The 57,671-nt window shown below is 43.3% G+C and carries 48 protein-coding genes (1 of these 48 running past the window's edge); 4 read left to right on the top strand and 44 right to left on the bottom strand.

Annotated features, from left to right (window positions below):
- Positions 1 to 552: 552 nt before the first annotated feature.
- The 14 genes from WKT01_RS10495 to WKT01_RS10560 form a co-directional block, all read right to left on the bottom strand.
- Complete coding sequence (locus tag WKT01_RS10495) at positions 553 to 729, bottom strand: hypothetical protein (protein WP_270395628.1); 177 nt, start codon at positions 727 to 729, stop codon at positions 553 to 555.
- Positions 719 to 1,903, bottom strand: a complete 1,185-nt coding sequence (locus WKT01_RS10500) for an MATE family efflux transporter (protein WP_340312306.1) — start codon at positions 1,901 to 1,903, stop codon at positions 719 to 721. Before WKT01_RS10500 ends, WKT01_RS10495 begins: the two co-directional genes overlap by 11 nt.
- Positions 1,896 to 2,954, bottom strand: a complete 1,059-nt coding sequence (locus WKT01_RS10505) for an SIS domain-containing protein (RefSeq protein ID WP_340312307.1) — start codon at positions 2,952 to 2,954, stop codon at positions 1,896 to 1,898. Before WKT01_RS10505 ends, WKT01_RS10500 begins: the two co-directional genes overlap by 8 nt.
- Positions 2,954 to 3,778, bottom strand: coding sequence for a PTS system mannose/fructose/sorbose family transporter subunit IID (locus WKT01_RS10510; protein WP_340312308.1), 825 nt, complete (start codon positions 3,776 to 3,778; stop codon positions 2,954 to 2,956). Before WKT01_RS10510 ends, WKT01_RS10505 begins: the two co-directional genes overlap by 1 nt.
- A complete protein-coding gene (locus WKT01_RS10515) occupies positions 3,771 to 4,553 on the bottom strand; it encodes a PTS mannose/fructose/sorbose/N-acetylgalactosamine transporter subunit IIC (protein WP_340312309.1) in 783 nt (260 codons plus the stop codon). The genes WKT01_RS10510 and WKT01_RS10515 overlap by 8 nt, the downstream gene beginning before the upstream one ends.
- A gap of 13 nt (positions 4,554 to 4,566) precedes the next feature.
- Entirely contained in the window at positions 4,567 to 5,046 is a 480-nt protein-coding gene (locus WKT01_RS10520) for a PTS system mannose/fructose/N-acetylgalactosamine-transporter subunit IIB (RefSeq protein WP_340312310.1), read from the bottom strand.
- The gene (locus WKT01_RS10525) at positions 5,040 to 5,474 is read right to left on the bottom strand and encodes a PTS sugar transporter subunit IIA (RefSeq protein ID WP_340312311.1); all 435 of its coding nucleotides are present in this window, start codon (positions 5,472 to 5,474) and stop codon (positions 5,040 to 5,042) included. Before WKT01_RS10525 ends, WKT01_RS10520 begins: the two co-directional genes overlap by 7 nt.
- Before the next feature lie 27 nt (positions 5,475 to 5,501).
- On the bottom strand, positions 5,502 to 6,263 hold the full coding sequence (deoC, locus tag WKT01_RS10530) for a deoxyribose-phosphate aldolase (protein ID WP_340312312.1): 762 nt from the start codon (positions 6,261 to 6,263) through the stop codon (positions 5,502 to 5,504).
- 71 nt (positions 6,264 to 6,334) lie between these two features.
- Positions 6,335 to 7,579, bottom strand: coding sequence for an oxidoreductase (locus WKT01_RS10535; RefSeq protein ID WP_117975078.1), 1,245 nt, complete (start codon positions 7,577 to 7,579; stop codon positions 6,335 to 6,337).
- 22 nt (positions 7,580 to 7,601) lie between these two features.
- The gene (locus WKT01_RS10540; RefSeq protein WP_340312313.1) at positions 7,602 to 9,101 is read right to left on the bottom strand and encodes a sugar ABC transporter ATP-binding protein; all 1,500 of its coding nucleotides are present in this window, start codon (positions 9,099 to 9,101) and stop codon (positions 7,602 to 7,604) included.
- 24 nt (positions 9,102 to 9,125) lie between these two features.
- On the bottom strand, positions 9,126 to 10,100 hold the full coding sequence (locus WKT01_RS10545; RefSeq protein WP_117975076.1) for an ABC transporter permease: 975 nt from the start codon (positions 10,098 to 10,100) through the stop codon (positions 9,126 to 9,128).
- 31 nt (positions 10,101 to 10,131) lie between these two features.
- Positions 10,132 to 11,199, bottom strand: a complete 1,068-nt coding sequence (locus WKT01_RS10550) for a zinc-dependent alcohol dehydrogenase (protein WP_117975075.1) — start codon at positions 11,197 to 11,199, stop codon at positions 10,132 to 10,134.
- A 16-nt stretch (positions 11,200 to 11,215) separates the two neighbouring features.
- Positions 11,216 to 12,196: a sugar phosphate isomerase/epimerase family protein gene (locus WKT01_RS10555; RefSeq protein ID WP_117975074.1), complete on the bottom strand. Its 981-nt coding sequence runs from the start codon at positions 12,194 to 12,196 to the stop codon at positions 11,216 to 11,218.
- A 65-nt stretch (positions 12,197 to 12,261) separates the two neighbouring features.
- Positions 12,262 to 13,284 carry a substrate-binding domain-containing protein gene (locus tag WKT01_RS10560; protein WP_117975073.1) on the bottom strand — a complete coding sequence of 341 codons (1,023 nt, stop codon included), beginning with the start codon at positions 13,282 to 13,284 and terminating at the stop codon, positions 12,262 to 12,264.
- A 386-nt stretch (positions 13,285 to 13,670) separates the two neighbouring features.
- Between WKT01_RS10560 and WKT01_RS10565 the strand changes: the two genes are divergently transcribed.
- Genes WKT01_RS10565 through WKT01_RS10575 form a run of 3 tightly spaced genes read left to right on the top strand, consistent with a single transcriptional unit; the run spans position 13,671 to position 17,494 of the window.
- Positions 13,671 to 14,465: a DeoR/GlpR family DNA-binding transcription regulator gene (locus tag WKT01_RS10565; RefSeq protein ID WP_270395636.1), complete on the top strand. Its 795-nt coding sequence runs from the start codon at positions 13,671 to 13,673 to the stop codon at positions 14,463 to 14,465.
- A 23-nt stretch (positions 14,466 to 14,488) separates the two neighbouring features.
- Positions 14,489 to 15,946, top strand: a complete 1,458-nt coding sequence (locus WKT01_RS10570) for an ATP-binding cassette domain-containing protein (RefSeq protein WP_117975071.1) — start codon at positions 14,489 to 14,491, stop codon at positions 15,944 to 15,946.
- An 18-nt stretch (positions 15,947 to 15,964) separates the two neighbouring features.
- The gene (locus WKT01_RS10575; RefSeq protein WP_117975070.1) at positions 15,965 to 17,494 is read left to right on the top strand and encodes a xylulokinase; all 1,530 of its coding nucleotides are present in this window, start codon (positions 15,965 to 15,967) and stop codon (positions 17,492 to 17,494) included.
- 92 nt (positions 17,495 to 17,586) lie between these two features.
- Here WKT01_RS10575 and WKT01_RS10580 read toward each other — a convergent pair whose 3' ends face one another.
- The 26 genes from WKT01_RS10580 to WKT01_RS10705 form a co-directional block, all read right to left on the bottom strand.
- The gene (locus WKT01_RS10580; RefSeq protein ID WP_117975069.1) at positions 17,587 to 18,603 is read right to left on the bottom strand and encodes a sensor histidine kinase; all 1,017 of its coding nucleotides are present in this window, start codon (positions 18,601 to 18,603) and stop codon (positions 17,587 to 17,589) included.
- 2 nt (positions 18,604 to 18,605) lie between these two features.
- Positions 18,606 to 19,271 (bottom strand): response regulator transcription factor, encoded by a 666-nt coding sequence (locus tag WKT01_RS10585; protein WP_270395638.1) that lies wholly within the window; start codon positions 19,269 to 19,271, stop codon positions 18,606 to 18,608.
- An 82-nt stretch (positions 19,272 to 19,353) separates the two neighbouring features.
- Complete coding sequence (locus WKT01_RS10590; protein WP_117975067.1) at positions 19,354 to 21,915, bottom strand: ABC transporter permease; 2,562 nt, start codon at positions 21,913 to 21,915, stop codon at positions 19,354 to 19,356.
- Positions 21,905 to 22,591 (bottom strand): ABC transporter ATP-binding protein, encoded by a 687-nt coding sequence (locus WKT01_RS10595; protein ID WP_009243486.1) that lies wholly within the window; start codon positions 22,589 to 22,591, stop codon positions 21,905 to 21,907. Before WKT01_RS10595 ends, WKT01_RS10590 begins: the two co-directional genes overlap by 11 nt.
- A gap of 273 nt (positions 22,592 to 22,864) precedes the next feature.
- Complete coding sequence (locus WKT01_RS10600) at positions 22,865 to 23,182, bottom strand: type II toxin-antitoxin system RelE/ParE family toxin (protein WP_117975066.1); 318 nt, start codon at positions 23,180 to 23,182, stop codon at positions 22,865 to 22,867.
- Complete coding sequence (locus WKT01_RS10605; protein ID WP_117975065.1) at positions 23,166 to 23,453, bottom strand: type II toxin-antitoxin system Phd/YefM family antitoxin; 288 nt, start codon at positions 23,451 to 23,453, stop codon at positions 23,166 to 23,168. Before WKT01_RS10605 ends, WKT01_RS10600 begins: the two co-directional genes overlap by 17 nt.
- A gap of 484 nt (positions 23,454 to 23,937) precedes the next feature.
- Positions 23,938 to 26,562: a pyruvate, phosphate dikinase gene (gene ppdK / locus WKT01_RS10610; RefSeq protein ID WP_117975064.1), complete on the bottom strand. Its 2,625-nt coding sequence runs from the start codon at positions 26,560 to 26,562 to the stop codon at positions 23,938 to 23,940.
- Between the two features lie 315 nt (positions 26,563 to 26,877).
- Complete coding sequence (locus WKT01_RS10615) at positions 26,878 to 28,275, bottom strand: aminopeptidase (protein ID WP_117975089.1); 1,398 nt, start codon at positions 28,273 to 28,275, stop codon at positions 26,878 to 26,880.
- A 224-nt stretch (positions 28,276 to 28,499) separates the two neighbouring features.
- Positions 28,500 to 29,891, bottom strand: a complete 1,392-nt coding sequence (locus WKT01_RS10620; protein WP_117975088.1) for a glycine--tRNA ligase — start codon at positions 29,889 to 29,891, stop codon at positions 28,500 to 28,502.
- A gap of 82 nt (positions 29,892 to 29,973) precedes the next feature.
- Positions 29,974 to 30,714: a DNA repair protein RecO gene (gene recO, locus WKT01_RS10625; RefSeq protein ID WP_270395639.1), complete on the bottom strand. Its 741-nt coding sequence runs from the start codon at positions 30,712 to 30,714 to the stop codon at positions 29,974 to 29,976.
- A complete protein-coding gene (locus WKT01_RS10630; RefSeq protein WP_117975062.1) occupies positions 30,656 to 30,835 on the bottom strand; it encodes a hypothetical protein in 180 nt (59 codons plus the stop codon). Before WKT01_RS10630 ends, recO begins: the two co-directional genes overlap by 59 nt.
- A 111-nt stretch (positions 30,836 to 30,946) precedes the next feature.
- The gene (gene era / locus WKT01_RS10635) at positions 30,947 to 31,846 is read right to left on the bottom strand and encodes a GTPase Era (RefSeq protein WP_340312320.1); all 900 of its coding nucleotides are present in this window, start codon (positions 31,844 to 31,846) and stop codon (positions 30,947 to 30,949) included.
- 77 nt (positions 31,847 to 31,923) lie between these two features.
- Positions 31,924 to 34,851 carry an insulinase family protein gene (locus WKT01_RS10640; RefSeq protein WP_340312321.1) on the bottom strand — a complete coding sequence of 976 codons (2,928 nt, stop codon included), beginning with the start codon at positions 34,849 to 34,851 and terminating at the stop codon, positions 31,924 to 31,926.
- Positions 34,852 to 34,958: 107 nt separating this feature from the next.
- Entirely contained in the window at positions 34,959 to 35,375 is a 417-nt protein-coding gene (locus WKT01_RS10645) for a DUF1667 domain-containing protein (RefSeq protein ID WP_117975060.1), read from the bottom strand.
- A gap of 3 nt (positions 35,376 to 35,378) precedes the next feature.
- Complete coding sequence (locus WKT01_RS10650) at positions 35,379 to 36,662, bottom strand: NAD(P)/FAD-dependent oxidoreductase (RefSeq protein ID WP_117975059.1); 1,284 nt, start codon at positions 36,660 to 36,662, stop codon at positions 35,379 to 35,381.
- Positions 36,649 to 38,088 carry an NAD(P)/FAD-dependent oxidoreductase gene (locus WKT01_RS10655; protein ID WP_117975058.1) on the bottom strand — a complete coding sequence of 480 codons (1,440 nt, stop codon included), beginning with the start codon at positions 38,086 to 38,088 and terminating at the stop codon, positions 36,649 to 36,651. Before WKT01_RS10655 ends, WKT01_RS10650 begins: the two co-directional genes overlap by 14 nt.
- Positions 38,081 to 39,589, bottom strand: a complete 1,509-nt coding sequence (glpK, locus tag WKT01_RS10660) for a glycerol kinase GlpK (RefSeq protein WP_117975057.1) — start codon at positions 39,587 to 39,589, stop codon at positions 38,081 to 38,083. Before glpK ends, WKT01_RS10655 begins: the two co-directional genes overlap by 8 nt.
- A 168-nt stretch (positions 39,590 to 39,757) precedes the next feature.
- On the bottom strand, positions 39,758 to 40,192 hold the full coding sequence (locus WKT01_RS10665) for an RbsD/FucU family protein (protein WP_117975056.1): 435 nt from the start codon (positions 40,190 to 40,192) through the stop codon (positions 39,758 to 39,760).
- Positions 40,193 to 40,334: 142 nt separating this feature from the next.
- Positions 40,335 to 41,408, bottom strand: a complete 1,074-nt coding sequence (locus tag WKT01_RS10670) for an ABC transporter substrate-binding protein (RefSeq protein WP_117975055.1) — start codon at positions 41,406 to 41,408, stop codon at positions 40,335 to 40,337.
- A 75-nt stretch (positions 41,409 to 41,483) separates the two neighbouring features.
- A complete protein-coding gene (locus WKT01_RS10675) occupies positions 41,484 to 42,452 on the bottom strand; it encodes an ABC transporter permease (RefSeq protein WP_059066228.1) in 969 nt (322 codons plus the stop codon).
- A 15-nt stretch (positions 42,453 to 42,467) separates the two neighbouring features.
- Positions 42,468 to 43,961, bottom strand: a complete 1,494-nt coding sequence (locus WKT01_RS10680; protein WP_059066264.1) for a sugar ABC transporter ATP-binding protein — start codon at positions 43,959 to 43,961, stop codon at positions 42,468 to 42,470.
- 157 nt (positions 43,962 to 44,118) lie between these two features.
- Entirely contained in the window at positions 44,119 to 45,105 is a 987-nt protein-coding gene (locus WKT01_RS10685) for a substrate-binding domain-containing protein (protein ID WP_059066227.1), read from the bottom strand.
- Positions 45,092 to 46,909 (bottom strand): cache domain-containing sensor histidine kinase, encoded by a 1,818-nt coding sequence (locus WKT01_RS10690; protein ID WP_117975054.1) that lies wholly within the window; start codon positions 46,907 to 46,909, stop codon positions 45,092 to 45,094. The genes WKT01_RS10685 and WKT01_RS10690 overlap by 14 nt, the downstream gene beginning before the upstream one ends.
- A complete protein-coding gene (locus tag WKT01_RS10695) occupies positions 46,906 to 48,495 on the bottom strand; it encodes a response regulator (RefSeq protein ID WP_162858199.1) in 1,590 nt (529 codons plus the stop codon). The genes WKT01_RS10690 and WKT01_RS10695 overlap by 4 nt, the downstream gene beginning before the upstream one ends.
- Before the next feature lie 189 nt (positions 48,496 to 48,684).
- Positions 48,685 to 50,151 (bottom strand): rhamnulokinase, encoded by a 1,467-nt coding sequence (locus tag WKT01_RS10700; RefSeq protein ID WP_117975053.1) that lies wholly within the window; start codon positions 50,149 to 50,151, stop codon positions 48,685 to 48,687.
- A gap of 11 nt (positions 50,152 to 50,162) precedes the next feature.
- Positions 50,163 to 51,959, bottom strand: a complete 1,797-nt coding sequence (locus WKT01_RS10705) for an L-fucose isomerase (protein ID WP_059066224.1) — start codon at positions 51,957 to 51,959, stop codon at positions 50,163 to 50,165.
- Positions 51,960 to 52,134: 175 nt separating this feature from the next.
- Here WKT01_RS10705 and WKT01_RS10710 point away from each other — a divergent pair, with 175 nt between their 5' ends.
- Entirely contained in the window at positions 52,135 to 52,989 is an 855-nt protein-coding gene (locus WKT01_RS10710) for an AraC family transcriptional regulator (protein WP_059066223.1), read from the top strand.
- Between the two features lie 19 nt (positions 52,990 to 53,008).
- Here the strand turns inward: WKT01_RS10710 and WKT01_RS10715 are convergent, their stop codons facing one another.
- The 4 genes in view from WKT01_RS10715 to WKT01_RS10730 are tightly spaced (at most 23 nt apart) and all read right to left on the bottom strand, a layout consistent with a single transcriptional unit that may run on beyond the window.
- The gene (locus WKT01_RS10715; RefSeq protein WP_059066222.1) at positions 53,009 to 54,028 is read right to left on the bottom strand and encodes an alcohol dehydrogenase catalytic domain-containing protein; all 1,020 of its coding nucleotides are present in this window, start codon (positions 54,026 to 54,028) and stop codon (positions 53,009 to 53,011) included.
- Positions 54,029 to 54,039: 11 nt separating this feature from the next.
- On the bottom strand, positions 54,040 to 54,972 hold the full coding sequence (locus WKT01_RS10720) for an ABC transporter permease (protein WP_117975052.1): 933 nt from the start codon (positions 54,970 to 54,972) through the stop codon (positions 54,040 to 54,042).
- 1 nt (position 54,973) lies between these two features.
- The gene (locus tag WKT01_RS10725) at positions 54,974 to 57,427 is read right to left on the bottom strand and encodes an ATP-binding cassette domain-containing protein (RefSeq protein WP_117975051.1); all 2,454 of its coding nucleotides are present in this window, start codon (positions 57,425 to 57,427) and stop codon (positions 54,974 to 54,976) included.
- 23 nt (positions 57,428 to 57,450) lie between these two features.
- A protein-coding gene (locus WKT01_RS10730; protein ID WP_059066219.1) for a cyclase family protein crosses the window boundary here: on the bottom strand, positions 57,451 to 57,671 show its 3' portion. Its footprint extends 484 nt past the window's final position; 221 of the gene's 705 nt are visible here — the last part of the coding sequence; its start codon lies off the right edge, out of view; the stop codon is at positions 57,451 to 57,453.

Below are 57,671 nucleotides of genomic sequence, written 5' to 3' on the forward strand. Positions count from 1 at the left end.
TAAGGTTGGACTTGGTTCTTTCAAGTCTTACCGTTTATACGCTCCGCATGTTCTTACGAGGTTTCCCACGAGTTTAGAACTGTCGGAGCTTCTTTGTTCGTCCGGACTAGGATTAACTACTAGCTAATCCTTATCCTTTTACTGTTCTTGGTTCGTTTTCCAAACCGTTCTTTGAATTTTCTCTTAAGAATTTTCAAGGATCGTTGTCTATTGTTCAGTTATCAAGGTTCTCTGTCTCGCTCTTGAGCGACAACTTCTTTATTTTACCAAACTCATTATCGCTTGTCAAGAACTTTTTTTATCGCCGTCCAGGTTTTTCTTTTTCTTACCTTTCACAGCTATATGCCGCTTCTCACTCTTTTTTTAGACTTCTCTTGCGACAGCTTGTATAGACTATCATATCCCAACTCACCTGTCAACCCTATTTTTTACTTTTATCCTCTTTTCACTATTTTTATGCATTTCCCACAAAAAACTGCTGTTGTTCTACCTGACTTCACAAAGAATTTTATTGTGGGAAATCGTACGATCACATTTGTCACTTTCTGATTTTTATACATGATGCAGCCATTTCGTACCTCTCAAACGATATTCACTTGTAAAAATTTTCAGCAATTGATCTAATTTCAAAACAATATACACCCAGCATACAGGCCACTTCAATACCAGCCCTGTCAATATTCCGCAAGGGATCGTAAAGCCCCACAAAAATAAAATATCATTGAGCATTGCAAACTTTACGTCTCCGGCGCCTCGCAAAATCCCCATAGAATTCATGGTTTGTATTGAGCGGCATAATCTGACTTACATACATTTTCGTCGTATCCGTCACATTGTAGAAATCGGCTATAAAGCATCTGCATATGAGCATGATGAGCATTCCCAGAAGACCGACGAGGATGGAAATATTATGAAAAAATCTTTTTTGTATCTTTAATTCCTTCACATCTCCTGCACCGACTACATTTCCGATCATCACACATGCAGATGAATACATGCCTGATACAACGACCCCCGATAGTTCACTGATATTGGCGTAAATCGCATTTGCAGACACAACTTCCATTCCGATCCTGCCTAGGATCATAGACACTGCAGCTTCCCCCAATGCCCAGAGCAGCTCATTCAATACCACAGGAATACTTGTTGCACAAAACACTTTCCATGATACATCTCCCCCACAATAGACAGATGTTCCTGTTTTCTTTCCGATCACTCTCCTGGCATGCGTACAAAAATATTCCCAGAGATTTAACGTTCTTTCCTTCTTTTTCAAATATAACATCAAAAGCAGAAATTCTGTCATTCTCGCCGTAAGCGTCGCGATCGCAGCACCTTTCATCCCCAACCGGGGCATTTCAAATTTTCCAAAAATCAATATATAGTTTAAAACTACGTTTATGATAAGAGAGACGCTTGATAATACCGTAGCGATTTTTACGATATGAACCGATCTAAGCATGCACAACGTAACAGTCGTTGCCGTAAAAAATATGTACGACCAGCCGATGATCCTCAAATATTCCACTCCAAGCTTCACAACACTTTGATCGTTTGTAAACAAATGCATCATCATTTCCGGCGCTATGATCGCAGCGCCGCCGATAAGCGCCGCGAAGCCAGCTGCAACGCCATATGTATAGGTCAATATTTTATAAATCGGGCGCAGCTCCTTTCTCCCCCAATACTGGGAAACTAATACATTCGCCCCTCCGCCGATTCCATATACGACTAATGTAACAACAAAAAACAGCTGATTAGCAAGAGAAGATGCCGCAAGCGGCACCTCCCCCAATTGCCCCAACATGATTGTATCTGCCAGATTCACACAGAAATTTATTAAATTTTGTAAAGTTATTGGCAGCGCCATGCCAATTAAAATCTTGCATCTTTTTTCAGTCATGTGTTTTAAAATAACTCTCCATTACGCTATTATCATGTGGCGAAAGCAAATCACGACCGCCGTCATAAGCCAGACGATACGCGATCGTCTGCACCGCTGCAGATATTTCAATTGCTGTAAAATGTTCTGTCATAAGTTCTACTTTCAGATCCGTGTCATCTACAACATGATTTCCAATGACAAAACCATTCTTATTGATTTCTTTCATCCATTTTGCAAGTGCCAAACCCTTTTTTTCTTCTCTGCCATCGTTTAGAAAAATCACACAATGGTTACTGTTATAACCATAATTCGGACCATGCATCCCCTCTTCAAGTTCATATCCCACAGAAGCAATCTGTGGACATTCCCATACTTTCATGGCTCCTTCTAATGCCAGACCATACAGTGAACCTGCCCCTGTGAACACAAGCAATTGCGATTGAAACATCTTTCGCCTTGCCACATCCATCCACACTAGTGCCGCCTTTCGTATTTCTTCATGACTATTGGGCAATCGTCCTGCTTCTTTTATATATTCCTGATATTCTTCATTTGAAAGGTTCTTATAAGCTCTTCCAATTTCAAGTCCCATCAGCATATGGATCAGCACAGACGCACAATAACCGATTGTGCGCATCGGGCAGCCTTCTTCTCCGCTGCCCATATTTACAAAAATCATGCTTTCTTTTGCCAATGGCGTATCTTCTGATTCAGAAACTGCCACAGTCAGATAACCTTCTTCTCGAAATCGTTTCTGTGCTTCTCTTACAAAGTGTGAAGTACCTGTCTGAGAAGTAAATACATAAAGTCCTTTTTTATTACGAACAGATCTGTCATACATAAACTCATTTGAAGTCACGACCGTTACACGAAGTCCGCTTACCTTCTCAACAAACGGAGCGGAAGTAACCGCTGCCGTATTGGATGTACCTGAACCAATAAAAATGATTTCATCTACACGATCTTCCAATATCGCATTCTTTAATTCCTTCAGATACAACTCTCTATTTTCTAAAATATTTTGTAATACCGACGGAATTCTCTCTATACAACTAAGAATTGACTCCATTAGAAAATACCTATTACCTTTCCGAGGACACCGACAACCATCATTCCAAGCATGATCCAAATCGGTTTCACATTCTTCTTCACTAGCTTATAACACACAAATGTCAGAAACAACGGAAGCAGATTTGGGAAAATCTGATCCAGCATATCCTGAATAACCAATTCAGACCCCTGTATTTTGGCGACTGCGGGTATCTGGAAAGATACCATGGAACACGTCATCGCGCCTACCGTCATCAATCCTACAATTCCCGCGCCCTTTGTCAGCTTGCCAAGTACACCGTTCTCGCTGGCCGTTTTCAAAAAAGAGGTTCCCATGTTATACCCTGCAAACACTCCGTAATAACGAAGCAAATGCGCCAGTACATTGTATAACAGAAGATGGAGGATTACCCCCAGAATACTCCCCTGCGCTGCAAGAGCAACGCCGATACCAAGTGAGATAATACGCAGCGATCCTTGGAAAATAGAATCTCCGATTCCAGCAAACGGTCCCATCAAAGACAATTTTACGGCATTAATGGAGCCCTTATCGAACTTTTCATCTTCAGCTGCTTCTTTCTCCATAGAAGTGGACAATCCTGTAATAAAACCTCCCATTGTAGGAGTCGTATTAAACAACTCATAATGACGTTTATATCCTTCCAGTCTGTCTTCTTTTTTCTTGTTATACCGATCAATGACCGGTATCATGGTATACAGATACCCCAACGCCTGCATTCTCTCATAATTATATGTAGAACTTAAAGTCATTGTACGCCAAAAGACTTTTTTCAGCATCTTTTTATCCTGTGGATCGTTCACCTTAAATGTCTGATTAGTCATTGAACAACTCCTCCTCCCCATTGTCAGCCGCCTGTACCGCCGCTGTTTCTGTTTTCTCATTTAAAATCAAAATAACTGCCAGAATAATTCCTACACACGCGACTCCGATAATAGGAATATTGAAGAAGCTTACCAGTACAACTCCCAGGAAGAAGTATACTGCCATCTGTTTTGACCACATCATTCTTAATAAGAGCGCAAAGCCGACTGCCGGCATCAGACCTGTTGCATAATCTAGACCGTTCTGAACAACCGCTGGGATCGCATCTAACATTCCCTGTGCGAAACCTGTCCCAAATGCAAGCGCGACAAACAGTATGATCATCTTTGGAAGTTCCGGAAGGAAGGATACCAGAAAATGCACTCTTTCGATTCCTTTTGTATCTCCCTTTTCTACCAATTTCTCCACATATGGATTTACCAAACCGTTAATCAGATATTTTACCAGTGTAAATGTAGAACCAAGCGCGGCGATCGGTACTGCAAACGTAAGCGCTGTTTCCACATCTTGCCCCAAAGTGATAGAAAATGCGACTCCAATAACAGAACCTAAGGATGCGTCTGCCGGAAGAGTCCCTCCGATCTGCATAACTCCCAGAAATACTAACTGCAGCGTCGCTCCCGCAATAATACCTGCCTGCAAGTCTCCAAGCAATAATCCTACAATTGGACACAATACAAGCGGTGTGTTGATCATCGGGTAAGCAAACCAGGCTTCTGCCCATGTAATTACCCAGACAACAAGTGTGATAAGTAATGCGATTCCAATATTCATGTATATCCCTCCTCTAATAACTCTTCAATACCTCATCCAATGTTTTTGCCGAATCTGACGGAACCATACGAAATTCCACCTCATCCACCAGTTCCCCTAACTCTTTTAAAGATCGGATATCCTCATCATTAACATGTACTGCCGCCGCGATCAGCCTGCTTCCTTCTTTCTTCTTGACGCCGCCAATGTTTACTTTTTTAATGCCTTCTGTTTTTTTACACAAGCGCACAGCATCCTGGATTGTTTTGACAATTACAAAAATACTGATCTGCTGAGAACGCGGATCATTTAAAAGAGCTGCTCCGTCCTCAATGGAACGTATAGCCAATTTCATGCCGCTTGGTTTTGCCATCTTCAGCGCCATCTTTGCCATTTCATTTTCTACAACTTCATCATTCGCGATCAAAATTGACGTTGCATTTACATTGCCGACCCATGTCACGGCAACTTGTCCATGCAGCAGTCTCTCATCCACTCGCATCAGCTTTACCATAACTCATTCCCCTCCTCTTCTGTTTCAGTTAATATCTGGATCACAGTATGATCAAAGTACTGGATTCCTTCATTTGTTTCTTTTATTGCCATCTCAATTTCTTTTTTACAGCTTACGCCTCCTGAAACCATTGCCAGTTCAAGGGCAAGCCCTAAATTCATCCCACTGACCACACAAATCTTCGTATCCTCGCAAAGCTGCAGCATACAATTACATACACTACCACCTTTCACATCACACAATACGATCAGTTCTTCTTCCGGATCGGATCTTCGTATCTTCAGAATTTCCTCTAGAATTGCCTGTGGCTGTTCCCATGTATCCAGACCGAAAGCATCCACACGGATGCTTTCGCCTAAAATCATTTTCAACGCACTTTTCATTCCTTCAGCAAGACTTCCATGAGATGCCAGTATTAATTTGCTCATCTCTCTATTCCTTCCCTCAATCGGTTTTTATAACTCTGCTTCATCAATAACAATTGTATCTAAATCAATTGCTCCGCCAAGTGCGTCTACCTCTGCAAGGATCTTCTCTGCCGATGCACAACCGATACCAAAACGTGCAGCTCCCAGTTTATACATTTTAAGCAATGTATCCAAATCTCTTACGCCGCCCGCGACTTTCAACTGGGCTCTGTCTCCGATCGTATCTGCGATCACTTTTACATGATGCAGTGTCGTTGGTTTCCCGATGGAAAAACCAGAGCCTGTTTTTACATAATCAGCTCCCGCTTTGATAGAAAGTTCGCATGCTCTTACAATTTCTTCATCTGTTAAGAGCATCGCTTCAATAATGACTTTCAACGGAACTCCCGGCGTCGCGTCACGGACCGCTTTGATATCATTATATACAAGATCATCCAATCCTTCTTTTAACCAACCTACGTTAATCTGCATATCATTTGTTGCCGGCTCCAGTTCCATAAACTGATGCGCTAAGAACACCTTTGTCTCCGTTGACTCCTGACCTGTCGGAAACCCAAGAGATGTGCCAAATTTCGTTACCTCCGCGTCTTCCAATAGTTCTACAAGCTGTGGATAATAACAAGGCCAGCAGAAACATGTGCCGCATCCATACTTTTTGCATACCTCAACCATATGCTTCACATCACTCAATGTTGTATCCAGTTTCAGCACACTGGGATCCATCATATAAGCAATATCATCCTTTGTTAATACGTTTTTTCTCGGTCTTTCCGTTAAGATTCCTTTCATTATGTATCACCTTTCTTAAAATAATTTATATATAACTTTTACAGTTATCACACCTTATGTGCAGCCATTTATCAAGTATGCAGTTCTGTCAGCTTGCCATATTTCTTTCTGCACTCCACAAAACGCTCTGTATACGGTTTGTTATAAGCGACACATCCAACCGGCTGCTGGCGGATCATTAACTCTTCGCAATTCATGCACTGTGTACAGTATTTGATCTCATCCTCTCTGCCTTCCATCAATTTCAAAGGGGTAAGAGGATCGGCAAAGGACTGCCTGCCAAGTCCGACCATATCCATCATACCTTCTTCGATACAATGCGCTCCCATTGCAAACAGAGAAGATTTTTCCGGGTCAACAGAAAGCAGTTTGTTCTTCTTTCCTCTAAACGGTGAGAAGTGAGAACCGATCACAACCGTCTCCGGTTTCAGCGCTTTCTTCATCATATCTGCAAAGTAAATATGAAGATAGGAAAGCTCCGGCGCATCTTTGAGCGCTTCCATATAGTTCATCGCGCTATGCACATTTCCAAGAGACTCGATAAAATACGTAGCTCCTCGTTCTTCCAATCCCTTGATCAAATCAATAGGTTCTGTCATATCCATCAATGGGGATTCTGGTCCCGCTGAACCGAATCCACCCGGATGTCCCTCCCACATAGACATCTTGGAACCTACCAGGAAATTCTTATCGTAATTCACTGCTTTCATAATTTTTTCCTGCAGATCAAATGCCCACTGTCTTCTTCTCTCCCAGGACCCTCCATACTTCCAGTCCCGGTCGTTAAACGGGCGGATAATCTGTGAGCCAAGGTAGCCATGACAAAGCTTCATATCAATCCCGTCTGCGCCAACTGCGTATGCGATCTTGGTAGCCTCTACGAACTGCTCCATGATATGGTCTACTTCTTCCTCTGAAAGAATATCTCCGCCAATTCCGTACATCGGTTTGACACAAACTTTTCTGGAGAAATCCGATTCACTGATTTCTCCGGAATGTGTCAGCTGAAATACAATGAGTGTATCCGGATTTACTTCTTTCAATTTTTTGATAAAATTTGCCAGCGGCTTTTCATTCCGCGGCATGATCTCTAACTGTGTTTTTCTTGCTCTGGATTCGTTTGTGACAGTGATCGCCTCAAGATCGACCAATCCAAATCCGCCTTTATAAAGATTTTCATATCTCTGATATGTAAGATCTGTAGGATTCCCTTCTGCATCTGAATCTACACATTCCATTGGCTGTGCAAAAAATCTGTTCTTACATTCTCTTGTCCCGATTTTGATCGGACTTAATAATGTCTCTTTATATCCCATTGTGTTCTCCTTTTCTGTTCACTTAAGCTACGGTTTCTCCGCTTGCCAGTTTCATAATATTCTCTTCTGAGAAATCTGCTGTCATAAGTTCTCCGGTTATCGTTCCTTCATGCATGACCAGCACGCGATCCGATACCCCCATCAATTCCGGCATCTCTGACGAGATCATGATAATGCTGACGCCTTCCTGCACAAGTTTATCCATCAGCAGGTAAATTTCGTATTTCGCACCGACATCGATCCCTCTTGTCGGCTCATCTAAAAACAATATCTTACATTCTGACGCCAGCCATTTTGCCAAAACGACCTTTTGCTGATTTCCGCCGGAAAGATACTTGCATAATTTATCCATATCCGGAGAGACTACTTTTAGTTCCTCAAAATATTTTCCCGCCAATGTCCGTTCTTTTTTCCCTTGCATGAATCCGGAAGCAGATACTTTATCCAATGCCGCAGCCAATATATTATCCCGGATCCCCTGGTTCAAAAACAGCCCTTGTGTTTTCCGGTCCTCTGTGGCAAAGCCAAGGCCATATTTTACAGCTTTGTTTGGATGACTGATATGAACGTCTTCACCGTTGATCTTAACGGTTCCCGCACTATATTTATCGGCTCCGAAAATCGCACGCAGTACTTCTGTACGTCCTGCTCCCACCAGACCGCCGAATCCTAAGATTTCTCCCTTTCTTAACTTAAAGGATATGTCCTTAAACCGTTCTCCAGTCAGTCCTTCTACTTCCAGTACGGTCTCGCTGCTTTGACTGCGATGACGAGGCGGAAATGTATCTTTTAAGTCCCGTCCGATCATCTTACTGATCAGCCAGTCTTTATCAATATCCGCAATATTGGCATCTGTAATATACTTCCCATCTCGAAGTACCGTCACTCTATCGCAAAGTGCAAACAGTTCTTCCAGACGATGAGAAATATAAATTACAGTAATACCGTCTTCTTTCAACTTACGTACGATTTCAAACAATGTTTCAATTTCACTGTTTGTCAAACTATCTGAAGGTTCATCCATAATGATGATCTTAGAGTTATAAGATAATGCTTTCGCAATGTCTATCATCTGCTGCTGTGCGACACTTAAGTGCTTGGCAGGTATTTTGTAGCTTGGAATACTGCCTCTGCTCACATAGTCCAGATATTCCTTTGCGAACTCATTTTCTTGTTTTGTATTGATGACCTGTAATGTATTTTTTTCTTGTCCCAGCATGACATTTTTGATGGCATTCAATTCCGGAACCAGACTCAGTTCCTGATAAATGATCGCCACACCCTTGTCGATCGCGTCCCTCGGGTTTTTAATGGAAACTTCTTCTCCATTAATTTTAACGGTTCCCGCATCGGCTTTATATACCCCGGAAAGAACCTTCATTAACGTTGATTTTCCAGCTCCATTTTCACCGATCAATGCGTGAATCTCACCCTTTTTCACGCGGAGATTTACATGATCAAGTGCTGTGACTTTTGAAAACGTTTTTGTAACTCCTAACATTTCCAATGCATATTCACTCATTCTTTCACCTTCCCCACATGAATCTTATTTTTCTTTTCTCTGGAAAACAACAGCAACAAGAATAATCAGTCCTTTGATCAAACTCTGAAGGTTCGGATCCGCCCCAATCAAATTGAGGATATTATTTACTATCGCCATGATGATCACGCCTGCAAGTGTTCCTGCCAGCGTTCCGACTCCGCCGCTCATCGCAGTTCCACCGATAACAGCTGCCGCAAGCGCATCCATATCATATCCGGCGCTCCCGTTCGGCTCGCCCACGCGTACACGCGCCATAAGCATGACCCCGGCAAGTGCGGCAGTAAATCCGCAAAGGACATATGCCATGATCTTATTGAGATTCACTTTAATACCGGTCAGTCTTGCCGCCTCTGCATTGCTTCCGATCGCATAAATATGTCTGCCATATACTGTTTTGTGCAGTACGATCAAAAAGATGATCATCACAGCCGCATACAGTACAACTGCGCATGGTATGCCAAGTATATAGTCGGATCCGAAACTCTCCCAAAATTCCGTTACTTTTCCTCCCGGTGCACCTTTGGTGTATACCATAACAACACCTTTAATGATCATGTTCATTGCCAAAGTGACAATAAATGCCTCCAATTTTCTGGTAACGATGATAATACCATTTACCAGGCCGATCAGACATCCAAGAATCAACACCAGCGCTACCTGACCTGCCATAATTCCAGTCTGTCCTGCTTCTACTCCCTTCTCCATCATATCCGCTAGGAGACAGGCTGTCAGTGCCATGATACTGGTTACAGAAAGATCGATCCCTCCTACCAGTAGAACGACAGTCATTCCAATGCTGACTACACCTACGATAGATGCCTGTCTCAAAATATTCATAATATTAGAATAGGTCGGAAATATATCCGGAGAAGCGATGGTGGAAATAATAAATGTCAGTATAAGCACACCGTAAGGTACACTCACTGGATTGTTTTTTATTCTTTGTAAAATATTTCTTTTCTCTGTTTCCTTACTCATCGCTTTTTCTCCAATTCATCACTACTTGCTATTATTTATATAATATGGTGCGCTCTGTTGCCTCTGGGCTTACTAATACTTTGATCAGTTTTGAATTTTTCTTGATTTCGTGAAGTGTTTCCTCTAACTCTTCCAATGGGACGATCATGGAAATGAGTGGTGTAGGATCTACACGGTCATACTGCATCAATGTCAGTGCATCTGCCCAGTCATAGCCAATTCCAGCGCAGCTTCCGCTGATCTTCTTCTCACTTGTTACAAATTCAATTGGCGGCAATGACGCATAATCATCATCAGCGCACATACCGAATGCCTCCAGCTTACCTCCCTTACGCAGCATCTTAAATGCCTGCTCATAAGTACTGTGATGTCCGACAGCCTCCAAAACATAATCTGCGCCGATTCCATTTGTAAGCTTCATGACTTCTTCGACAGGATCACACTCTGCTGCATTGATCACATAATCCGCAACAACCTCTTTCGCCATTGCCAGTCTCTCCGGATTGGTATCCACCATGATGATCGGCGCGGCTCCACGAGCTCTTGCCAACTGTGCATGCATAACGCCCAGGCCTGCCCCGATGATAACGACACTGCGTCCGATCTCACAATTCATTTTGTGGGATGCATTTAAGCAGGCCGTCAACGGCTCTACAAATGCCGCTTTGATATCAGAAACCTCATCCGGAACTTTATAAATATTTTTCCATGGAACCTTTACATATTCTGCAAAGCCACCGTCTGTATGTATACCAATCTGTTTAAAATCAGAGCAAAGTAAGGATTCACCGATTCGGCACTGATAACATGTCCCGCAGGGAATTACAATGTCATAAGTAACTCTGTCACCAACCGAAAGGCCTTTTGCATTCGCTCCTACCTCTGCGATCGTTCCGCATACCTCATGCCCTGTGATCAGCGGAATGCACTCTACCTCATCCGCATATTTCCCTGTATAAGATCCCCAGTCCGATCCGCAGATACCACAATATTTTACTTTTACGAGTACCTCGTCATCATTGATCTGCGGGATCGGTACTTCTCTCAACTCGAAGCGTCCCACTTCAGCTAATACCTGTGCTCTCATTGTTCCTTCCATAGTTGTCTACCTCCATCTATTTTGTAAATAATTTGTCATGACGTTCTTCATATGGCGCATCGATTATCAACGGTCTTAAGAAATCAATTGTTTTCTTTGTGCCGTCGTCCACACTCATGATCACGTCCTCGTGTTCAAAGTTAAATACTCCGTCGTATCCATTGAGATACAGTTCGCTGATCAGGGCTTTCCAATTCACATCTCCCCATCCGGGAATTCTGAATCTGAAAGATCTGTCTTTTCTTGCCCAACCATCCTGCATATACATATTCAACCCTCCGCTTGCAAGATGATGTTTTAAGATCTCACAATCCTTAGCATGCACCGTTACGATGCGATCTGCCAATTCATACACGAACTGATTTACATCTATTCCTGAGAACAATACATTTGCAGGATCCAGATTGATTCCAAAACTCTCATGATTATCTGTTACTTCCAAGAGACGTTTTGTAGATTTAATATCATAAACAATATTGTTCGGGTGAGGTTCAAAGGCAACTTTCACACCGTATTCTTTATATTTGTCAAATACATATCCCCATTTCTCTGCAAATTGTTCTTCCTCATATTTCCATCCGTTTGGTTCCGGCCAGTCATTGATGTGTCCGTAATTTTCCATGCCAGAAAATGCGACAACACAGTTTACTCCAAGTTCGGCTGCCAGTTGAGCAGAACGAATCATACTCTCCTGACCGAATTTAATCTTTTCTTCTTTGCTGCCCGGGCATATAGAGTCCATTCCTGCACTGTATGGTCCCATGATCAATGGGGAATCCGCATGGTTGCTAAGTGCAGAAATGAACAGCCCGTGGTCTTCTATTTTTTTCTTAAATTCTTTCGCATTATTTCCTTTTAATAACTCTGCCGCATCTACCTGTCCATTGTCTGTATATGCCGGAAGTTCCACTGCATCATAGCCATTCCTTGCGGCAATCTCACAAACTTTGTCCACCGGTAAATTTGAATAATTCACTACACAAAAACCTAATTTCACTTTTTATTCCTCCATGCCTTTTATTTCTTTACATTTCTCTCAAATACTTTTTGTTACAGTTCCTTTTAATATGTCCAGTCGAAATCGTCTCCGTCCTCGATCACATATTCGTCAATATTTTCTGCGGTAACTGTAATAGGCTCTTTGATAACGATCTTTTCTTCCGGATCTTTTCCCTCTATTGTGTCGATCGCCAGATGAAGCGCCTCTACAGATGCCGCGCATGGGAACTGTGTAAACCCGTAAAATATTCCATCTTTTACATTCTTTGCCACTCCATTGATACCGTCTGCATTTACAACAATGATTCCTTCATCATCTCTTCCTGCCTCTACAATTGCATCCCACGCTGCCAGTGTAACTGCTCCGTCCTGAGAGATCACTGCATCGATTTCACCTTCTCCGTATTTGCTCAAAAAATCTTCCATTACGGATTTACCTTTTGAAGATTCAAAATCCGTATACTGTCTGTCAATGATCTTGATGTCCGGATACTGAGAAAATACTTTTTCCTGTCCTGCTTTTTGTCCGTTATCCGTACCGGAACCTGCGATTGAATCCAGTGCAATTACATTTCCTTTCGGCTCTCCGTTTTTCTCTGTGATTGCGTCAACAACCATCTGTGCGCACGCCGCTCCATTATTTTCATCTGTCCAGCCTACAAAGTGCGTGTAGTCTTCTGTAGTCGCTGTTCTATCAAACAGAATCACCGGAATTCCAGAAGCGTATGCCGCTTCAATTCCAGGATTCACTGCATCCTCTACTGCCGGCGTGATCAGAATCGCATCCAGATCTTTTTGCAGCATTGCTTCAATATTACTGTTCTGTGTATTGGCATCATCATGCGCATCTGTTTCTACGATTTCGACACCCAGCTTCTCTGCCTCTTCCATTAACATATCGCGCATTTTCACCCGCCAGCTATTGGAAACTGATGCATTCGCAAAACCGATCACATATTTGCCGTCCTCTTTCGCCACTTTCGTTCCCCCTTCTTTAGCCGGTTCTTTTCCACTGCTGCATCCTGTTAATACGAGTGTTCCAATCATCGCACCTGCAAGTAACATTGAGATAATTTTCTTTTTCATAATTCTTTACTTCCTCTCTTTTATTTTTTACCTTTCATCACGAGCTCGTCTAACTGTTTTTACTATATCACATTTCGTTTGTCATTTTATTTTTTCGTTTAATTTTGTTTTAGTTTTTATTTTTTTCGTTTTTACCTGATTTTAATTGCATTTTTTGTATAAATTCCACATGTTTTTTTATTAACAAACTCTTTTTCACCCTAAATTTTTGTGTATTTTTCATGCTTTGCAAATCATTTTTTCGTTTTATTTCGTTTTGTATCTTTTTCTTCAATATTTTTTCTTTTTATTTGCTATCCATATTTCTTTATGCTATTATGTTAATAAGTAAATTACTTTTACTGGATACAGGATTCCATATCAATTATTTTATCGAGGTAAGCATTTTGTTTAAGGCTGAACGCCACAGGCGAATCAAAGAAATTTTAAAAGACTGCCGTCAAATCGAGGTTTCATCGCTCAGCAATCTCCTTGATGTCACAGAAGTAACGATACGAAAGGATTTTGAAGAGTTAGAGCGGGAAGGATTTCTCACTCGCTTCCATGGAGGGGCTACACTGAATTCTGAAGAAACGAATTCTTCTGTCAATACACCCTTCGTTAATCCGCTGACGGAATACGACAAAAACAAGGAAGAAATCGGACGTACTGCAGCGCAATTGATCAATGAACGTGAATGGGTTTTTCTCGGTCCCGGAACGACCAATTTTTATATTGCATGCGCCCTTCGGGATCGTGTCAATGTCAATATACTGACAAATAACTTTCTGGTGTCACAGGCATTGTATAATACTCCCGGAATCCGTCTAGATTTTTTCGGCGGTCACGTTGAACATCCCGGCTTCTATACGATTCCTGATAATCTTGAAAAAGATTTGGAAAATATGTATTTTGATAAGGCATTTTTCTCTATCGACGGAGTAGATATTCATGCTGGATATACATTATCTGATCGCCCGGTATATGATCTGATCTCCACGGTTCGCGCACGTTCTCGTGAAATGATCATGGTATTTGACTATACCAAATACGATCAACGTTCTTTCATGAAGGTAGGCAATTTGGATTTTGCAGCTGCGGTTGTTACAAACCCGGCTATTCCGGATGATTATAAACAGTTTTTTTTAGAACATAAAATTTCCGTATATACGAGTTTTGATTTGAAACCGATTAATTTTTAATTCGAATTTTAAAGTGGTTATTTATGAAATCTTTTTGTATACAGACAAAGTCATTATCTAAAACTGCGGACCGCCCATTACTTACAGATATTGATTTCACTGCCTTTTCCGGTGAGATCCATGCCATTATCGGTAACAATGGTGAAGGAAAAACCGTATTTGCTAAACTTTTATCCGGCGTGCGCAAAAAGACAAGTGGTTCTATTTTTCTGGATGGAACAGAACTCCACTTTGGGGATCCTTCTTCTGCCCAGAAAGCGGGAATTTATATCTTGCAGCAAGAACCTGTCCTTTTTCCGGAGCTTTCTGTCCGGGATAATATTACGCTCGGGGTGGAAAAACATATACAAAATCGTTCTTTTTGGGCTCCCTCTGCAAAAAAACTGGATTGCGTATGTCGTTCCTATCTAAAGAACTTTGGTCTGGAAGCCATAGACTTACATGCGCCTGTATCTGCTCTGTCTGCTATGGAAAAACTGATGATACAACTGTGCCGTATTTTAATCTGCAATCCGAAAGTTCTGATTCTGGATGAACCTTCTGCCTTGCTGACAACGATGGAAATTGAAATGTTATTTCAATTTCTAAAGGACTATAAAAAAGAACGGATCATTCTTTTGATCACACATAATTACTCTGTTCTTTTAAACCATTGTGACAGAGTTTCTTTTATGAGCGATGGACAAATTGAAGCCACCTTCACAATAGAGGAGCTCAAAACACCGTCCGGTCAAGCTTACCTGGAACGTTTAAAGATGAGCTTTTCGTATCCGTCCATGCGTCTGGCACCGGGAAACGAAACGGTAAACATCCGGTCTCTTTCTACAAATCTGCTTTCCGGCATTAATTTTTCTATGCACCAAAAAGAAATCGTCAGCATTGCCGGATTAAAAAGAGAGCAAAAAGATTCTCTCATAGCAGCACTTTTGTATAAAAAAGGAATGACCGGTGGAAGTATTTCGTTTCCGAAAACCAAACAGTCTCCGATCATCAGTGTGATCAGTGACAGTCCCGCATACGAAATGCTCTTTGAAACGCAGTCCGTACCTTTTAATATTACGGCCTCTGATTTCAGGCGGACCCGCAGAAGATTTTTTACTTCTGTAAAGAAAATGCGTTCCTACGGAAAGCGCTATTTTCAGAAATTGCATATAAAAGATGCGGATATACACACGCCGCCTATGTATTTGAGCACGGGTACTAAACAGAAGGTGATTCTTGCACGTTCCCTTTTTAAATGCGCAAATATCTACATATATGACGAACCAACAAAAAATCTAGATTCTACAAGCAAGCTGGATTTTTATAACATTCTAAATGCATTAGCTTTAGAAGGAGCTTCAATCCTTCTGATATCTTCTGATTATTCAGAGATGATCGGCATGAGCAGCCGTATTATTCTTGTAAAGAATGGATGTCAGACAGGAAATTATTCAACAAATTACCTTTCAGTCGAGACTCTGTCTAAAGAATTAGAATAATGCAAAGGATGATGAACTATGAAAAAAAATAAATTAATTGCTTTCGACTTGGGCACCGGAGGCATCAAAGCCTCTTTGTTCGACGCAATGGGAAATTCTCTCGCAGAAGTTTTTCAACAATACGAAACGTTCTTTCCAAAGGAGAAATTCACCGAACAACGTCCTATGGATTGGTGGTGTGGTGTCTGTAATGCCACTCGTCTGCTCCTTGAACAAAGCGACTGTCTTGCAGAAGAAATTGCATGTACGGCCCTTTCCGGACACAGCCTTGTTGCTGTTCCTATCGATAAGGAGGGGAATATTTTACTGAACCAGGTTCCAATATGGTGTGATATGCGCGCAGAAGATCAAATCTCTAAATTTTTCAAAGAGTTGTCTTATGAAGATTGGTACTCCACTACGGGCAACGGAGATCCGGAAGAATGTTACACAATTCTGAAGTTGATGTGGATGCGTCAGCATCAACCGGAAATTTTTGCTAAAACATATAAAATTCTCGGTTCAAAAGATTTTATTAATTATAAGTTCACCGGAACCATCTGTACGGATCCGTCCTATGCTTCCGGTTTCGGCGTCTTTCACTTACTAAATTGGGATTATGAAGAGCGCTTTTTTAAGGCCGCCGGTATCTCCAGAGAAATTTTTCCCGAAATCCGCCCCTCCGATTCTATCATCGGGTATGTAACTAAAGCCGCTGCAGAAGAATGTGGACTCTGTGAAGGAACCCCTGTTGCCTGCGGTGCTGTAGACAATACCTGTATGGCGCTTGGCGCACGTGGATTAGAAGAAGGCGTTGCATATACCTCTCTCGGTTCTTCCAGCTGGATAGCCGTCACCTCAAAAAAGCCTATTATAGATCTGCAAATGCGCCCCTTCGTATTCGCTCACGCAAAAAAGGGCTATTATACATCTGCTGTTTCTATTTTTTCAGCAGGTAATTCTTTCCGCTGGGTACGCGATCAACTTTTAAAAGACTATCCAGATACTACAAATACCTATGATATTATGAATCAAATGGCAGAAGCCACACCGCCAGGAGCACATGGCGTTTTGTTTAATCCCAGCCTTGCCGGCGGAAGTGCACAAGAACCTAGTCCAAATCTAAATGGGGGATTCATGGGTATTACTCTTGGCAACACCCGGGAAGATCTTGTCCGCGCTTCCATGGAAGGAGTTGCCATGGCACTTCGGAAAACTCTGGACATTCTTTTAAGCCAGACGACAATCTCGGGGGAAATGCTTTTGTGCGGCGGGTGCAGCAAAAGCGCTGTATGGCGCCGGATTTTTACCGACATCTACAACATGCCCGTCATCAAAACTACTGTGGATCAGGATGCCGCATCTCTGGGAGCCGCCGCCCTGGCAGCAAACGCCTGCGGTCTCTGGGATGGATATGATAGGATACAGTCTGTTCACAAGATAGAAGACCACTTGGAACCGATTCCTGAGAACGCAGAATTCTATGAAAAACTTCTGGAAATATATGATGACTGGACGCAGGCTCTGGCCCGTCTGGGAGACAGAATGAATCAGATTCGTTCTATGTAAAATCAGCCCCATCCTCAATAATATAATACCCTCAAGCAGGACAATGAAAACCCTGCCTGGGGGTATTTTATATCCAGAAAAAATAACGTTCTCTAAACTTTTTTCAAAAACAAAGAAAATGTCGTACCTTTTTCATCGGATGCCACCTTGATATACCCGTTCTGCTTATTCACAATATCACGGGTAAGATATAGACCGATCCCTACGCCGTCAACTCCTGCTGACTGCTTTCCACGGTAAAATCTGCCGAAGATTTTTGCCTGTTCTTCTTCAGGAATGCCAATTCCGTTATCGGATACATCCAATCGCAAATACGATGGATATTCGGTGATTTTCAAGTCCACAACTCCGCCGCTTGGTGTGTATTTCACAGCATTGTCAAGTACATTGGTAACAGCTTCTGCCGTCCAGTTAAAATCAAGCAGGGCTTCAAAGGTCTGCCCACAATCAAAGGTAATCGTAATATTTTTATCCCTTGCTTTGGCATAAACCGTTTTTACCGCTTGCATAACAATATCATTTAAACTGCTTTGTTCAGGTTTCAATCGGATAATGCCACTTTCCAAACGGGACATTTTAATCAAACTGTTTGTCAAAAAAGTCAGCTTTTCAAGGGACATCTGCAAGGTGGCAATATATTCACTTCTCTCCTCATCGGATAACCCTGTATCACCTAATAACTGTGCAAAGGTGTTTGCCGCTGCTACGGGCGTTTTGATTTGATGCGAAATATCGGAGATTAAAGTTTTGATCTGTTCTTTCTCTTGTGTCAGCATTTGATTCTGTGCCTTTAAAATATTGCGGAGTTTTAGAAGTTGGTGCTGCAGCCGTGCAGTCAGGGTATCCTCAGCTTCTGAAAAGACCGTCCGTTCCTGCTGTTCTACCAAAGCTTCAATGAGCAGCGTAATCTCCTCTAACAGATTATCGTTATAGCGGTTGTGCAGAAAGTCCATTAGGAACAACAAGCCACATAAAAATACAAATGCAAAAGAGATAAAAAGCGTACGGAAAAGGATGTCCTCCATAAAAAAGAACACACCAACAGATACCACCGCCGTAGCAGTACCTATAATTAAAATCAGTTTTCTGTAAATTTCAAAATGCTTCATCGTCATTCTCCAAAAGTGTAACCCATACCAAAAACCGTCACAATGTATTCCTGCTTTTCATCATGCAGTTTCTGCCTTAGCCGCTTAATATTCACACGCACGGTATTATCATCAACAAAGTTTCCGTCTATATCCCAAAGCTGTTCCAAAAGCATCGCCTTTGTAACAACCCTTCCCCTGTTTTCCATTAGATAAAGGAGCAATTTGTATTCTGTTGAGGTCAAATGTATTTCCTGTCCCTTCATTAAAACAAGACACTTTTCTTTATCTAACTCTAAATCTCTGTATTTCATACGAAGTTTTCCTACGCCGGTTCGTTTTAGAACTGCCAATACTTTTTTTCGTAAAACTTCAATAGAAAAAGGCTTTGATATATAATCATCACAACCAACGCCAAACCCTTCCAACATATCTTCTTCCGTATCATTAGCGGTTAAAAATAATACAGGTGTTTCCGATGTTTCCCGAATTTTCTTACAAAATTCCAAACCATTTCCGTCAGGCAGGTTAATATCAAGCAGAAACAAATCATACTTTTGCTTTTGGTATTGTTGCAATGCTTCCAAATACCCATAGACTGCTGTAACCGTATGCTCGTCTTTTTTTAAGGCGATAGAAATACCCTTGCTCAGAATTTTATCATCTTCAAGGAGAAAAATATTTGCCATAGCCGTAAAACGCACCACCTTCCTCAATATGCAAAATTGCAGGAACAGACGCAGCAACGCTGCGTCCGTCCCGCAGCCTCATTTAATTATCAAAATTGTGCAGTCTTTCAATGACCGTTTCATCAGAAGTTGCTTTGTAAACAATGGCAGGAACGCTTAAGCAAATTACAAAGATTGCTGCAATCAAACCGATGACAAGAGCAACAGGGTATTTAAATACTGCATAATTTGCCATATGCGGAACTGCATCTGCCACCAACATTAGGAACGCATTACCAAAAGTCATAATCAGCAGAGTAGAAATCAGAGCATAAATACCGCCTTCTAAAGTAAGTATCTTCATAATCTGCTTTTTCGTTGTTCCGATACTTTCCATAATGGCAAATTCATTTTTCCTTGCCACCACACCCGTCAGCATTACATTGACAAAGTTAATCAAACCAATGACAATGAGCAGAATTGCGGCACCGTTCCCCAACAAGCTTAAAGAGTAGTTCATCTGTTCAAATAGTTCTTTCTGGTTAACTGCTGATTTAAACTGCCATTCTGATCCAGTCAAGGTACTGTTGATCGCCTGTAATTCGCTGTCAATTCGTTCTAAATCGTTAAAATCTTTAATATTCACACCGATTGCGGAAATGATTGGTTCTTTTGTCAGGCGTTCCATACCTGCTTCGCTGACAAAGATAATATCTGGAACCATATAAATATCTTTGCGTCTGCCAATACTATCAGAAAGATTATTTGCATAATCGTCATAGTAAAAAGAACCGTCGATTTTAAAATCGGTCGCCTTGCCGTCTGTATTGTCGGCAGTCAGCGTTAACATTTCCCCCACTAAAGCGGTAGTGGGAGCAAGAATTTCTGTATCTCTTCCGGCAATCGCTGTTTCACCACGCCTAAATGCGTCCATGTCAATGGGCGTATCAGGGTGCTTGGCATTGTATTCTTCCAGTATCCTGTCGTCTGGAAGCGTTGTAATATAGCAGCCGTAGTCACCGGCATCAGCATACCCTTTCATTACCTCTATCATCTGTTCATAGGACTGTCCCTTCGATTTATATTTGCTGTCCTCATATTTAATTTTCATAAAGCCTTCTAAAGCGGTTTCATCAAAGTCAATACCTGCCCAGACTGTCTTTTGAATATCTACATTTTCAACACCGTCGATTTGCTTAATCTGTTCCACAAAATGTTCGTCGAATTGAGGTACTTCCTTGTTGAGTTGCTCAGGCTGTTCAAATTGAATATCATTGTATTCAAAGTTATAATCCATGTATTCCTTAATAAAGTTCTCAGCCGACATACTGCTTATAACTCCATTTACGCCTAAAATCATAGTAATTCCCATAAACAAGGACATAAACACAAGAATAGCTCGCTTTTTGTCACGGAACACATTATGAAATGCCATCACATGCAGCTTGCCGCCATTGGTGGAATTTCTGCTTTTTGTTTTCTTCGGTGCAAAATTCTGAAACTTCAATGCTTCTATTGGCGAAATTTTTGCAGCCGCTTTTGCAGGAGCATTGCAGGCAATCCAAACAGTTACCGCCGAAAAGAGAATGGACAGAATATAGATAGATGGATGAAAAAACACTTCGGCATCCATCATCGACTTGCCCTGTTCAAAACCCTCGTTCAAAACAAAGGGAACAATTCCAAAGGAAACAGCGGTGGCTAACACAATACCAATCGGGATACCAATGCAGGCAAACTTAACCGCCTGATTTTTTACCAGTGATTTAATCTGTTTTTGCGTTGTTCCAAGCGTTTTCATCAAACCGTAAAAACGGGTATCCTTTGAAATGGATATATACAAAACATTGTAAATAAGCAGATAGCCGCTGCCAATGATAAAGAATACCAATAGGATTACCATTGCGATAACTGAACCGCTTGATGATTTCATGGAAACCGCACCGCCGAAAGATTGATTTTCGTTAAGCTCCACATCTTTTTGAATACAATAAAAATCATCGGGCATTTTATTCAGCGACAAAGAAAGAACGCCGTCCTGTGCCATTGTATAGCCTGCGTTTTTACAATAGCTTTCTGAAACAAAGCCCATTCCCGTACCTGTATAGGAATGAAACCATCCGCTTAATGTGAAATTATTTTCCTGCTGACCGTTTTTATCATAATAAGATAAAGGAATTTCCATATTCAGCTTCGGCTCTTTAATTCCAAGCTGTGAAAGAGCATCCTCTGACAGCATAATTTCATTTTCATTTGAAGGATATTTCCCTTCTATATCTTTGATTGTTTCTTTATAGTGTTTATCCCATTCAGTAGTGTCGTAATACGAAAGTGCGATAGAAAGCTCACGCCCCTCGTCGTTCTTCTCGGCAACTGAGCCGACCATATACTGCGTACCTACAGTTTTAACATATTCCAAATTCTTAATCTGCTGTTCCTGCTTTTCTGTCGGCATCGCAAGGGACGCATTAGCGGTCGTGCCTGCGGTACGCACCTGCATTAACTTCATATTTTCCATATAGTTAATGCCCAAACTAAATACAGTTGTAATCATAAAGGTAGTTAGGACAATTGCAAACACCGCAAACAGGTTACGAATACGGTTTGCTTTCATCATTCCCTTTTCCACTCTCTTAACTGCTTTTTTATTTCGGTTAGCGTGCATATCTGACACCTCCCGAAACAACCTTGCCATCCTCAATGCGGATTGTACGGTCTGCCATTTGAGCGATTTCCTCATTGTGCGTGATCATAATGGTGGTTTGGTGGAACTGACGGCTGATCGACTGCATCAGCAAAATAACATCCATACTTGTTTTTGAGTCCAGATTTCCCGTCGGTTCATCCGCAAGGATAATGGCAGGCTTTGTCGCAAGGGCACGGGCAATCGCAACCCTCTGCTGCTGACCGCCTGAAAGATTATTCGGCATATTTTTAAGCTTTTGTTCCAAGCCAAGAGTATGGATAATCTCTTTTACAAATCTTGTATCGGTCTTGCCACCGTCGATCTCAATAGGGTACACAATATTCTCATAAACATTGAGAACAGGAAGCAGATTGTAATTCTGAAATACAAAGCCGATATTTCTGCGGCGGAAAATTGTCAATTCCTCGTCCTTCATTTTCAAAAGTTCTTTTCCTCGGATAGTAACACTACCAGAAGTAGGGCGGTCTAACCCGCCGATCATGTTGAGTAGTGTAGATTTACCGCTGCCTGATGTACCGATAACAGCAACAAATTCGCCTTCCTCTACGGAAATGGATACCCCATCCAAAGCATGGACTTCGTTTTCTCCGCTTCCGTATATCTTTCGTAAATCTTTTGTTTCAAGTATTGCCATATTAAAACCTCCAAATTTGTATTTTTTATTTTGTAAGTTCAGTATAGCAACCACTTCTTACAATCTCATTACAGTCTAAACTAAGAATATTCTTCTTCATCAACACTTTTAATTACAAATAGAGGCAAAAACGGCAATTCACTTATTCCTTTTTCAAGAGGTTTTACCTTGTTTGAAAAATCAATCGCATAAATTTCATCATAATAACTGTTGCCCTTTGTAAAAAAATCGCCACCCGGCTGTAAGTGACGATTTCTGAAAGTTATTTTGTTGTTATCGAATGAGCCAGCTGTACTCCTGCCTACAATCCACCACATAATCAGCGTAGACTATATCGTCTACTATTTGAAATATTATCATATAGCGTTTCTCAAACAGGATAAAACGATAGGCATTTCTTGGGATATAGTTCTCTGTGAGCCACGAACATCTCTGCGGCATCAGTTCTAATGAATTTGCAGTCTTTTTAAATTCGGCTGTCATCCGTTTCGCCTCTTCTAGGTTGACCTGTGCCAGAAAAGCAGCGTGGGAAACAAGCATCTGCGTTGCCCGTTCTGATACGATCACACGGTATTTATTCTGCTGTTCCATGAGCTGCCGCCTCCTTGATCGCACTACGCATCATCGCAGCGACTTCATCAACAGAGTAGCCTTTGCTTCCACGCACCCTATCTTCCTCTACGGCAAGTAATTCCTCACGCAGCTTCAGCATTTTTTCCCTGCGGTTATAAGTTTCAATATCCATAACGACTAAATCTCCCTCGCCGTTCTTGGTAAGGAAAACCGGCTCTGCGGTCTTTCTGCACATATCGGCAATCTCGTTGTAATTCTGGCGGATTGCTGCGGATGGACGAATATTCATAACAAAACCTCCTTCTCGTATATTAGATAGTAATATTCTATCCATATTATACTCATTTCATGCAATCAAGTCAATACGCACAAAAAATTGTTGTGCACATTTAACCCCCGTAATATAAAAACTTCATTTCCTCATTTCTGTTCGTCAGATCAGAGATTTTCCTCCACCTTCCTTCAGATCCCCCTCACATTAATCATAATCTTGCCATGAATAGGACACCCTTGATCTTGGCTGTATTCTTCCCACTACTAGGGCGGATCTGGAACTTTCATCCATTAGCGGCGTGCGCCGCAAGGCGCACCCAAAAATAAGCGTACCACTATTTCTAATGATACGCCTATCTCATTTCATTTTTTAATTAAGGTCTATAAAAACCCTTACAATGGTATGTCTCCATTGATCTTTCCTTACATACTGTCCGTTAGCCTTTCGATAGGCGGCTGCCTGCTCGAAACTAAGCGGTAATTCAAAGGAAAGAGAACTCCTACCTTTGTGCAATAGCAGCCTGTGCTGCTGCCAGTCTTGCGATCGGCACACGGAATGGTGAGCAGGATACATAATCCAGACCCAGCTTATTGCAGAATTCTACAGAGCTTGGATCTCCGCCGTGCTCTCCGCAGATACCTACATGCAAGTTCGGATTTACCGGTTTTCCTAATGTAATAGCCATATCCATCAGCTTGCCGACACCATTCTGGTCAAGTTTAGCAAATGGATCATTCTCAAATATCTTCGCATCATAGTAAGCTTCCAGGAACTTACCTGCATCATCACGAGAGAACCCAAATGCCATCTGTGTCAAGTCGTTTGTACCAAAGCAGAAGAAGTCAGCTTCTTTTGCGATCTCGTCAGCTGTAAGAGCTGCTCTTGGGATCTCGATCATTGTACCAACTTCGTATTTCAGATCGCTTCCTGCTGCTGCGATCTCAGCATCTGCTGTCTCAACAACGAATTTCTTAACATATTTCAGCTCTTTGATATCTCCTACAAGCGGGATCATGATCTCCGGTTTTACTGTCCAGTCCGGATGAGCTTTCTGTACGTTGATCGCTGCACGGATGACAGCTCTTGTCTGCATCTTAGCAATCTCCGGATACGTAACTGCAAGACGGCATCCACGATGTCCCATCATTGGGTTAAACTCGTGAAGGCTATCGATAATTGTCTTGATCTGCTCAACTGTCTTACCCTGAGCATCAGCCAGTTTCTTGATGTCCTCTTCCTCTGTTGGAACAAATTCATGAAGCGGTGGATCAAGGAAACGAATCGTAACCGGATTTCCTTCCAGAGCCTCATACAGAGCCTCGAAGTCTCCCTGCTGCTCCGGAAGGATCTTCTCAAGGGCAGCTTCTCTTTCCTCTACTGTCTCGGAACAAATCATCTCGCGGAATGCATCGATTCTGTCGCCTTCAAAGAACATATGCTCTGTACGGCAAAGTCCAATACCCTCTGCTCCAAGCTCACGAGCTTTCTTAGCGTCAGCCGGTGTATCAGCGTTTGTACGAACTTTCATTGTTCTATATTTGTCAGCCCATCCCATGATACGACCGAACTCTCCAGCGATCGTAGCATCCACTGTCGGGATGATGCCGTCATAAATAGCGCCTGTAGATCCATCCAGTGAGATGCTGTCTCCCTCGTGGAACTCTTTTCCGGCTAATGTAAATTTCTTATTTGCTTCGTCCATTGCGATATCTCCACAACCAGATACGCAGCATGTTCCCATTCCACGTGCAACTACAGCAGCGTGAGATGTCATACCGCCACGGACTGTCAGGATACCCTGAGCGCTCTTCATACCTGTGATATCTTCCGGTGATGTCTCAAGACGAACAAGAATTACCTTCTCACCTCTTGCAGCCCACTCTACAGCATCATCAGCTGTAAATACGATTTTACCGCAAGCAGCTCCTGGAGATGCTCCAAGTGCTTTCGCCATTGGTGTTGCAGCTTTCAATGCAGCAGCGTCAAACTGTGGGTGAAGCAGTGTATCCAAGTTACGTGGATCGATCATTGCAACTGCTTCTTCTTCTGTTCTCATTCCCTCGTCAACAAGGTCACAAGCAATCTTCAGAGCAGCCTGTGCTGTTCTCTTACCATTACGTGTCTGCAGCATGTACAGTTTACCATGCTCTACTGTAAACTCCATATCCTGCATATCTCTGTAGTGTGTTTCCAGAGTTTTGCAAACTTCTTTAAACTGTGCGAATGCTTCTGGGAATTTCTGTTCCATCTCGGAAATGTGCATTGGTGTACGAACACCGGCAACTACGTCTTCTCCCTGAGCGTTTGTCAAAAATTCTCCAAACAGACCGTTCTCACCTGTAGCTGGGTCACGTGTAAATGCAACACCTGTTCCACAGTCATCTCCCATGTTGCCAAATGCCATCATCTGTACGTTAACAGCTGTTCCCCAAGAATACGGAATATCATTGTCACGGCGATATACGTTGGCACGCGGGTTGTCCCATGAACGAAATACTGCCTTAACTGCTCCCATCAGCTGCTCTTTTGCGTCAGCCGGGAAGTCCTCGCCGATTTTTTCTTTATATTCAGCCTTGAACTGTCCAGCCAGAGTCTTTAAGTCTTCTGCTGTCAGTTCTACATCCTGTTTTACACCTTTTTCTTCTTTCATCTTGTCGATAAGTTCTTCAAAATATTTCTTACCAACTTCCATAACTACGTCTGAGTACATCTGAATAAATCTTCTGTAGCAGTCCCATGCCCAACGAGCATTTCCTGATGCTTCTGCCAAAGTCTCAACAACTTCTTCATTCAGGCCCAGGTTCAGGATCGTATCCATCATACCAGGCATAGAAGCTCTTGCTCCGGAACGAACGGAAACAAGAAGCGGATTCATCTTATCGCCAAATTTCTTTCCTGTGATTTTTTCCAATTTTTCGATAGCTTCCATGATCTGTGCCATGATCTCATCATTGATCTTTCTGCCATCTTCATAGTACTGTGTACAAGCCTCTGTAGTTACAGTGAATCCCTGTGGTACCGGGAGTCCCAGGTTTGTCATCTCTGCGAGGTTTGCGCCTTTTCCGCCAAGAAGGTTTCTCATTGTAGCGTCGCCTTCTGTGAACATATAAACCCATTTTGCCATGTTCTAATGACCTCCTAAATAAAATTTTACAAATAAATTTGCATTAAGTCGCATATAATATTCTAATTGTTTTACCCCTTGCAGTCAAGCGTTTTATTGGTAAATATACACAATATTTATTCCCTGTTTTGCATATGTCAATATTACAAAATAGGAAATTCTGCATAAATATACCTTGTCGGGCGGAGCCCGCCCACCTGTAAGGCATGTATTACGGGATACCCGGATGGATATACCTCGTCGGGCAAAGCCCGCCCGCCTGTAAGGCATATATCACGGATACCCGGATGGGTATACTTTTCCATCTTCTTTCCGCTACTTCATTTGTAAAAATGCCCGGTATCCCTTCACCGCCTCGTATACATCCGCCTTGCTCGTCACTTCATAAGGCGCATGCATATTCAGGACTGCCACGCCGCTGTCTATGACTTCCATGCCATAGTTTGCCATGATATAAGCGATCGTTCCGCCTCCGCCTAAGTCTACTTTTCCCAGTTCAGCAAACTGATACGCCACCTTGGCTTCATCCATCACCTTTCTTAATCTTCCAAGATATTCTGCATTTGCGTCGTTGGAACCTGACTTTCCTCTGCTGCCGGTAAATTTATTGAACGTAAGCCCATTTGCAAAAAACGCAGAACTCCGCTTCTCGAATGCCTCTGCAAACATCGGATCATACGCTGCGCTTACATCTGATGAAAGCATTTTAGATCTGGAAAGCGCGCGGCGGACTTTCAATTCTGATTCTCCTTCTGTAAGCGCCACCAATTCTGCCACTGTATTTTCAAAAAATTTAGAGTGCATCCCTGTTGCGCCTACACTTCCAATCTCTTCTTTATCTACAAGCAGACAGCATCCTGTCCGCACCGGCTGTTTTACATCCAGCATGGCAAATAAAGAAGTAAACGCACATACCCTGTCATCCTGTCCGTAAGACAGCACCATACTTCTGTCAAACCCGCAGTCTCTCGCCTTTCCCGCAGGTACGATCTCCAACTCTGCGGAATAGAAGTCTTCTTCTTCCATTCCGTATTTTTCCTTGAGTATACGCATCACATTCTTTTTTACAGCGTCTTTCTCTGCTTTATCAAGATTTTCTGTCTGCTCGATCGGACGGTTGCCGATCAGAAGATCCAGCTTTTCTCCTTCGATCACTTTAGACGCCTTCTTCTCCAACTGTTCCTGTGCCAGGTGGACTAAAAGATCTGTGATCACAAATACCGGATCTGCTTCATCCTCCCCTACGTTCACCTTGACGACAGTCCCGTCTTTTTTCACAATAACGCCGTGCAGCGCAAGAGGCTGCGCCACCCACTGGTATTTCTTGATTCCGCCATAATAATGTGTATCCAAATACGCAAGCCCTTCGTTCTCATAGAGAGGATTCTGCTTTACGTCGATACGGGGAGAGTCGATATGCGCCCCCAAGATGTTCATTCCTTCTGAAAGCGGCTTTTCCCCAATGCAAAAAAGCGCCGCCATTTTAGACATGCACACAGCATATACTTTATCCCCGGCACTTAGCTTCTTTCCTTGCGCAAGTATCTTCTCTATATTCTGATACCCTGCCTGTTCTGCCATATCTACTGTCAGAGCGACACATTCGCGTTCTGTCTTGCCTTGATCCAGGCACGCTTTATACCGTTCATTGAGTTCTGTCAGTTCCTGCATCTGTTTTTCATTATACGTTGTCCATACATTTCTTGCTTCCATTTTCTCTGCCATCCTTTCCTTATGTCCGTATTCTTCTCAACTTCTTTTTATCCTGTCCGCAGACACTTCTGGCCGTCAAGACGCAGCCATTTCAAGTTTCCCGTAAGCATACCCAGCAGACAGGCTTACGCTTTTGCCTAAAACCCGCAGACAGCTTGCGCTTCTGCTTAAAAAGAGAGGAGATACCCTTGTATTAAGAATATCCCCCATCGCATCACTTCATTCTACCACTCAAACTTTTTCTCAAAGTATTCTTTCAAGTCTTCTATCTTTACTCTTTCCTGTTCCATCGTGTCACGGTCACGCACGGTAACTGCTCCATCCTGTTCAGATTCAAAATCGTATGTCACACAGAACGGGGTTCCAATCTCATCCTGGCGGCGATACCGCTTCCCGATATTTCCCCTGTCGTCAAATTCGCAGTTATATGTCTTAGAAAGCGTCTCATACACTTTCAGCGCGCCTTCATTGAGTTTCTTAGAAAGCGGAAGTACGCCTACCTTCACAGGCGCAAGAGCCGGATGGAAATGCAGGACCGTACGCACATCTCCCCCTTCTAATTCTTCCTCGTCATAAGCGCTGCAAAGGAATGCCAGCACCATACGGTCTGCTCCCAGTGACGGCTCAATGACATACGGAACATATTTTTCCTTTTTCTCATCATCAAAATAGGTAAGATCTTGTTTGGAAACTTCCATATGGCGGGACAGATCGTAATCCGTACGGTCTGCGATCCCCCATAATTCACCCCAGCCAAACGGGAATAAAAATTCTACATCTGTCGTTGCTTTACTATAGAAAGATAATTCTTCTTTCTCATGGTCGCGATACCGTACTTCTTCACTTTTGAGTCCTAATGTGCTCAGCCAGTTCAGACAGAAGTTCTTCCAATAGTCAAACCATTCCAGATCTGTATCCGGTTCACAGAAGAATTCCAGTTCCATCTGTTCAAATTCTCTGGTGCGGAATGTAAAGTTTCCAGGTGTTATCTCATTACGGAAGGATTTCCCTATCTGTGCGATACCGAAAGGTATTTTCTTTCTGGATGTCCTCTGGACATTTTTAAAATTCACAAAGATCCCCTGCGCTGTCTCCGGCCGCAGATATACGATATTCTTCGCATCCTCTGTAACCCCCTGGAAAGTCTTAAACATCAGGTTGAATTCCCGGATATCCGTAAAATTATGTTTTCCGCAGGAAGGACACTTAATGTCATGTTCTTCTATATAGGCTGTCATCTTCTCTTTGGACCACGCATCTACACTTCCGTCAAGCTCCACTCCGTTCTCCGCCGCATAGTCTTCGATCAGCTTATCTGCGCGGAATCTTTCTTTACATTCTTTGCAGTCCATCAGTGGATCGCTGAATCCGCCAAGATGACCGGAAGCCACCCATGTCTGTGGATTCATCAGGATCGCACAGTCTACTCCCACATTATAGGGGCTTTCCTGTACAAATTTTTTCCACCATGCTTTCTTTACATTATTTTTCAGCTCCACGCCCAGATTCCCGTAATCCCATGTATTGGCAAGTCCTCCATAGATCTCGGAACCCGGATATACAAAACCTCTTGATTTTGCCAGAGCTACGATCTTATCCATTGTCTTTTCTACCATTGTACTGTTCCTCACATTCTCCTTTTTCGACTGATATTTATTATAACGGGTCGCTTTCCTTTTGTAAAGCATAAGCAGCTCTTTACAGCAGTGTCTCCAGTATTTCCAGAGATTTAAATTTTTTATCTATGTATACGTCGCAGTAGCGCTCCATGATCTTACCGAGCTGATCCAGTACTTTTTCTGATACTGTAAATGTATACAGTTTCTCGATCTTACTGCTTTCTATATATTGCATGCTATATAATGTAGACTTATCCAGAAGTATGTCGTCTATGACGTCTCCTGCACACCCGTCACACACCAGACCGCCTTTTTTCACGCTGAACCGATATCCGGGCCCCTCGCATCCACAGGCCACACATTGAAAGACCTGCGGTCCTTCCCCATTGATGCAGACTGCCTTCAGCTCAAATATGAAACGTACTAACGGATTCGGGATATGCGGATTCGACAATGCTTTCAGCGTCTGATACAGAAGCTTCAACATTTCTCTCTCATCATTTTGTTCCCTTGTATAATAATTTGCAAATTCCAAAAAATAAAAGCCATAATAAGCGCCCGTAATATCCGCTCTTAATTCAGCAAAATAGTTGGATATATGAGCAGACTGTATCGTATAGGAAGTTCTGCCCTCATATACGACAAACTCGCCGAAACTAAACGGATTGACCGCGCCGATAAGAGGGCTGTTCGGCCGCCGTGCCCCCTTGGCAAATGCGGAGATCTTTCCGCGTTCTTTCGTCAGTATCACGATTCTTTTGTCATATTCTCCTATCGGCGCTGCGGACAGCACCATCCCTGTCAACACAATTTGATTCACACTCTACGCCCCATTTATCATTACTTGTCTGCCCGGTTTTTTTGCTCTTTTCCCATCTGTACTGCAGATAGTCTTCCACGCTTCCTGTCAGCATAAACTGACTCCAGTATGTTTCTTCCATCAGCTCACCTCTTCATATGTGTTATGATTAGGTTCCCCGATTCAAAAGCACTCTATACCACGTAAAAACTACCAGCTTTTTTTACACGAAACGCCTTGACAAAAGACTCCCTCACATTTCGTCCTGTCTATAGCCGAAATTCTTCATCAGAAAATCGCTGTCGCGCCAATTTTTCTGGACTTTTACCCATAATTTCAAATGTACTTTGCAGTCTAACATCTTTTCGATCTCATAGCGTGCCGTACTTCCGATCTTTTTTAGCATACTTCCCTGTTTTCCTATGATGATCCCCTTATGCGAATCCCGCTCGCAGATGATCGTTGCGTCAATGTGCATGATCTTCTTCTGCATTTTCATCCGGTCGATCGCCACAGCAATCCCATGCGGTATTTCCTCCTGCAGACAATGCAGCGCCTTCTCTCGGATAAGCTCTGCCACAATCTGTCTCTCCGGCTGATCTGTCACTGTATCCTCATCATAAAACTGTGGTCCATAGGGAAGATATTTCATGATCACCTTTACCAACTCGTCTGTATTATCCCCATTTCTGGCAGAAACGGGAACGATCTCTGCAAACGCAAACGCCTGTCGATATGTATCGATAGCCTTCAGTATCTCTTCCGGCTTCACCATATCCGTCTTATTGATGACGAGGATCACCGGCGTTGTTCCCCTCTTAAGCTGTTCTATGATATGCTGTTCGCCTGCTCCAATAAAAGTAGACGGCTCTACTAGCCAAAGCACGACATCTACTTCTTTTAGTGTATGCTCTGCTACGTTCACCATATATTCTCCCAGTTTATTTTTCGCTTTATGTATACCGGGAGTATCTACAAAGACGATCTGTCCTTCCTCTGTAGTCAGTACGGTCTGTATTCTGTTCCTGGTCGTCTGCGGCTTATTGGATGTGATCGCGATTTTCTGTCCGATCAGATGATTCATCAAGGTAGACTTGCCTACATTTGGCCTGCCAATCAGCGTCACAAAGCCGGATTTGAAATTTTCCTTCATTTTTTCTCCTTTTCCTTCTGCATACAGATTCCGTCTGCCGGATTTTTCCCCAACAGACGGAATCCCGATCCCTCTCATTAAAATAATGTTTTTACTTCCATAAACATATCTTTCGCCGCTTCTATCTTATCTTCTCCGCCTATCACACAGAGCATATCCGCCCGCAGAAGCGCTTCCACTACAGAGGCAAGAGCACGTATGTCTGCCTGAGATGCCGTAAGAATCTCCATACGTTCTTTTTGTATCATTTCCGCAGATACATGGTTCATATAAAGATTCATAGAACGGTCTCCTTTTGCCGCCGGCGTCATTGGACGGTCGATATTGCTGATCGTTCCGATGATATACTTATTCATATCTCTTTCACTGACAGTAAAATTCTTCAGATACTCCACTACACCTTCATAAATCTGCATTGTCTCTTTCAGATTCGGATCACGGTAAGAAACAAGATACCCTTCCCCGATCCGGTTAAAATTACTCATACATCCGTATGCGCCGCCCTTTACTCGGATATTCTGCCACAGATAATCGTAACTTAAAATCACTTTCAGGATCTGCAATGTTCCGCTGTACTTTGCGCCCTCATCGATGAAATTGCCGACTCTTGCCACGTACTGTACTTTTGAAGAAGTTTTAAAACCTTCGTTTCTCTTTTTCACATGCAGGACGCATCTATTTTCCTTTTTCTGTTCTGCCTGATACAATGTATGCTCTATCTTCCGGAATGCTTCTATCGCGGGCAATACTCCGTCTTTTCCAGAAGTGTAACTGATCATCAGATTATCTGCCCGGAAAACAGATGCCGCAATAAACTGCAGTTTCTCTATCAGTTCTTCTTTTCTTTGCTCAAAATGTTCTTCTATATCTCGGACTACTTCATAGAAACCAATACCATCCGTATCATCCTTAAATTTTGCCATAGGTGAACCGTAAGACAATGCGCGCAGCGCCGCCGTTGTATGTCCGGACGATTGGAAAGACATCGTCAGTCTGGATTTCAGCATAGCAAGGATTTCTTTGAGCCGCTTTTCATCATGTAGTTTTGATTCCATCAGGATTTCTCTCATCATGGAAAACAAAATATCCATCTGTGCGAAAAGCGCTTTTCCTTTCATCTCAAAGGTCGCCTTAAATGCTTTTTCTTTTACATGTACCGCATCTGCATATAACTCCAAGGACGTTCCGATCCCGCCCGTATGCACATTGATCTCATTAAACAATTCTCCATATTCATAATGATTTGTATCAATGATCCCGAGTACACTCTGCAGTATACCTACATAAGGCAGAAGTTCTTCCTCTATTTCCGAAAGGTCGAACATAAGCGTCACATAGCCGATCCCGTTTGTCTCTACCTCATGATATACCATAGGGACATCCCCGGCTTTTCTTTCTTCATTATAGATCGGCGCGATTTTCCTAGATATATCTTCTCTTTTAAGCACCGGAATCTTAGCTAGATCTTCTGGTCTGGATTCTTCTTCTTGGTATCTAACAAGACCAACCGTATCTGCTGCCAGTTTTTCTATTTCTTCTGCTGTAAGTTCTTCCTTGTACTTTTGCAGTTTTTCCTCTAATTCCTTATCCATCCTTGCGGTACGTCCTCTTTCCGGCTTAACCGTTACGATAGAACCATGTGAGTTTTTCAGCAGATATGTCTCGATCAGCTGTTCAAAATATCCTGTTCCCACTTGTTCTTTCAGAAATATGAACGTAGGGATCGCCTGCATATGGATGAATGGTTTTGTCTCATCATACAGCCAGCTGTCAAACAACTGAAGTCCGTACATCAGCCCCTTTGGATAGTTTCCAAAGTCTGCCTCCCGGAAACGGAATTCGTGATAGTTGAGCCCTGCTTCCAAAGCCTTCCTGTCAATCCCCTTTTCCACGATCTCTTTCAAGGTATCCTCAATGACTTGAACAAAGGCATCCTTCTGTTCCAAATTAGCATTTTTGGCAATCACGGAAAAAATCGGCTGATAGATTCCATTATCATAAGAACCCATAATATCCTTGCCGATCCCGGCATCCAACAAAGCCTTCTTCAAAGGAGCGCCGGGCGCCGATAAGAGTGCATAATCTAATATCTGAAAAGCGAGATACAGCTTTTCATCCAGAGAGGTTCCGATCACCTTGTTGTAGGAAAGATACGTGTTATCCTCAAGTGACTCCTCACTGGAAACAGAATATTCCATCTCCACTTCTTTGATCTTCTCAAAAGGTTCCTGATAATGGATCTTAGACTCCACCTCTTGCACAGTAAAAGCAGACAGGTACTTTTCGTCCAACCATCTGAGTTTTTCTTCCATATCCATATTTCCATAAAGATATATATAACTATTAGAAGGATGATAATACTTTCTATGGAAATTTAAAAATTGCTCATATGTCAATTCCGGAATCACCTCCGGGTCTCCTCCCGACTCATTTGCATAAGAGGTATCCGGGAAAAGGGAGTTTAAGATCATACGGTCCAGCACACCTTCCGGAGAAGAAAACGCGCCTTTCATCTCATTATACACAACACCGTTATAAGACAATTTTCCATCCGCTTCATCCAACTTATAACTCCACCCCTCCTGACGGAAAATCTCCTCATGCTCATAGATGTTTGGATAAAAAACGGCGTCCATATACACATGCATCAGATTCTGAAAATCTTTGTCATTACAGCTGGCTATCGGATATACCGTCTTGTCCGGATATGTCATGGCATTTAGAAATGTATTCAGAGAGCCTTTTACTAATTCCACAAAAGGATCTTTCACAGGGAACTCTCTTGAACCACACAATACCGAGTGTTCCATGATATGCGGTACTCCCGTGCTGTCTGAAGGAGGTGTACGGAAACCTATGGCAAACACTTTATTTTCATCTGCATTTTCCATCAGCAGTATCCTTGCTCCGCTCTTTTTGTGTCTTAAAAGCACACCCTTGGATTGTATATCTGTTAAGTCTTCTTCCTGCACTACTTCGTATGCTGTCAACTCATATATACTCATCTGTTTTTCTCTCCTTGTCATGTTTTCTATTAACAGAATATCCAGAAACCTGTCCTTTAAAACAGTCTGGTATTTAAAACTGCTCCGCTTTTTGAAGCTAACTGCTATTATAGCATTTTGTCCATAACATGAAAAGATACTGTAAAAATATCTTTTGCTGCTATGATATCTGCTCCGGTACCGGCAATATTTTTCACCACGATATCCCCTATTTTCACAGGAGCCGTAACCTCCACTTTTTTCAGGATAGCCATACATTCCATGATCTTCTCCTTTGGAATCTCCTGTTTTGTTCTGACCGGCACCCGTTTGTCTGCTCCGCCTTTCACCCGTACTGTTGTGGTCAGGCTTCTCATCGGATGGAGCAGTTCATTAACGGCATATTCCTTGCCTCTCTTACACCGGTTCCCCTGGATTTCCATGTCTTCACCGCCGCTTAAAACAGTCAGTCTGCACCCTACCGGGCAGCAAATGCAGATCAGTTCCCTCGTTTTCTTCTTGTCTGTCCTGCCTTCTTCTGCCATTCTTTACTCCTCCTTTATCCTGATCTGCAAAACCGCTATATCCGGGTATTTTATAAGTTCCTCTCTTTTTACTACTGCTTCTCCCATTTCTCCCGGGGTCAGTATCCGTACCTTTTTTCGTTTTATAAGCTCACCATCTGCCAACACTTCCACATACCTATTTTCCAACACATCTGATACACGGAACCGTATCGCAACCTTTTCTTCCATCTTCTGTACATCCAAAAAAGAGGGCACTGTATAGCGTATCTTCTCTCCTGCGCCTATCAGCGTACAGTTCTCCCAGGATTTTCTTTCGGTCTTTTGCTTTTTCTGCTTTTCTTTTACATATTCTGCGGCATGTTTTCCCGCCAAAGAAGCTTCTTCCGAGACAAAATCTACTAAATCATGCACGTGCAGTACATTCCCGCAGGCAAAGATTCCTTCTGTACTTGTCTGAAAACTTTCATCTGTTATTGGTCCGCCTGTCACAGGATTTAATTTTACTTTTGCCTGTCTGGACAGTTCGTTTTCCGGAATCAGCCCCACAGAAAGGAGTAGTGTATCACAGACATATTCTTCCTCCGTTCCTGCAATTGGATTTCCTCTCTCATCTACCTGAGATAGAACCACTGCCTCCATCCGTTCTTTTCCTTTCACTTGGGTCACCGTATGCCGCAGTTTCAAAGGAATCCCATAATCCTCCAGACACTGTACGATATTTCTCTTGAGTCCTCCACTGTAAGGCATTAACTCCGCAACAGCCTTGACATGGGCTCCTTCCAGCGTCATCCTTCTAGCCATGATCAGTCCGATATCTCCAGAACCCAAAATGACCACCTCTTTGCCGGGCATGCAGCCTTCTATATTGACCAGCCTTTGCGCCGTTCCTGCCGTATAGATCCCCGCCGGTCTGAAACCCGGTATGTTCAGTGCCCCTCTGGGACGCTCTCTGCATCCCATGGCAAGGACCACTGCCTCCGCCTTCAGAACTGTCACTCCCCGCTTAGAATTGACTGCCGTCACTTCCCTCTCCGGGGAAATGTCTGTCACCATGGTATTTAACCAGTAATCAATCTGCAATCTTTCTATTTCCTGTATATAGCGTGCCGCATATTCCGGTCCGGTCAGTTCCTCCTGAAACGTGTGAAGCCCAAAGCCATTGTGGATACACTGGTTTAAGATCCCGCCCAGTTCATGGTCTCTCTCCAAAAGCAGGATTTTCTCCATGCCTCCTTCTTTTGCCGCCGCTGCTGCCGCAAGTCCTGCCGGACCGCCTCCTATAATAATCACATCATAGCTTTCCATCATTCTCTCCCAACACCATTTTAGAATTACCGCCTTTTTTCGTCACTTTCTCCCAGGGACAGGATAACTCTCGCGTCAGTATCTCCATCACCTTCGGCGTGCAAAATCCAGCCTGACATCTTCCCATCCCTGCGCGTGTACGTCTTTTTATCCCATCTAAAGACTTTGCTCCTAAAGGTCGATGTATCGCATCTAATATCTCTCCTTCTGATATTCCTTCACAGCGGCAGATGATATTTCCATACGCCGGGTTTTCCCGAATCAACACATTTCTTTCTTCCAAAGACATATTCTCCGTTGTCTGTATGCTTTTTCTTGTCTTTTGAAACTTTATATTTTCTTTTGAATCTAATTTATTTCTTAGAATTTCTGCAATCATCTTCCCGATTGCTGGTGCACTTGTAAGCCCAGGAGACTCAATCCCTGCACAGTCAATAAAGCCCGGCGCATCTTTCACCTCGCCGATGAGAAACTCATGCCCGTCCTCATGAGCCCTCAGCCCGGCAAAACTGGTGATCACCTTTTTTGCCGGAATTCCCTTTACTGTAATCCTTGCCTTCTCCCGCACAGCCGCAAGTCCTTCTCGTGTCGTATCGGTCCCTTCTCTGTCCGAAATATCCACAGCCGTCGGTCCACTCAAAAGATTTCCGTGAACCGTAGGTGTCACCAAGATTCCTTTCCCATATGCTCCCGGCAGGGCAAAAATCGTATGTGTGACATGTCTCCCCACTTCTTTATCATAAAGAATGTACTCTCCCTTTCTGGGCGTTATATGGATCTTCTTACGGCTCACCATATTGTGGAAACGATCTGCATAGACACCGGCGGCATTGACAATATACTTTGTCTTGTATTCCTCTCCCGTGCGCGTCCACAACCTCCAGACTTCTCCATTCTTCTCAATTTTTTCCACTTCCTGCCGAAAATAAAATTCCACGCCATTTACATGGGCATTTTCCGCAAGGGCGATCGTAAGACCAAACGGACAGACGACCCCCGCATCCGGAGCATAAAGCGCACATACCGCGTCGTCTGAAATATTTGGCTCCATCTTTACCAATTCTTCTCTCTCTACGATCCGCAGATTCTCTACTTTATTTTTCACACCTCGCAAGTACAATTCTGACAGTCTTTCTCTATCTGCCTCATCTGTACACACAACAAGAGAACCTATTTTTTTAAATGGAAAATCCAACTCCTGAGAGAGTTCCTCCATCATTTTGTTGCCCTGTACATTTAATTTTGCCATCAAGGTCCCCGGCATGGCGTCAAAACCTGCATGTACGATCCCGCTGTTCGCCTTGGAAGTGCCGCTGCACACATCCTCCTCCTTCTCCAGCACACATACCTTTGCCTGATACCTGGACAATTCCCTTGCTGCTGCCGAACCGATCACGCCTGCCCCTATGATCACCACATCATACATCTGTATCATTCTCCTTTGCCCATCCATATGTGTATTTGACCGCTTTTTTCCAGCCTGTCAGCATCTTCTTTCGTTTCTCCTGCTCTATCCCAGGCTCAAAAGTCCTGTCTATAGCCCAATTTTCTTTTACCTCTTCCTTACTGCGCCAGTAACCGACTGCCAGGCCTGCCAGATATGCCGCTCCCATCGCCGTTGTTTCTACACACTGCGGGCGTTTCACCGGAGCGTTCGACAGATCGGCCTGCGTCTGCATAAGGAAATTATTTGCGCTGGCGCCGCCGTCCACCTTCAATGCAGAAAGATGGAGTCTTGCATCTGCCTCCATTGCTTCTAAGACATCATTTACCTGATATGCGAGTGATTCCAACGTAGCGCGTATGATATGGTATTTATTTACCCCTCTTGTAATCCCTACGATCGTCCCCCGAGCGTACTGATCCCAATATGGAGCGCCAAGTCCTGTAAACGCCGGCACCACATAGCATCCATTTGTATCTTTCACTTTCTGCGCCATATATTCTGAATCCTGTGAGGAATCTAATAGTTTCATCTCATCCCGCAGCCATTGTATTGCTGCTCCTGCCACGAAAATAGATCCCTCCAACGCATACGTTACTTTTCCATCTATCCCCCACGCGATCGTCGTCACCAGTCCGTTTTTTGAATACACCGGCGTATCTCCTGTATTCATGAGCAAAAAACATCCGGTTCCATACGTATTTTTTGCTTCCCCTTTTTCAAAACAGGTCTGCCCAAACAAGGCTGCCTGCTGATCTCCCGCTGCTCCGGCAATAGGGACAGGCGCGCCGAAATATCCTGCGTCCGTCTCCCCATAGATATAACTGGAAGGCTTCACTTTAGGAAGCATACGTTTTGGTATGTCCAGCTCCCTTAAGATTTCTTCGTCCCACGTAAGTGTATGGATATTAAAAAGCATTGTCCTGGAAGCATTGGAGTAATCTGTGACATGTACATTTCCCTTTGTCAGCTTCCATATAAGCCAGGTTTCCACCGTACCAAAAAGAAGCTCACCTCGCTGCGCCCTCTCTCTGGCGCCTTCTACATGATCCAGTATCCACTTGATCTTCGTTCCCGAAAAATATGCGTCTATCACAAGCCCCGTCTTTTCTCGAAATTTCTCTGTCAACCCCTTCTCCTTGAGTCTGTCGCAATACCCGGATGTCCTTCTGCACTGCCAGACAATCGCATTATATACGGGTTTTCCAGATACTTTATCCCATACGATCGTAGTCTCTCTCTGATTTGTGATCCCGATCGCCGCAATATCCGCCACAGTTGCACGAATATTCGCCATCGCCGCCTCAGCCACTTCCAGCTGCGTCGACCATATCTCCTCCGGGTCATGTTCTACCCAGCCCGGTTTTGGAAAATACTGCGTAAATTCCTTTTGTGCCACACTGCATATCTCGCCTTTTTCATTAAATAGTATACAACGATTACTCGTTGTTCCGGAATCTAATGCCATCACATATTTTCTCATACTTTTCCTCCTGTCGCCCGGCGCTTTCGCACGATATCTTCTTCCGTTTTTCCTTACCTTTTATTATAGGAAAAAGCAGGGACTTTTACAACACTTATCCCTGCTCTGCTCTCTAAAAACCGGAAACAGTCTGCCTTACAGCAAAGCAGACCGTCTATATTATACTATTTAAATAACGCCTTTTTGCAGCATGATGTTCGCATACAGAGCAGACTCTGATGTAGCAATGATCGCGTATGCTTTTTTCGCTTCTTCGTAAAAAGCAAAACGCTCTACATTTCCGACAGCCTCTGCTCCCCGGTCATCATACTTATGGATGATTTCTTTATACACATCCCAGATCGGTGTCTCCACCGTATCACCGGGCATTACTTCCATCAGACTGACTGGTTTCTCCACATATGTATCGAGTGGGAACACCTGCAGGATTGCTTCTAAAAGTTCCGGTACATTATGTCCGTCGCATCTTATGACAACAGCGTTCTTTCCCATAGACTCTGCGGGAAAATTCCCATCTGCAATAACCAGCCTGTCGCTGTGTCCCATCTCGCAAAGTACTTTCAAAAGCTCCGGTGATAAAATTTTCGGTATTCCTTTTAACATTTCCACTTCCTCCTTTTGCACGGTTTCCTTCTATCCAGAAAAAAGATTAGCTTTTCCGGCTATTTTTGATAATGAATAAGGGTGCGGATCCCCACACCCTTATACATCATTTTTCTGATTTAAGTTCTTTTACAAATGATTCCTATTCGTACAGGCATGCAGCGATTTCTTCATCATCGATGTTTTCTGCTGTATACCAGAGCGCTCCTGTATCTACGTCAGATACTTCTTCTCCCTTAGCAGCTTTTACTGCAAGGTCTACTGCCTGGTAACCGATCTGTACTGGATTCTGTGTGATAGATCCTGCAAAGATACCATTTCTTACTGCGTCTAACTGAATCTTACCAGCGTCAAATCCTACGCCGACGATCTTATCAACACCTAATTTATCAAGACTTTCATTTGCTGTTACGATATTCTTTGCAGAGAACTCATTGGATCCGTAGATTGCAACCAGATCTGCTTTATTGAGCAGTGTGTTTGCTACTGTTACACAAGCTGCATCTTCTACTGTTGCAGGAATACCTACTTCAATAATAACCTTTGCTCCGTCTACTTTCTTATTGTATTTGTCATGTCCTTCTACAGAAGCTTTATCTTCACCGATCAGGCTTACCATTTTATCAATGAAACCTGCTGTTCTGTCGATGATAGAACCAGAAGTTGCGTCCTGTGATACAACACCGATTCTTACTGTGTCAGCCGGATCTGTTACTTTATCTTTGATCAGTTCATACATATTTTCTGCTGCCATTTCGCCTGCTGCATAGTTGTCTGTAGCTGCGTTTGCAACGATCGTATCATTTCCAGGAACACCTGAGTCAAATCCGATCACTGGAATATTCTGAGAAGCCGCTGTATCAAGAGCGCCTTTTACAGACTCTGGATCCAGAGAAGCAAGAACGATTGCACTTGGTTTCTTGTTGATGGCATTGTTCAGCTGCTCTACCTGCTCTGCAACCGCAGACTCATCCTTTGGTCCTACAAAGTTCATCTTTACGCCGTTTTCTTCTGCTGCTTTTTCAGCTCCGGAATTTACAGCTTTCCAGAAGTCGTGCTGGAATCCTTTTGCCACAACTTCAACAGTCATATCTCCGCCCGCAGATGAACCGCTGTCAGAAGAACCCTCTGCCTTCTTATCTTTTGATCCGCAGCCGATTGCCAGAGATGCTACCATTGCTGTGCATAATAATACACTCAGAACCTTTTTCTTCATTAGAAAATCCTCCCTTTTCTTTTTTTCATTTTCTTGTTGCTATCTGAATATCTGCTGTACAGATATTGATGCCTCTTATACAGATGCCGCTTTCTTTCTGTTCAATACGTCTGCAAATACTGCAAAGATCAGAACGAAACCTGTGATAAATAACTGATAGTGTGGCTGCAGTCCTACGAACGGAAGTCCTGTCTTTAAAACTGCCATGATAAATACACCGATCAAAGTACCGGAGATAGAACCATTTCCTCCTGAAAGAGAAGTTCCTCCGATAACTACACCCGCGATCGCATCCAGCTCAAAACCATTTCCTGTGCCCGGCATCAAAGTAGAATATACTGCCGCGTAAGAGATACCTGCAAGAGCTGCGAAGAAACCGCTGAATGTATAAGCCAGTGTTTCCCATTTCACTACATTTACACCAGAAAGTCTGGTTGCTTCTTTGTTGCTTCCAAGAGCCAGGATATAACGTCCGGGTCTTGTCTTATTTAAGATCACTGCCATGATGATCGCCATCACGATCAAAAGGATAAACCCTGTAGGGATCCCTGCCGGAAGGCTCTCTGTCTTAAATTTGAAGATATTGTGGAACCACGCGCCTGCCACATCTCCCTGTGGGAAAGTAACAGTAGCCGTTCCTGTCACGATAGAACCAAAACCTCTTGTGATCATCATCGTACCCAGTGTAGCGATAAACGCCGGCAGTCCCATCACGGAAACCATCAGTCCGTTAACTACACCGATCAAAGTACCGATTGCCAGGATAATGATCAATACAGCTGCCATCGGAACACCCTTTTCAAACAATGTACCGCCGATCAAAGAACAGCAGATACAAACTGTACCTATGGAAAGATCGATCCCGCCTGTGATAATAACGAAAGTAACACCGATCGCCATGAAACCAATATAATATGATGAATCAAAAATACTTACCAATGTACTATACTGAAAAAAGTTATCTCCAAAGATACTAAAGAAGATATACAGTAATATCAGAGCAAGTACTGCGACCATCTTCTGTGTTTTTAATGTTTTTTTCATTTTCTTAACTCCTCCCTATTCTCTCATTGTTGCCGCATGCATAATATTTTCCTGGGTTGCTTCTGAAATATCCAGCTCTCCTGTCTTGCGGCCTTCACACATAACTATGATCCTGTCGCTCATACGAAGGATCTCTGTCAGCTCTGAAGAGATCATGATAATGGATTTCCCTTGTTTTACCAGTTCATTCATTAATGAATAGATCTCACTCTTGGCGCCTACATCAATTCCTCGGGTAGGTTCATCGAAAATAAGGATATCACTGTTTCTCGTCAGCCATTTCGCAATGACAACTTTCTGCTGGTTTCCACCGGAGAGATTCTTTACAAACTGGCGGACAGAAGGAGTCTTTGTCTTTAATGCATCTACATACTTCTGTGCCTCTGCTTCCTCTTTCTTTTTGTCAATAAAGAAACCAGACATGAAATTTTCCAAAGACGCCATTGTTGTATTCTCTGTCAATGTTTTATCTACGATCACACCATAGCGTTTTCTGTCTTCAGAAAGATAACCGATTCCGCAGTTTACTGCATCTTGTGGATTTTTGATGGTCACTTTCTTTCCATGTACATAAATATCACCGCTGTCGATCTTGTCTGCGCCAAAGATCGCTCTTGCCGTCTCTGTTCTTCCTGCTCCCATAAGTCCGGAAAAACCAAGGATCTCTCCTTTATGTAATTCAAAACTTACGTCTTTGACCATCTTGCCGGCATGCAGGTGTTCTACTTTCAATACAACTTCCGCATCTTCCGGAACATTGCTGACTTCTTTAGGATCTTCGTAAACCACACGCCCTACCATCATATTGATGATATCGTCTTTTGTACAATCCTTTGAGATCAAAGTGCCGACATACTCTCCGTCACGCATAACCGTAACTCTGTCCGTGATCCGCTTGATCTCATCCATACGATGGGATATGTAGATGATGCCAAGGTCTTTCTTCCTAAGGTCATCGATGATCTTAAACAACTCATTGATCTCTGTCTCTGTCAGTGCGGCTGTAGGCTCATCAAAAACGATGATCTTGGCATCTGTAGAGATTGCCTTTGCGATCTCACACATCTGCTGTTTTCCAACTGTCAGATGTCCCATAGTCTCTCTTGGATCAATGTCGATATTAAGCATATCGAAAAGACGCTTTGCTTCCTCCACCATCTTTCCGTCATTGATCAGTTTACCATTCATGGTCTCCCGGCCAATAAATATATTCTGGGCTACGGTCAGGTGGTTCATCATATTCAATTCCTGATGCACGATCACCACGCCTGCATTTTGTGCTTCTTTTGGATTTTTGTACTCTACTTCTTTTCCGTCATACACGATCGTCCCACTGTCTTTGCTGTAAATACCTGTCAGTATTTTCATCAGTGTAGATTTTCCCGCACCGTTTTCCCCCATAAGGGCATGTACTTCCCCTCTCTTCAGTTCCAACTGTGCATTTTTCAGTGCATGTACTCCAACGAAAGATTTATCAATATCTTTCATTGTCAAAATAACTTCTCCCACTTTCTCACCTTCCAATCTTCCCTGTTGCTTTCTTTTGTTATACTTATTATAGTTTTCTTTATATCTGTCTTGAATAGAATATTTTATAAAAAAAGGTAAATATCTTCTTTAAATGAAAAGATATTTACCTTTTTATAGTACAATATTCACTTTGCTTTTATTCTTTCCCTGTATTGACCGGGAACAGCAGTTTTTGGTTTTCCTTTGTATAGATGTTTTCCCTCGTGACTAATTTGCATCCGGAATCTATCTTTCTTTCTTCTAGTTTTCCGTATGCCGCCTCCATTCCCATCTTTACGCCCAGATACCCCATGTCGAATGCACGCTGTATTACAAGCCCTTCTATGGCCCCGGATTCCAGCATCTGAATCTCTTCTTTAGAATTATCAAATCCTACGATCTTGATCTTCCCCTTCAGCCCCATATCTTTTACCAGCCTTGCCGCCCCCACCGTGGCATACTCATTTGTTCCTGCGATCACAGTAATATCCGGGTGGGCTTCCAGCATTTTCTTTGTTTCATCATAAGCAATACTATAATTAGATTGTCCGTAAACTGTCTGCACAACCTTTCTTTCATTTTCTTTCAGTACTGCCTGAATACCTCTTTCTCTGTCTTTTGCCGTAGAACTTCCTTCCACATGACTCACGATACCGATTTTTTCATCTGTACTGCTGATAGACGCGACAAATTCTCCCAGTTTACGTCCCGCCTCATAATTATCTGTAGACACCATGCAGTCTGCTACATCTTCTGCGAGACCAGAATCGATCAGAACCAGCTTGATCCCTGCCTCTTTGATCTTTTTTGCCGCCGGCAGTATGGCAGCCGTATCCGCAGGTGCCAATGCGATCACATCCGGTTCTTTCTCGATTGCTTCTTCGATCAGCACTTTCTGTCTCTCCACATCTTTTTCCTGCACAGGCGCCACCCATTCATAGTCGGCTTCCTGCTCGTCAGCTGCCATTTGTGCCCCTTCCACAAGAGAATTCCAAAAATCAATATCATCCTGTGTCTTGGATACAAAGATCACCTTCAGCGGTCTTTCCGGACGGGAACTTATATACAGTCCGCCTCCGATAAACAGAAGGAGAAGCAAAAGTTCCAGAATCTTCTTTGTCTGCCTGCGTTTACATATCCTCATTCACTCGTCCCTCCCCCGTCGGAATACGGACATAGACTGTTGTCCCACTTCCCTTTTCGCTCACATAATGCAGACCATACTCCGCTCCGTAATACAGCTGCAGACGATTCTGCACGTTGCGCACGCCGACTCCGCCGCTGCCCGGTGTATAAGTCTTCTTATCAAAGATGTGTTCCAGTTCCTCTTTTGTCATCCCGGCGCCGTTATCCCTAATCTCGATCACCACGTCTTCCTGCTCATAATATCCTCTTATCTCTATTTTCCCCGGCCCTTCTATATACTTGATCCCATGATAGATTGCATTTTCCACCAAAGGCTGTAAAGTCAGCTTCACGATCTTTTCATTTTCGATTTCTTCTTCCAGTTTGATATCAAAAGCCAGTTTATCCCGATACCGCATTTCCTGGATCGTAAGATAGGTCTCGATATAGCCTAATTCCTGTCTGATCAAAACGAGTTCCTCGGCATTTCCTATACTCTGCCGAAATAAACGGGAAAGCGCAGAGGTCATGCGCACCACTTCTTTGTTATGTTTTCCACTCTCTGCCATCCAGATGATCGAATCTAATGTATTATAAAGAAAATGCGGATTGATCTGCGCCTGCAGCGCCTGCATCTCTGCCTTTCTCTTTTTCTTCTGCTCTTTTACATTTTCTTCCATCAGGCTTTGTATTTCCTGTACCATGATATGAAAAGACTCTCCCAATCCACGTATCTCTGCCTGTCCGCCATTCTCTGCCATCAGCGCACTTTCAAAATGTCCTTTCTCCACTTCCTTCATGGCTGCTTCCAAAGACACGATAGGTCTGGTGATCGTACGCGACAAAAGCCGTGCAAAAAAGACGCCGACCGCAAGGAAAAATAGAGCAAGCAGGATATACAGACGGGTCAGTTCTTTTCCTTCCTTCATCAGTTCCGACATATCCGCGACTCCTACCACTGTCCAACCTGTATCTTCCGAAGTAGAAACAGTATACAACTTTCGCCCGTTTCCTGTATCTGATACAAAACTGCCATTAACACCTTTCTTTTCCAATACTTCTTCGATCAACTCTGTTTTAAGACCACTGTAGATCAACTGCTGCTGGGGATGATAAATGATTTCCCCGTTTTTGTCCAGGACATATATATACCCTTTCTTCCCCTGACTTACCGAGCTGCACAGGCTGTCTATGGTGGCATAATTCATATCGATCAAAAAGACGCCTTCCACCTCTTTTGTCTCCTGATTTTCGATCCCTCTGCTAAGTGTGATCACCCAATCGTACTGATTATAGATCATGTTCTGTACATGAGAGGAGGTAATATGTATCTCCTCACTTTCTTTTTTAACCGCTTTATACCACTCCTGCTCCGATACCGAAATATACGGATTCAAAGTAGAGGCGCCCCTGTTGATCACACTTTTTCCATTATCCGCGATCACCGCTACATTGCGGACATCCTTCCTGGTATTCATGATAGTCCGAAACTGATCGAGAATACGTCCATAGTTCTCCTCCTGCACTTCTTCCGGAAGATCTTCCTGGAACAAATATCTCTGGATATCTCTGCTGTTATATATCATAGAAGAAATATCCTTCATGTAATTGATATAGGAATCCAGATCGTCATTGACTTTCTCTATCAGCTGCTGTGTATATTCCTCTGAATTATTTACAACACTGCGCTCTGTAAAAACGATCGCCAATATAAAGAACATGATAGAAGAAAACAAGATCAGCACCGTAAAGGTTCCCATGATCGCTGTATAGATTTTCAGACTCTGAAATTTTTCTTTTATCTGACGGATCTTATTTTTCATCTCTTATTCCTTTTTGCATATTCTTTCGGTGTCATACCTTCATTTTTTTTAAAAATACTGCCAAAATAATGGGCGTCACTGTACCCTACTTTTTCTGCGATCTCATAAGATTTCAACTGGGTCGTACACAACAGTTCTTTTGCTTTTTCCATTCTTATCTTTGTCAATGCCTCTATGAATGTCTCCCCTGTCTGGGTTTTAAACAAAGCGCTGAAATAACTTGTACTGATCGCCAGTGCTTTGCTGACAGAATTTAAAGAAAGTGAAGAGTCCTGATAATTTTGATCTATATACTCCAACGCCTTTTCTGCCATGCATTTTCCCAAGTCCTCCCGTTCTTTGGAAGCGGCTTCCATAATAGACAGGCAAAACCGCAAGAGCAATTCTTCCATCTGTTCTGCCCGCCCTTGGTTTACAATTTCTTCAAAAAGTGGTTTTTCCCACTGCAGCACTGTTTTCTCATCTATCCCTGTCTCATCTGCAAACAGGCTTAAACGTGTCATCAGATTCTGCACATACATGCCTGTGCGTGCTTTTTGGATATACAATCTGCGCATCTCATGAAAAAAACGTTCTACTTCCTTGTGTACTCCTGCTCTGTCATTTCGCTTCATCTGGCTGACCATCTGCCTTGCGAAAACGCTCGTATCAATGACTGCCTGTGTATCCCGATTGACAAATTCCTTTCCAAATACCAGTTCATTGCCCTCGAATAAAAACTCATATTCCGCCGCACGTTTAGCATTCTCGTAAGACTGCCTCAGATCTGCTCTGTCCCAGACACATACGCCTGCAATCATCATCACAGATTCATGAAAAAATTTTTCCACATGCGATCGGATAACATCCGCAATCCTCTGGATTTCTTCCTCTACCTGATACGCACTTTCCCCACAGAATATCAAGGTCGTAATATTGCCAATATCCTGGAATACCTCACAGCAGGTTTCTTCCCTGACCAATTCTTCTACCACATTATAAAGAGCAAACAATAAAATATCCGACGGATCTTCCTGATGGATATACCGGATCTGTACGACAGAAAAACATTCCCCCTCCAGATAGATACCGTAAAACCGCATTCTGCCCTCAATGTCCTGATGTACACTTTTCTCCCGGATCAACTGACTTAAAAACCGCTCTTTAAAATATTCTTTATTCTGCTCAAATGCTTCCCTGATCTTTTTCTGTTTTTCTCTCTCTTCATGTTCTTTCTCAAGTTCCGCATGTAGTTTTAGGAGCACGTCCGTCAGCTCTCTCGCTGTCACGGGCTTTAGTATATAAGCTCCTACCTGATATTGGATCGCCTTTTTCGCATACTCAAAATTATCATACCCGCTGATGATCGCGACCTTACACTGCGGACAATTCTCCTGTACGTATTTCGCCACATCCAGCCCGTCCGCATACGGCATACAGATATCTGTCAGTACAAGATCCGGCTGCTTTTCCTGGATCGCCTCTATTGCCTCACGTCCATTTTCACAGACTGCACACAAGGAAAAACCCGCGCCTTCCCAGTCCATATTTTCACTGATTGCCTCACGGATCAGCACTTCATCATCTGCCAGTAAAACTCTATACAATTTTTTCCCTCTTTTCTTTGTCTGTTTTTCAGCCGGAACTGTCCTTGCGTCCGCACAGCAAAAGTCCGCTTTTGTTCCTGCATATCTGCTTCTTTTCTTATTATGCCATATACTTGCGCAAATGAAAAGAAAACTTCTGCGCAGGCTGAAATTCTTTCTCTGCACAGAAGTTCTCTATGTTCTTCTTATTTATACCAGTATCTTTTTAAATCTCTCATAGGCTTCATCCCAGTCTTTACTTTGCTGTGGTTCATATCTCTTAATATCCTGGGACTGACGGATGATCTTTCTTGCCTCCTGCAAAGAAGCGATCTCACCGGAAGCCATAAATTGCAGAGCCACATTTCCAAGGACTGTCGCTTCCACAGGACCTGCGCTGACTGCACAGCCACACGCATTTGCCGTACACTGACACAGCAGGGCGCTCTGGGTACCTCCGCCTACCATATATACGGTTCGGTAATCCTTGCCCGTACATTTTTTGATTTCTTCCATAGCATGGCGGTATTTCATTGCCAGGCTCTCATTGATACAGCGTACAATCTCACCCTTTGTTTTCGGCACATACTGCCCTGTTCTCTCACAGAACTTCTGGATCCGTTTCGGCACATTGCCTGCCGGTGTAAATTCCGGTGCGTCAGGGTCGATAAAACACTGTAAGGAAGGAGCTGCCTGCGCCATTTTCTCCAATTCTCCAAAGCCGAATTCTTGACCTTCTCTTATCCACTGTCTGCGGCTCTCCTGCACACACCAAAGTCCGATGATATTTTTTAAGAAAGAAATCTTTTCTTCACACCCACCCTCGTTTGTCACATTGTAATGGGCTGACTTCTCATTGATGATCGGCTCGGCCAGTTCTGTTCCCAAAAGAGACCATGTTCCGCAGCTTAAGAAAATAAAGTCTTCTTCCTGCGCCGGCACGGCAACAAGAGCACATTGCGTATCATGTCCCGCAACAGCGACCACATCCATTTTGTCCAGAGAAAGTTCTTCACAGATTTCTTCTGTCAATTCCCCTATCTTCGTACCTGTAGGAACGATCTGTGGGAAAATATGAGCCGGAAGTTCCAGGGCTTTGATCACTTCTTCTGACCAGTTTCTTGCTTTTGCATCCAATAATTGCGTAGTGGACGCGATGGAATACTCTGCTTTTTTCTCTCCTGTCAGGAAATAGTTAAACAAATCCGGCATCAGGAGCATTTTATCTGCTCTTTTTAACAATTCTTGTCTGTTCTTTGCAAGAGAAAGCAGCTGGAACGCCGTATTGATCTCCATAAACTGATTGCCTGTGATCTGATAAAAGGTATCCTTATCTATCTTGGCAAAACTTTCCGCCAACATACCGTTGGTTCTATTATCCCGGTAATGTACTGGATTTTCCAACAGCCTTCCTTTTTCATCGAGCAAACCGAAATCCACACCCCAGGTGTCGATTCCGATACTCTCGATCTTTCCGCATTTTTTTGCCTTGATCAATCCCTGCTTGATCTCAAAGAAAAGCCGAAGTACATCCCAGTACATGGTTCCATTTACGATCACCGGATCGTTTGAAAAGCGGTGCAGTTCCTCGATCTCGATCTTTTCTCCGTCAAAAGTTCCGCACATTGCTCTTCCGCCGGAAGCTCCAAAATCAAACGCTAAAACTTTCTTTTCCATATCTTATCCTCTTATTTATACAGCGGCCCGTATGCAGCGCATGCTCTGTAATCCTGGCCTTCTTTATCCATCCCAAACGCATTCCATGCAGACGGACGGAAGATTTTCTCTTCTGGTACATTGTGCATTGCCACCGGTATTCTAAGCATAGAGCACATGGTGATCAAATCTGCTCCGATATGTCCATAGGAGATCGCTCCATGATTTGCTCCCCAGTTGTTCATCACGTCGTATGCAGTCTTAAAAGCGCCTTCTTTGCCATTGCATCTTGGCGCGAACCATGTACAAGGCCATGTATAATCTGTACGTTTCCACAGTTTATCAGAAACTTCCTCTGGAAGATGTACTGTCCATCCCTCTGCGATCTGCAGCATTGGTCCAAGGCCTTTGACAAGGTTCAGACGGATCATCGTCACCGGCATTTCCGCACGGGTCGCAAAACGGCTGGAGTATCCGCCTCCACGGAAGTATCCGTTATCAGCTGCATTCCATGTGGTTGCATCCATGATCGCTTTCTGGTCAGCTTCTGTCACATTCCACCATTCTTTCATAACACCATTGCCATTCTCATCTTTTGCCTCTCCACAAGCATCCAGACAAGCAGCGCCGGAGTTGATCAAGTGGATAAATCCGCCCGCTTCCTTCGCAACGCCTTCTAATTCGTAATCTGCCGCTTCTTTTACTGCTTCCGGGCTCCAGTATGTACGTACATCCGCAAAGATCTGTGCACGGTTCGTCAAAAGCTTCATAAACAGCATACCAAGACCATTGAGCACATCATTTTCTGTAGCAAGAACGTATGGTTCTCTCGCTCCATTCCAGTCAAAAGAAGTATTGAGCATTGCCTCTGCAAAGTCTCCGTTCGGATAGAAATCTGTCCACTGTCTCTGTCCCTGGAAACCTGCTGCGATGGCATTGTGTCCGATTGCTTCCTCTGAGAATTTTTCCGGCAGATTTTTATTTCCGTTCATCAGGTCTTTGATGATCACTGCCATCTTTACTACGAATTCAAACTGTTCTTCTTTTTTCTCCGGTGAAGCTTGTAATTCTTCTGGATTTTTATCGAATCCGATCTTGCATGTCGCTTTTGCCCATTTCAATGCCTTTGCAAATTCTTCTTCGTCATAAATACCTTCTGTCATACGGCGGATAATCTCTACCTCATCTACTGACTCTACCCGCATGCCAAGATAAGACTCGATAAAGTCTGAATCAATGATGGAGCCGCCGATTCCCATACAGATAGAACCGATCTGCAGATAAGATTTGCCGCGCATAGAAGCTGCTGCAACTGCAGCACGGCCAAACCGCAATAATTTTTCCTGTACGTCTTCCGGGATCTCTGTCGCATCTGCGTTTTGTACATCATGTCCGTAGATACCAAATGCCGGCAGGCCTTTCTGTGCATGTGTTGCCAGGACAGAAGCCAGATATACTGCGCCCGGTCTTTCTGTACCGTTAAATCCCCATACCGCCTTGATCGTCTGCGGATCCATATCCATCGTCTCTGAACCATAGCACCAGCAAGGTGTCACTGTCACTGTGATGTCTACACCTTCTTTTTTGAATTTATCCGCACATGCAGCACTCTCGCCTACACGTCCGATTGTAGAATCTGCGATCACCACTTTTACCGGTTCTCCGTTAGAATATCTTAAATTTTCTCTGAAAAGTTTTGCTGCTGACTGCGCCATGTTCATTGTCTGTTCTTCCAAAGAACCTCTTACATCCAATGCGCCGCGCCGTCCGTCTATTGTAGGTCTGATACCGATCACTGGGTAACTTCCGATCAATCTGCTCTCTGCCATTTTTACTTCCTCCTTCTTTCTCGCCTTTCGCCTTTTTCATCTGCGAAAGAAATCAAATTGTTTTATTTTCCTTTATTATAAGCCTGACATTTCACTAATTCTTGTGGTATAATAGAAAAAAATATAATAATATTCACTTTTAAATCTTCTGCTTTTAAATGAAAGGAGGATACAGATGAAGTATATTAAGTACCGTGAAGAAAAAAAACACGGAACTTTTGATTTTCCGATCGAGTTTTATCATGTCACCGCAAGTCATCCCCGCTACGAGATGTCTTATCACTGGCATATCGAATATGAGATCATCCGCATTATCAAGGGGCAATTAACGATGACCTTTGGGGATTCTGAATTTACAGCCGGAAGCGGCGATATCATCTTCGTACCAAGCGGCGCACTCCACGGCGGTATTCCCGATCATTGTGTCTATGAATGTATCGTCTTTAACCTCAGCACTCTTTTATCGTCCAATCATGCAGGCGAAAAATTTTTCAAAAAGATCGAGAACAACGCGATCCAGATCTATCATCATATTACCGACTGTGATGAGGAGCTGCATGAGATCATAAAATTCCTATTTGAAGCTATGCGTGGGAAATCGGACGGGTATGAGCTGACGGTCATTGGTTCCTTGTATCAATTTTTTGGTTATATCTTCAGTCATCACCTGTACATCCCCGCAGATAGAGTATCTCAGAAGAATGACCGGCGTGTCGAACAATTAAAAAAGGTATTGGAGATCATTGAAACCTCTTATGACCAGTGTCTGACCTTGGATATATTGGCAAAAGAAGCCGGTATGAACGCGAAGTACTTCTGTCGTTTCTTCCATGAGATGACACACCGCACCCCCATCGACTATCTAAACTATTATCGGATCGAACAAGCCTGTTTTAAACTGGTCACTTCCAATGATTCCATCACAGAAGTTGCCTTAAGCTGTGGCTTTAATGACATCAGCTATTTCATTAAGACCTTCAAAAAATACAAAGGCATCACGCCAAAAAAATACCTGAGCGCTTCTTTCTAAGCGCCCAGGTATTTTATGGTTATGCAAACGTCAATACGATCTTACGGATCGACGGATCTTTTGTATCTATGAAATCAAAGGCTTCCTGTGCTTTTTCAAAGGGGTATGTATGCGAGATCGTCCCGCTCAAATCCAGCTTTCCTTCCTTGATCAGGTCGATCGCCGTCTGGAACTTCTTGTTCTGCAGTCTGGAACCTCTCACATCCAGCTCTTTTGATGTGATGGCAAACTGGTTCACCTCTGTAGGCGCAATAGAAAATCCCATTGTCATCACACGTCCCGCATTCCCCGTCGCCTGCAAAAGCGTCAGCAGGGAGTCCTTTGTGCAGGCTGCGTCTATGGAAACTGTAGGACCATAGCCATCTGTCAGTTCTTTCGCTTTCTCCACTACATCTTCTTTCCCTATATGGATCGCATAGTCTGCGCCGTTTTTTAGCGCCTCTTGCAGCTTTTCTTCTACAATATCTGCCACAATGATCTTCGCCTTGCTCAGTTTCGCGATCTTTAGGATCGAGCTTCCAAGAGCTCCGCAGCCTAAGAGAAGCAGTGTATCCTCCTCACACAGTTCTGCTCTGGAACAGCTCTGTATAGCGATCGTCGTAGGTTCGATCATGACCGCTTCTGTATCTGACAATCCCTCCGGCAGCACATAGCAATCCTGCTCCGGCACTGCCATGTATTCCCTGTATCCTCCGTCAATGTGCACGCCGCGTACTTTTAAGTTTCCGCATACGTTTCCTCTTCCCTTACGGCACGCATAGCAGTGTCCGCAGTTTACGACCTGGTCTATGATCACTCTGTCCCCCGGTTTTAAATGTGTGGCATTTGTACCCACTTCTTCTACCACACCTACCATCTCGTGCCCGATCACACGAGGATAGGTAGCGGCCGCATTCGTTCCATGATAGATTCCAACGTCAGAACCACATATACCTGCCGCCTTCATTTTCACCAGGATATTGTTCTTTTCTGTGATCACCGGCTTCTCCATTTCAATCACTTTTAGTTCGCCCGGTTTTATGATCTGAATTCCTTTCATGCATCTTCCTCCTAACTTTTCTTTGCGTCATTGGAAACAGAAGCAACCAATATCAATACAAGTACCGCTCCCTGGATCAGTCTCTGCATGCCGACCGACAGACTCGCGGCATTTAAAAATGTCGTGAGAAGATACATCATCAAAGCACCCAGACATACACCTGCTACGTTCGATTTTCCTCCGGAAGCAGCGGTACCTCCTACAAATGCCGCTGCAATGGACGGCAGGAAATACGTCGTTCCCATATCCTGGAAAGCGCCTCCGTTAAACGCGCCACACAGTGTACCGGAAAGGCCGCACAGCGCGCCGCCCAATACAAAGGCTGTGATAACGACCCTGTTTACATTGATCCCTGCATATTTTGCAGCAATTCTTTTCTGTCCTACTGCATGAAGTTGTTTTCCATATTTTGTCTTATATAGGAGCAATGCCAGAAGTACTGCCACTGCGAGACAGATTACCGTCAGCATAGAAAAACCACCTGCATGCAGATTGATAAAATCTACAAATCCTTTATCCGGCAGCGTCTTCATGCCCGGCGCTAATACAAGTACAATGGTAAAAATAATGTATCCTGTGGCAAGTGTCGTCACCATTGCCGGAACCTTCAGATAGATATTGATCAATCCATTTACCAGTCCACACAGTGCTCCTACAGCAACTGCCGCCACGATCCCGATAAGAACATTGTACTGCATCAGGTCGCAAGATATGTATGCTGCCAATGTCAGTATATACTGCTGTGACAGATCGATCGCGCCTTCACCGCTTGTTACGACAATCATCTGTCCCAATGCCAAAAGAAGGGCAAATGAGCAAAGTTTTGCACTGGAAAATATCTGTCCGACACTGAATTTTCCAGATACGACTGAAATTGCGATCCATAAAAGGACGGAGCCGAGAAGCGGCCATATAAATGCATACTTCGTCATTATTTTTTTCATTTTATTTTCCCTCCTTTTTATGGGTGATCAGTTTAATCGCCAATACAACGATCAGGATCAGGCCTGTCACTGCTGTCTGGTAATTCGAGTCTACCCTAAATGATGTCAAAATCGTTGTGATAAATGACATAGCGATCCCGCCGCACACAACACCGATCGGAGCTACAATACCGCCTGCCATCTCACAGCCGCCGAGAATAACCGTCGCAATAGACATCATACAGTATGTTGCCGATGAATTTGCGTCCGCGCCCATGCAGACTGCTGTGTATGCCATACCTGCTAAAACGACCATAAAACCGGCCAGTGCATAGTTTGTCATTTTTGCCTGCAGATAGGACCATCCGGAACGTTCCACTGCCAATGGATTATTTCCGATTCCTCTTAAAATCATGCCGTATTTGGAACGGAACAATACGTACCAGCAGAATACGCCTGCAAGTACACAAAGTACGATCGGCATTGGAATGACAGGAAATTCAAATTTATAAATTGCAAGTAACCATTCTGGGCAAGTCCCGCCAGGAGACGGTGCGATGACAAGCGCAATGCCCCACCATACAAACTGCGCGCCTAAAGTAACCACGATTGCAGGAATATTGCGCACATGGATCAGTGCACCCATCAAAGCATATGACGCGATAAAAATAAGCAGACTGATAACTCCAAACAACGGGTTTCCTGTCAATATGATACCGACCAGTACATTGACCAGCGCGATCGAATATCCATTTCCCATATCCACATCGCCTGCTGTGACAATGAACATCTGTCCCAGAGCAGCAAACACAAGCGGTACTGCCGAGGAAACCAACATACGCATTCCCATGTAAGAAAGGATCCTTGGATTCATAGAAGCATTCAAAAGAATCATAATGATCATAGCAGCTACCGGAAGCAATACCCGAGAAGTCAGGATCCTGTGTACCATACCTTCTTTCTTTTCTTCTGTCACTTTCTTATGTTTTACATCTTTAAAAGAAGCTTTTACGATATTGGCAACGGTGATCTCTTCTTTCTTTAATTCTTCTGTAATCTCTCCCTCATGCATAATGTACGCACGGTCACAGATCTCGATCTCCGCATCTTCCGTAGAATAGAGGATCACTGCCTTACCTGCTTTTTTCGCCTCTTCAAGAAGACCATATATCTCCTGCTTTGTCTCAATATCGACGCCCGCCGTCGGGTCATTTAAAATGATCAGCTCAGCGCCAGAAGCAATTCCTCTGGCGATCAACGCCTTTTGCTGATTTCCTCCGCTTAAAGACATAATCGGACTGTGGATTCCTTCTGCCTTAAATTTCAGCTTGTCATACCAAGTCTGCGCCAGGCCTTCTGACTTCTTCTTATCCAGAAATACGCCTGTTTTTACCTGATCCAAATTCCCGATGATCGTATTGTCAAAAATATCCCACAGATGGAAAACGCCTTCTTTCGCTCTGTCTCCACTTACATAAGAAACAGAGGTATTCAAAACGACGCCTTTTTTCTCTTTTCCTTTATATTTTTTAGAATCATACAAAAGATTTAAAAGAGCTGTCTGTCCAGAGCCTACCAATCCGGAGATCCCCACGATCTCGCCTCTGTTCACGTGCATATTGATATTATACAGGCCTTTCCCTGTATAATCCTTTATCTGTGCCGCTACTTGCGATGTCTGGTCACTTTCTTCTGACAGAACTTTTTCCGCCGCCTTTTTCGTTCCTGCGCCGCCTAACATTTCTACAAGCTGTTCTGTTGTGATCTCATCCGGGTCGCATTCGCCGGAATTCATCCCATTTCTCATCATCACGATCCGGTCAGACACTTTCCGTATTTCATCCAGCTTATGTGAAATATAGATAACTGCAGTCCCTTTTGCGCTCAATTCTTCCACTACTTTATGAAGCTGCTCTGCTTTATCTGTTGATAAGGCAGATGTAGGCTCATCGAGAACGAGTACTTTTAAGTTGTCTGTCATCAGTGTCTTACAAATCTCTACAATCTGTCTCTCCGCAAGTGTGAGGCGTTCCACAGATTTCATCACATCGATGTGATTGCCTGGGAAATATTTTTCCAGCAGATCTTTTGCCTCTTTTTTGGCTTTTTTCCTCCAGCCCGGTTTTGTCACAAGGCCATGATCTACATTCAGCATGGCAAAATTTTCATAAACACTCAAGTTCGTACATAACGACAGATCCTGATATGCGCAGGAAATTCCAATCTCCTTCGCTTCTTTTGTCGTATATTTTGTCATTTCTTTTTCTTCTACTATGATTTTTCCCGCAGTCGGCGGAAGTACTCCCGTCAGTACTTTCATCATCGTAGATTTTCCCGCCCCATTAGGTCCGACCAATCCGATTACTTCTCCTGCGAATATCTGAAGATCAATCTTCTGCAATGCCTTTGTAATGCCGAAAAATTTATCGATCCCCGATAACTCTATGTAAGGAGTCTGTGTTTCTGTTCTTTTCACTCTTTTAAGCTCCTTTCTGATTTCTATGTCAATGCGATCACTCTTATCGGAGAGGCTGATCCGTCTTTGATCTTATTCGCCAGTCCTATCACATACGAAAATACCGGAAGTTTCCGCAAATTTGTCAGATTCTCTATAATCGGCACTCCGCTGCCGAGCAGAATATAATGACAGGGATATGTTTCGCTGCCAAAAGGATCCAAGGCAAGAGCATCTGTACCTACAGAGGCTACTTTTTTATCCA

The organism is Mediterraneibacter sp. ICN-202921 (genome assembly GCF_037890075.1).
Lineage (GTDB): Bacteria > Bacillota > Clostridia > Lachnospirales > Lachnospiraceae > Mediterraneibacter > Mediterraneibacter massiliensis.

Coding starts and splice junctions, on each gene's coding strand:
- WKT01_RS10495 (WP_270395628.1), bottom strand. CDS start 729: ATGCTCAATGATATTTTATTTTTGTGGGGCTTTACGATCCCTTGCGGA.
- WKT01_RS10500 (WP_340312306.1), bottom strand. CDS start 1,903: ATGACTGAAAAAAGATGCAAGATTTTAATTGGCATGGCGCTGCCAATA.
- WKT01_RS10505 (WP_340312307.1), bottom strand. CDS start 2,954: ATGGAGTCAATTCTTAGTTGTATAGAGAGAATTCCGTCGGTATTACAA.
- WKT01_RS10510 (WP_340312308.1), bottom strand. CDS start 3,778: ATGACTAATCAGACATTTAAGGTGAACGATCCACAGGATAAAAAGATG.
- WKT01_RS10515 (WP_340312309.1), bottom strand. CDS start 4,553: ATGAATATTGGAATCGCATTACTTATCACACTTGTTGTCTGGGTAATT.
- WKT01_RS10520 (WP_340312310.1), bottom strand. CDS start 5,046: ATGGTAAAGCTGATGCGAGTGGATGAGAGACTGCTGCATGGACAAGTT.
- WKT01_RS10525 (WP_340312311.1), bottom strand. CDS start 5,474: ATGAGCAAATTAATACTGGCATCTCATGGAAGTCTTGCTGAAGGAATG.
- deoC (WP_340312312.1), bottom strand. CDS start 6,263: ATGAAAGGAATCTTAACGGAAAGACCGAGAAAAAACGTATTAACAAAG.
- WKT01_RS10535 (WP_117975078.1), bottom strand. CDS start 7,579: ATGGGATATAAAGAGACATTATTAAGTCCGATCAAAATCGGGACAAGA.
- WKT01_RS10540 (WP_340312313.1), bottom strand. CDS start 9,101: ATGAGTGAATATGCATTGGAAATGTTAGGAGTTACAAAAACGTTTTCA.
- WKT01_RS10545 (WP_117975076.1), bottom strand. CDS start 10,100: ATGAGTAAGGAAACAGAGAAAAGAAATATTTTACAAAGAATAAAAAAC.
- WKT01_RS10550 (WP_117975075.1), bottom strand. CDS start 11,199: ATGGAAGGAACAATGAGAGCACAGGTATTAGCTGAAGTGGGACGCTTC.
- WKT01_RS10560 (WP_117975073.1), bottom strand. CDS start 13,284: ATGAAAAAGAAAATTATCTCAATGTTACTTGCAGGTGCGATGATTGGA.
- WKT01_RS10570 (WP_117975071.1), top strand. CDS start 14,489: ATGAAATCTTTTTGTATACAGACAAAGTCATTATCTAAAACTGCGGAC.
- WKT01_RS10575 (WP_117975070.1), top strand. CDS start 15,965: ATGAAAAAAAATAAATTAATTGCTTTCGACTTGGGCACCGGAGGCATC.
- WKT01_RS10580 (WP_117975069.1), bottom strand. CDS start 18,603: ATGAAGCATTTTGAAATTTACAGAAAACTGATTTTAATTATAGGTACT.
- WKT01_RS10585 (WP_270395638.1), bottom strand. CDS start 19,271: ATGGCAAATATTTTTCTCCTTGAAGATGATAAAATTCTGAGCAAGGGT.
- WKT01_RS10590 (WP_117975067.1), bottom strand. CDS start 21,915: ATGCACGCTAACCGAAATAAAAAAGCAGTTAAGAGAGTGGAAAAGGGA.
- WKT01_RS10595 (WP_009243486.1), bottom strand. CDS start 22,591: ATGGCAATACTTGAAACAAAAGATTTACGAAAGATATACGGAAGCGGA.
- WKT01_RS10600 (WP_117975066.1), bottom strand. CDS start 23,182: ATGGAACAGCAGAATAAATACCGTGTGATCGTATCAGAACGGGCAACG.
- WKT01_RS10605 (WP_117975065.1), bottom strand. CDS start 23,453: ATGAATATTCGTCCATCCGCAGCAATCCGCCAGAATTACAACGAGATT.
- ppdK (WP_117975064.1), bottom strand. CDS start 26,562: ATGGCAAAATGGGTTTATATGTTCACAGAAGGCGACGCTACAATGAGA.
- WKT01_RS10615 (WP_117975089.1), bottom strand. CDS start 28,275: ATGGAAGCAAGAAATGTATGGACAACGTATAATGAAAAACAGATGCAG.
- WKT01_RS10620 (WP_117975088.1), bottom strand. CDS start 29,891: ATGGTAGAAAAGACAATGGATAAGATCGTAGCTCTGGCAAAATCAAGA.
- WKT01_RS10630 (WP_117975062.1), bottom strand. CDS start 30,835: ATGGAAGAAACATACTGGAGTCAGTTTATGCTGACAGGAAGCGTGGAA.
- era (WP_340312320.1), bottom strand. CDS start 31,846: ATGAAGGAAAATTTCAAATCCGGCTTTGTGACGCTGATTGGCAGGCCA.
- WKT01_RS10640 (WP_340312321.1), bottom strand. CDS start 34,851: ATGAGTATATATGAGTTGACAGCATACGAAGTAGTGCAGGAAGAAGAC.
- WKT01_RS10645 (WP_117975060.1), bottom strand. CDS start 35,375: ATGGCAGAAGAAGGCAGGACAGACAAGAAGAAAACGAGGGAACTGATC.
- WKT01_RS10650 (WP_117975059.1), bottom strand. CDS start 36,662: ATGGAAAGCTATGATGTGATTATTATAGGAGGCGGTCCGGCAGGACTT.
- WKT01_RS10655 (WP_117975058.1), bottom strand. CDS start 38,088: ATGTATGATGTGGTGATCATAGGGGCAGGCGTGATCGGTTCGGCAGCA.
- glpK (WP_117975057.1), bottom strand. CDS start 39,589: ATGAGAAAATATGTGATGGCATTAGATTCCGGAACAACGAGTAATCGT.
- WKT01_RS10665 (WP_117975056.1), bottom strand. CDS start 40,192: ATGTTAAAAGGAATACCGAAAATTTTATCACCGGAGCTTTTGAAAGTA.
- WKT01_RS10670 (WP_117975055.1), bottom strand. CDS start 41,408: ATGAAGAAAAAGGTTCTGAGTGTATTATTATGCACAGCAATGGTAGCA.
- WKT01_RS10675 (WP_059066228.1), bottom strand. CDS start 42,452: ATGAAAAAAACATTAAAAACACAGAAGATGGTCGCAGTACTTGCTCTG.
- WKT01_RS10685 (WP_059066227.1), bottom strand. CDS start 45,105: ATGAGGATATGTAAACGCAGGCAGACAAAGAAGATTCTGGAACTTTTG.
- WKT01_RS10690 (WP_117975054.1), bottom strand. CDS start 46,909: ATGAAAAATAAGATCCGTCAGATAAAAGAAAAATTTCAGAGTCTGAAA.
- WKT01_RS10700 (WP_117975053.1), bottom strand. CDS start 50,151: ATGGAAAAGAAAGTTTTAGCGTTTGATTTTGGAGCTTCCGGCGGAAGA.
- WKT01_RS10705 (WP_059066224.1), bottom strand. CDS start 51,959: ATGGCAGAGAGCAGATTGATCGGAAGTTACCCAGTGATCGGTATCAGA.
- WKT01_RS10710 (WP_059066223.1), top strand. CDS start 52,135: ATGAAGTATATTAAGTACCGTGAAGAAAAAAAACACGGAACTTTTGAT.
- WKT01_RS10715 (WP_059066222.1), bottom strand. CDS start 54,028: ATGAAAGGAATTCAGATCATAAAACCGGGCGAACTAAAAGTGATTGAA.
- WKT01_RS10720 (WP_117975052.1), bottom strand. CDS start 54,972: ATGAAAAAAATAATGACGAAGTATGCATTTATATGGCCGCTTCTCGGC.